Source organism: Hyphococcus luteus (genome assembly GCF_002943565.1).
Classification (GTDB): Bacteria; Pseudomonadota; Alphaproteobacteria; order Caulobacterales; family Parvularculaceae; genus Hyphococcus; species Hyphococcus luteus.
Genome location: NZ_PJCH01000001.1, coordinates 458,176 through 513,619 on the forward strand (window position 1 = coordinate 458,176; position 55,444 = coordinate 513,619).

Sequence of the window (55,444 nt, forward strand, 5' to 3'; positions counted from 1 at the left end):
AACGCGTCGCCGCGCTCGGGGCGTTTCCCCTGCCGGTTGAAATCTCGCCTTACAGCTGGGCGCTCACCGTCGCCGCCCTGCGCCGGACGCTCGCCGACAATGGCTTTGCGGAGGCGAACCTTGAGCTTCGCGCACGCGACGGCGAGGCCGTCAAAACCGACGGCGGCAACCTCATCATCGATTGCCGGCTGGGGCGCATCGAGAACCCGGCGGCGCTGGAAAAAGCCCTCGCCGCCATTCCCGGCGTCCTTGAGAGCGGGCTCTTTTGCGGCATGACCCGGATGGCGATTTTCGGCGGCGAAGACGGGATTACGATTAACGGCGCTTGACGCATTGTTTGAGTTCGCCCGGCGGCTTGGCCTCGCCCGCGCCCCCGCGTTACCGTCCGCCGTCAAGAACCGGAATTCCCATGTCCCAGTCCCGTTTTGAAAAACTCCAGGAAGCGATCAAGACTTATGGCGCAGCGGCGTTCGAAAACCTCCTGCGCTGCAAGGGGCTGGGCGAAGCGGTCGTCGCCGGTCTGCCGGATTATCTCGGCTGCAACGCCGAATGCGTCACCGCGGTGCCGCCGGAGGGGCCCTTCGATCCGCGCAAGGATTATGGCGAAGACGCGTTCAGCTATCGCCGCCGCCAGGTCATCGTGCTCGAACCCATCGTCTTCGGCGTCGCGCTGACCGTTCACAATCTGGAGGATTCCGGCGCCTTGTGGCTCAGGACGGCGCTTTCCATCGAGGTGACCGGCGACAGCTTCGACGTTTTCGTGGCGCAGCAGCCCCTGATCCGCATTCCCCTCGACTATGAGAACAAGCTCGAGCCTGTCTTCGAGGCGATCTATCGCGAATTTTTGAACACGTTTCAGCTCGAAGTGCTGGAATTCAATGATAAGCGTTTCGAAACGCGCATCGGTTTCGTTCCCGACCTTCCCGAGAAATAAGGTTCTCCCATGTCTCAATATGATTACGACCTCTTCACCATCGGCGCCGGCTCCGGCGGCGTGCGCGCTTCGCGCCTCGCCGCGAGTTACGGCGCGAAAGTCGGCGTCGCGGAGGAATACCGCGTCGGCGGCACCTGCGTCATCCGCGGCTGCGTGCCGAAAAAATATCTCGTCTATGCGAGCGAGTACGGCCACGATTTCGAAAACGCCAAGGGCTATGGCTGGTCCGCCGACAATGTCTCCTTCGACTGGCCGACCCTGATCGCCAACAAGGACAACGAGATCGACCGGTTGAACGGCATCTATATCCGCAATCTGAAAAACGCCGGCGCGGACATCTTTCAGTCCCGCGCGGTCCTGAAAGACGAACACACCATCCACCTTGAGGCCGAAGGCCGCGACGTCACCGCCGAGCGCATCCTGATCGCCGTCGGCGGCAGCCCTTACGTCGACGAAAACGTGCCGGGCCACGAACTCGGCATCACCTCGAACGAGGCGTTTCATCTCGAAGAGCTGCCGAAATCGGTCGTGGTCGCCGGCGGCGGCTATATCGCCATCGAATTCGCCTGCATCTTCAAAGGGCTCGGCGCGGATGTGACGCTTGTCTATCGCGGCGAAGACATTCTTCGTTACTTCGACGCCGATATCTCGACGCAGGTCCACAAGGAGATGCAGCGCCAGGGCATTCGCGTCATCACCCAGGCGCTGTTCGACAAGATCGAAAAGCGCGACGGCGACACCAAGCGCGTCCATCTGTCGACCGGCGTTCATATCGATGCGGACTGCGTCTTCTGGGCGGTGGGCCGGAAGCCGGTGACGGGCGGCCTCGGCCTTGAAAAGGCCGGCGTCGAAACCGACAAGAACGGCGCCATCAAGGTCAACGACCAGTCGCAATCCTCAACGCCGAACATCTTCGCCGTGGGCGACGTCACCGACCGGGTCAACCTGACGCCGGTGGCGATCCGCGAAGGCGCGGCCTTCGCCGAAACCTTCTACAACGACAATCCGACGAGCACGGATTACCGCTTCATCCCCAAAGCCGTGTTCTCGCAGCCGCCCGTGGGCTCCGTCGGCTACGCCGAACATGAAGCGCGCCACGAATTCAAGAATGTGGACATCTACAAGGCCGAGTTCCGGTCCATGAAACATATCCTCACGGAGTCCGGCGAGCGCGTGTTGATGAAGATCATTGTCGACGCCGACACAGACCGCGTTCTCGGCTGTCACATTGTCGGCGAGGAAGCCGCGGAAATGATCCAGTGCGTCGCCATCGCCGTGAAAGCGGGGCTTAAAAAGAAAGACTTCGACGACACGGTGGCGCTGCATCCGACCATCGCCGAGGAATTGGTCACCATGCGCACGAAATACGTGCCCACGACCACCGACGCGCCGTAAGAGGCGACGCCGGGCGGGCCGAAGGATAAGGCCAAATCCAGACCCGGGGATAAAATTTAATAAATAAAATTCTATCCCCGCCCTTTGGGGACGGCTTTATGATGCGCGCCTTGAGAGCCGGGCATTGCATTTCAAAAGAGGCGAACGCCCGTCAAAGGAAGGGACTTTTGCGCCCGCATCTCGCCCATCAGGAGAAAAAGCCCCGTGGAACAATTTACGCAACTGGCGCCAAATTCGCCTGAACGCCAGCAAAGACGCCAAAAAAAGAAAAAGCGGAATCGGGATTACGCAAAATGTTTCACGGCGCGCGGCGCGCGGCTACTCGCACTCCTCGGCGGCGCGGTCGAGCGCGGCGGAGACGCCGCGCAGCGAGATGACGTAACTCGTCGCCGTGCCGCGCTGGGAAACGGCGCTGATCCGCATGTCGGCGCCCTTGCGCATGGCGCGCACCAGCCGCTCTTCCTCAGACGCCGATTCGATGAAAGCCTCGTTTTCCGAGGTGTACATTTCCCACTTGTCGGAGCCGATCCGGAGCGTCGGCTCCGGCTTGGCGTTCAGCCCGTAGCCCGTCATCAGGCTCGGCTGCTCCTTCGCCGCCCCGGATTCCCAGGTGGCGATCAGGAAGAAAACATCCCCGTGATTGACCGATTTCGGCGATTTGTCCGTCGCCTCGGTCGCCGCGAAGCAGATTTTATCCCCATCCACTTCCCGCACGAACACCGACCAGTCCCGGAAGGTCGCCTTCGCCTCGGGCTGCTGCGCGGCGGCGGCGAGCGGAGCGAAAACGGCGGCGAGACCGGAAAATATGGCGAGAACAACGGCTAAGGACGGACGAGGCATGGATGCAAAGCTCCCTCAAAGGCGGACTGGAAAGGGCTCCATAACGGATTTTCACCGCAGATAACATAGTTCGAAATGTGTCGCGACCATGACGGCCCCTGAACCGCAAAGCCGCATTGCAAGCGCGAAGACGTTGCGCCATAACGGCGCGGAATTTCACGGCTTTTTTCCCAACCGGAGGAACGAGATGATACCCGGAAGCGATTCCTTGAAAACCAAGAAGACGCTGACCGCCGGCGGCGCGTCTTACGCCTATTACAGCCTCGACGAAGCCTCGAAGCAAATCGGCGACATTTCCCGCCTGCCCTTCTCCCTGAAAGTCCTTCTGGAGAACCTGTTGCGCTTCGAAGACGACCGGTCCGTTTCGGTCGACGATATCAAGGCTTTCGCGGACTGGGTGAAGAACGGCAAGACGAGCCGCGAAATCGCTTACCGCCCGGCGCGCGTCCTGATGCAGGATTTCACCGGCGTTCCCGCCGTCGTGGATCTGGCCGCCATGCGCGACGCCATGAAAAATCTCGGCGAAGACCCGGAGAAGATCAATCCGCTGGCGCCGGTGGATCTCGTCATCGACCACTCGGTGATGGTCGATTATTTCGGCCATGCGGATTCCTTCGAGAAAAACGTCGACCGCGAATATGAGCGCAATGGCGAACGCTACCAGTTCCTGAAATGGGGCCAGGGCGCCTTCGACAATTTCCGCGTCGTTCCGCCCGGCACCGGCATCTGTCACCAGGTGAACCTTGAATATCTCGCCCAGACCGTCTGGACCGCGGACTATAAAGGCGAAACCTACGCCTATCCCGACACGCTCGTCGGCACCGACAGCCACACCACCATGGTCAACGGCCTTTCGGTTCTCGGCTGGGGCGTCGGCGGCATCGAAGCCGAAGCGGCGATGCTCGGCCAGCCGATCTCGATGCTGATCCCGGAAGTGATCGGCTTTAAAATGACCGGCAGGCTGCCCGAAGGCGCGACGGCGACGGACCTCGTCCTCACCGTCACCGAAATGCTGCGCAAGAAAGGCGTCGTCGGCAAGTTCGTGGAATTCTACGGGCCGGGCCTCGATCACCTCGCCCTCGAAGACCAGGCGACCATCGCCAATATGGCGCCGGAATATGGCGCGACCTGCGGCTTCTTCCCCATCGACGAAGAAACCCTGCGCTATCTCAAAGCCACGGGCCGTTCCGAGAGCCGCGTCGCGCTCGTCGAAGCCTACGCCAAAGAACAAGGCATGTGGCGCACCAAGGACACGCCCGATCCGGTCTTCACGGATACGCTGGAGCTCGATCTTTCCGAAGTGACGTCGTCGCTCGCCGGGCCGAAACGCCCGCAGGACCGCGTCACGCTTTCCGACGCGCCGAAAAACTTCTCGACCGCCCTCGACAAGGAATATGGCAAGGGCGGCGAAGCCGGCAAACGCGTCGCCGTCGACGGCGAAGATTTCGACATCGGCCATGGCGACGTGACGATCGCGGCGATCACGTCCTGCACCAACACCTCGAACCCGTCGGTGCTTATTGCGGCGGGCCTTGTCGCCCGCAACGCCCATGAAAAAGGGCTGAAAGTGAAGCCCTGGGTGAAAACCTCGCTCGCCCCGGGCAGCCAGGTGGTGACCGATTATCTCGACGCCGCGGGCCTTACCGACGACCTTAACTCTCTCGGCTTCAACCTCGTCGGCTATGGCTGCACCACCTGCATCGGCAACTCCGGTCCGCTGCCGCCGGCGATTTCGAAAGCCGTCAATGAAAACGATCTCGCGGTCGCCTCGGTGTTGTCCGGCAACCGCAATTTCGAAGGCCGCGTGTCGCCCGACGTACGCGCCAACTATCTCGCCTCGCCGCCGCTCGTCGTCGCCTACGCCATCGCCGGGTCGATGAACATCAACCTGACGACCGACCCCATCGGCAAGGACAAGGACGGCAAAGACGTCTTCATGAAAGACATCTGGCCCTCCAACAAGGAAATCGCCGAAGTCGTGCGCGAACACGTCACCGCGAAAATGTTCGCGACGCGCTATGCCGACGTCTTCAAGGGCGACGAGAAATGGCAGGCGATCGACGCCGGCGACGGCCAGACCTATCGCTGGCCGAAATCGACCTATGTGGCGAACCCGCCCTATTTCGAAGGCATGACCAAGGAGCCGAAACCCATCGAGCCTATTTCGGGCGCGCGCGTGCTGGCGCTGTTCGGCGATTCCATCACCACCGACCACATCTCGCCGGCCGGCTCCATCAAGGAAGACAGCCCGGCCGGGGAATATCTGAAATCCCACCAGGTGCCGGTGTCGGAGTTCAACTCCTACGGTTCGCGCCGGGGCAATCATGAAGTGATGATGCGCGGCACCTTCGCCAATATCCGCATCAAGAACCGGATGGTTCCGGGCACGGAAGGCGGCGTCACGAAATACGTCCCGACCGGCGAGGAAATGCCGATCTATGACGCGGCGATGAAATACAAGGCCGACAACGTCCCGAGCGTCGTCTTCGCCGGCAAGGAATACGGCACCGGCTCGTCGCGCGACTGGGCGGCGAAAGGCACGATCCTGCTCGGCGTCAGAGCCGTAATCGCTGAAAGCTTCGAGCGCATCCACCGCTCGAACCTGATCGGCATGGGCGTGTTGCCGCTGCAGTTCAAAGACGGCGACAGCTGGGAAGCGCTCGGACTGACGGGCGACGAAGAGGTGACGATCGCCGGTGTCGACAAAATCACTCCGCGTACGGATGTTAAGGTGACGATCAAATTCGCCAATGGCGACACGAAAGAGATCGAAGCGCTCGTGCGCATCGATACGGCGGACGAGCTCGACTATTTCCGCAATGGCGGCATCCTCCATTACGTCATCCGCAAGCTCGCAGCCTAACAGAAACGGCGGCTCTTTGCGGCCGGCTTTGGCAAGACATGAAAAAAGCCCGCCTCGTTAAAGGCGGGCTTTTTTTTGCACGGCGCGGGCGCTTGCTTCACGCCGAGCCCTTCGGTGGAAAATAACGCCCCATAGATGACTGTCCTAATTCTCTGTCTTTATTGGCGGGAGACTAGCCACGCTCCATTTATTCTGGAATAGTTTCCTACAGAAGAGCCAGAAAGGCGGGGGATGGCGCTCGGGGCGGCTTCAAAAACTGCGCAGGCGAGCCTTGCGCTCATGCTGACGGCGTTTGGCGCAGCCTGCTCCGCGCATGCCTCGCCCTGGGCGCGCGCCGACGGCGAACTCCTGATCATTTCCCACGCCGAGTATTTCTATTCCGACCTCACCTCTCAGGATCCGCGCGGCGGCCGTTTCGAGAGCTTGGACACCGACACCTATATCGAGTTCGGCGTCACCGACGACGTCACCATCGGCGGCAAGGCGATCTACGGCACGTCCTGGCTGACCAACAGCGCGGGAACCTTTACCGACACCGGCTTTTCCGAAATCGAAGGCTATGCGCAATATCAATTCGCGCGCACCATCAAACACGCCGCCTCACTGCGCCTCTCCGCCGGCAAGCCCGCCGCCTTTCAGGCGAGCGCCCGGCAAGCCATCAATAACGGCGCCGATGTAGAGCTCGCCGCGCTTTACGGCCGCAACCTGACCTTCGCGCCGTTAAAAACCTTCACGGCTGTCGAAGTCGGCTACCGCAAGCGTTTCGGCGCTGGCGCCGACGTCATCCGCAGTCAGGTCACGCTCGGCGCCGAACCCAGCCAGCACTGGCTTTTGCTGCTGGAAGGCTTTTCGACGGTTTCCTTGCGCAATGAAAAACCGGGCGGGGCTGACTACGACATCGTCAAAATCCAGCCGTCTCTCGTCTATCGCATCAACCGCCGCTGGGCCGTGCAGGCGGGGATGAATGAAGAAGTCACCGGACGCAATCTCGCGCTCGGGCGAACTTTCTTTATCGGCCTATGGAGCGCATTTTGAGCGAAGCCCTGCGAAAGCCCCGGCACGCTTCATCTGAAGCAAAACGGCGACGTGAAGAACTGGATGCCGACCTCGAACCGAACGGGAATGTTTATTCCCTGCGCAACCGTCAAACCGACAAAACAACAACCGTTCAACAACGGCTTCTTGAGCGCTTCGACGGAGAAATTGCACGCGCGGCGATCGACGGGCTCGCCGCAACCCGGCCGCAGGAATCCGCCAAGCGCCTTCTCACCCCCCAACAGACTGCGCTCTTCGCCGGTCTCCTTCTGGGCTTCGCCGCCGTCCTCTGGCGTTGGCCGGTCGCATCATTTGTCGGCTTCAATGTCTTCGTCACGATCTATTTCATCAGCGCGATTTTCTTCCGCCTCTGGCTCTTATTGATCGGACGCAAGGAGCCGGCGGCTGGGGCGCCGCCGCGGCCCATGACGGACGCCCAATTGCCGGTCATCACCATCCTCCTCCCGCTCTATCGGGACGCGGCGGCCTTGCCCACGCTGGCGCGCGCCGTCGACCGGCTCGACTATCCCGCGCACAAAAAGGACGTGAAGCTCCTGCTTGAAGAGGACGATCCGGAAACCATTACAGAAGCGCGCAAGCTCGGTCTCGACAAGCGTTACGAGACCATCGTCATCCCGCCGCAGGAACCGCGCACCAAACCCAAGGCCTGCAATTACGGCCTTTATCTCGCCCGCGGCGAGCTTATCGTCATCTATGACGCGGAAGACCTGCCTGACACCGACCAACTCAAAAAAGCGGCGGCGCGTTTCGCCGAGGGCGACGCCAAGCTCGCCTGCGTTCAGGCGCGGCTCAATTATTACAACCGCGAGGATAACTGGCTGACGCGCGGTATTATGGCGCAAACGCCATTAGAAGTGAATCCTTGCACGCCCTAAATTATGGGGCATGCAGACAGACAGTGGAAACCGTTACGCCGTAAAGGCGCTGAAAGACAAACGGGCCGCGCTCGCTGGCGAGATTATCCAGCTCAAGAAAAAGCTGGACTGGGCCGAGAGTCAGTTACGCCACGTTGACGCAACATTATCGCTCTTCGACCCGAAGATTGACCCCGGGGCCATCCCCGCAGCGCGACCACAGAAGCACGTAAAGCTGTTCAAGCAGGGCGAGCTTAACCGGCTCATCTTTGACGCCCTCAGAGTCTCAGGCGAGCCCACGCGCACCTTTGACGTGATTACGTCCGTTATTCTGGCGCTGGGGCATGAAGAGTCGGCGCGGCCCGCGCTGGGGCCTCGCGTTCGTTCCAATCTGCAATATCTCATGCGGCGGGGCGAAGTCGCAAAGATTGGCGGCGGCAGGGATGCTAGGTGGACGTTGTTATGAGTCCTTAGAGGCTAAGCGCTCCACTTCGGCGTCATTGGCCGCAATAATTGCGTTATGAATGTATTTTTCGAGTGTGACCCCCAAGTGAATTTCAAAGCTATTGGCCGCCATCCCCTCCTTTTCCGCCCTAAGCTTGCAGCGTGTCGCGTACTCCCGCGCAAGCTGCATGTCGCCCTCAGGCGGGTAACCTTCCGCATTGACGTAATCTGCAATAAAGGCGTCCGCAAAGTCTTTGTATTTATTAGACATTTTTAGGCCTCCTTTATCGAGAAGTCTATCGAGCCAAGAAAAACAAACAGTTAATCTTTGTCTTCTTCTGTCTCATCGCTAGCAATCTGAAGGGTGCGCTCTTCGAAACGCGAAAGCTGCATTTCAACGACTCGCGCCATGAGAAGCTGGCGAGCGACCATATTTGCACTCCTGCCCCACCCATATTTATTCCCGATGACACGAAGGTAATTCGCAATTTCCGGCGGTACCTTGAAAGCTATTTCAATATCAGAGTCCGGGCTCTTTGGGCGCCCAACCGGATTCTTAGCCTTTGTTTTTCCTGCCAAAAATAATTTCCAGAATAAAAACCCCCTTTTTTATTCCATAAATTCGTTGCTAAGGGGAGTCGAATAAGCATATCTGGTGATGTAATGAAAAAGGGGGCGCCCTCCCAAAAGGACGCCCCCAACGAGACCGGGGCCGGAATCGAACCGGCGTACTCAGACTTAGCAGGCCTGCGCCTAACCATTCGAGCCACCCGGCCCTAACGCAACAAACGGCTGCTCAATTGAGCAGCCGTTTTTGTTGGTTGTGTTCGCCCCAAAAATCAACCTTATGCTGAACGCTGCCAGTAGCCGGTGAAGTCAACGCTCTGCTTCGCGGCAAGTGCATTCCCGGCCACCCGGTTCACCTGCCAGCCGTTTGACCGGCGGCGGTGATCTTCGCGCCAAGAGGCTTCCTGCGCATAGCGGAGAAGGTAGGGGCCGCTAATCCAGTGATGGTGGCCTTGCTCCGCGCGACGCAGGCGGGAGAAGAAGGACTCCGCTTGATTGGTGCAGGCGCCGTCAAGGCTGTAGGCGATCTCGTGGTTGATGCGCAGCACTTCAAACTTGCCATGAAGGCTGTTCCATGACGGCGCTTCGTCAGCGTGAATTACCGTAGCCGGATCAACGCGGCGCTTGATCCAGTGTGTTGCTTCCGCTTCCGTTTTGAACACTTGCGGCGTGGTTTTGCCCTCGCGCTCGCGGACAACGACAACGCAGCGGCGCTTGCCGGATTGATTGACTTTGAAGCGGCGATCCTTGCGGTTTTCGCGAAGGTTCGCAGGCTTCACATAACCGCCAAAGTAGGCGCCATCAATCTCAGCCTGTACGCCTTCGCCGCCCATCTCGCGGCCCTTGTGTTCCTGCGCCATGGCTTCGCGAAGCTTGTGGCAAAGGACGAAAGCGGTCTTGTAGGAAAGGCCAAGCTCGCGCGACATGGCCAGCATGCTCTTGCCCTTCACTTCGTTGCAGAACAGCAGGATCGCCAGCAGGTAGGTGCGCAGCGGCATTTTGTGCGAGGCGAACAGCGTTCCGCTCGTGATCGAAAAATCTTTCCCGCAGTCTTTGCAGCGGTAGCGCGGGGCGCCGGACGGGCGGCGGCAGTCATAAACCGTCAGGGAGCCGCAGTGAGCGCAAACGGCCTCGCCTTGTGTCTCGGGCCAGCGAAGCTGGGCGAACAGCGTCTCAACGTCCGCATCGGCCATTTTGACCACATCCAAGAGGCTCAGCGTTTTCGCCGCTTTCGAGAGAAGAAAATGCTGGGCCATGGTGAAAAATCCTCAAATATGATGCCTACGCATCACATTTAGGGGTTGATAATCACCATATCAAGGGTTATTTCCTCATTATCGCAAAAAAATCATCAAATATGAGGAAATTTCGTGTCAGATGACCTAGACAAGCAATACCAGGCGAAGGCCAAGGGGCTCCTGAAAGCAGAAATGGCGCGCCGCAACTTGAGTTATGAGGGCCTGTCAGAGAAGCTGAAAAGCATCGGGATAGAAGAGAGCCCCAAGAACCTTTCAAACAAGATCGGAAGGGGCTCCTTTACGGCGGGGTTCTTTCTCCAATGCTTAGAGGCCATTGGCTGTACGTCATTGCGGTTGGACTAGGCGCGCTTTGCCTTTCTCCGGCGAGCGCCGGGGAGCGCGTAACCTATAATGAGGCGGTTTTAGATTGCACGGCTGACGGGTGCTTTCTCATTAAGGCCGCCCCGCCCTCAGAAATAACGATCTATAATTATGTAGAGGGAGCCGAAGGTCATAATGGCCCCGACGCAAATCAGTCCGACAGCGGCATAGCGCAGCACACGCTTCCGGCTGTCCAAGAGGGAGCCACTTCCATAGGCTGCAATGATAAAGCCTGCAGCGTAAATGAAAAAAGGCCATGGTGGCGTGAGCCGCTCGCACTCTCTGCGGTCTTTAGCACCCTTTTCAGTTTCGTCCTGATGATCGCTACCGTTCGTTTGTATAGCGTTTCCGCTAGACAAGCGAGCGCCTCTGAAACCGCTACACTCATAACGAAACAAATGGCGCGGGCTGCGCTTGTTTTGTTGAAGGGTGAAATTTGTGTGCGACGCGCAAATGGGAGTTATTGGCCTGCCATTAAGCTTACGATCCGTAACGGGGGTGGCACTATGGCTAGAAAAATCCATACTAGTACATCCGTCGTCCTGTATGGCACCGTGGATGGCGTCATGCAGGAAGTCTGGCCTCACAGGGACGACCTTTTCCATGAAACGTATGTCAACGATCTTGCGGCAGGCAGTGAAGACGAATTTGAAATTCGCTTGAGCGGGCTCGCGTTTAGCCCTCAGGTTTACAATGAATGGGCGCAAGGAAAGTTTGTAATCACAGTCATGACTTTTGTTGCGTATGCTGACGCTTTCGGGGATCTTGCCGACCCCGCAGTAGGCTGTTTCAACAGATTCTCCTCCCCAACAGAACCTCTCGAAGAATACTTCGTCGGTGAGCCCGCCGCCCTCGATGATAAAGCCCAAGAGCACTTGGAAAAACTGCGCCGCCAAAATCGGTAAAATATTCACCTAACCGGCCTCCCGGCTAGATGTTTGTTTTCGCGGCTGTTTTTAAACCACGGGCGCCGCGAAAGCCCGTGGCGTTTGCACCATAATACCGCTGACGCGGCTTTTCACGCTCGAATATTCCCTCTGGTTCGACTGGCTTTTGCCCGCCCTGCAACGCATGGGTGCGCCGATCCCGCTTGGCGGCACATCGAATTTTTTCCGTGCGGGACTGCTCGCCGAGATCGGCGGCTGGGATCCTTACAACGTCACCGAAGACGCCGATCTCGGCCTCAGGCTCGCCCGGCTCGGCTACCGGGTGGAAGTGATGAATTCAACGACCTTCGAGGAGGCCAATTGCCGCCTCAGCAACTGGATGCGCCAGCGCTCGCGCTGGCTTAAGGGCTATCTGCAGACCTGGCTTGTTCACATGCGCCGGCCGCACCGCATCATCGCCACGACCGGCTGGCGCGGCTTTCTCGCGGTCCAGCTCTTCGTCGCCGGCAATGTGTTCAGCGCCATGATCAATCCCATTATGTGGACCGGCTTTGTCTTCTGGATCACCGTCAACCCGCCGATCCTCAATCAGCTGTTTCCGGCGCCGGTGCTTTATCTCAATTTGTTTGCACTGATTTTCGGCAACCTGGTTTTTGTCCTCCTGATGGTCATCGGTCCTTTGAAGCGGGGCTGGCGCAGCCTCGCCCCTTACGGCCTGACAGCCCCCGCCTACTGGTTGCTAAGCTCCGCCGCCGCCTATAAAGCTTTGTCGCAAGCGATCTTTCGCCCGCATTATTGGGAGAAGACCGATCATGTCATCAGCAAGGCCGCGCGCCAGAAACGCGAGGATGCGCTGAAGACGCATTTTTAATAGGACCGCGCTTAAGACAGGCTGTCATGACCACCGACGCACCCGCCAGAGCCCCCTCCATGCTCGCCGGCCGGCCTTATCTCAAGATGAACGGCCTCGGGAATGAATTCATCATTCTCGATCTGCGCGAGGAGCCGGCGAAGCTCGACGAAGAGGCGATCCGCAAGGCCGCGGATCCGAAGACCGGTCCGGGCTGCGACCAGTTCATCACCATCGAAAACCGAAAAGGCCATGACGGCGTCTTCATGGGCGTTTACAACGCCGACGGCTCGGAGGTCGGCGCCTGCGGCAACGCTGCGCGTTGCGTCGGCTGGCTCCTGATGGAGGAAAACGGCGAAACGAAAGTCGATTTCGAAACGCTGGGCGCGCCGCTCCACGCCATGCGCATCGGCGACAAAAGAATCGCCGTCGATATGGGCGAGCCGAAATTCGGCTGGCGGGAGATTCCCCTTGCCGAGCAGATGGACGACACCCGTTATGTGGACGTCAAGCTCGGGCCCATCGACAAGCCGGTCCTGTGGGGACCGGCGGCGGTCAATGTGGGCAATCCTCATTGCGTCTTCTTTGTCGAGGACGCCGAGGCCCAGGCGCTCGATCGCTTTGGCCCGATGATCGAACATCACCCGCTGTTTCCTGAACGGGTGAACGTTTCCGTCGCGCAGGTCCTGAGCAAGCACGCAATTCGTCTCAGAGTTTGGGAGCGCGGCGCGGGCATCACCAAGGCCTGCGGCACCGCGGCTTGCGCTGCATTGGTTTCCGCCCACCGCCGGCGCCTGACGGCGCGCAAGGCGACCGTGACGCTCGACGGCGGCGACCTCGCCATCGAATGGCGCGAAGACGACAACCACATCATCATGACCGGACCGGTGACGCTTGAGGGAGAGGGCCGTTTCAGCGACGATTTTTAGATGGCGAAACTCTATTTCAATTACGCGGCCATGAACGCCGGCAAGTCGACGACGCTATTGCAGGCGAGCTTTAACTATCGCGAACGCGGCATGGACACGATCGAGTTCACTGCAAAAATCGACGACCGCGTCGGGGGCGGCGTCATCGCTTCTCGCATCGGCCTGCGCAAAGACGCGCATGTGTTCGACGCCGGAACCGATCTTTACGAGATCGTCAAAGAGGAAAGCGCGGATATGAGTGCGGCCTGCGTCTTCCTAGATGAGGCGCAGTTCCTTTCAAACGCGCAGGTGATGCAGCTTGCGCGCATCGTCGACGAACTCGACATTCCCGTCCTCTGTTATGGCCTGCGAACGGATTTCATGGGCGACCTCTTCGAAGGCAGCGCGCGGCTCCTCGCTGTCTCCGATGAAATCCGCGAACTGAAAACCATCTGCAAATGCGGACGTAAGGCGACGATGAATTTGCGCATCGACGAAAACGGCAAGGCGGTCACTAGCGGCGAGACCATCGAGATCGGCGGCAATGATCGCTATGTCCCGCTCTGCCGAAAGCATTTCTACGAAGCCTTCAAAGATTAAACTTTTTTGTTTTGCGCGCATTTTTAACGGAAAACCGCATACACTTTTCCTAAATGCGCTAGCCGAACGCGCCGTAATGATTGGCGATCGCCTGCGACAGGGTGCGCGACGCCACAGCGATATCGCGCAACGGCGCGATGATGTCGGCGTGAATTTCCGGATAAGCGCCGCCTTCGAAGGCATGATCCTCGACCTGCTCTTTGAGGCTCTCAAAGGCGGCGTTGGCGGGCGCCCGGGCCGGAAAAATCTCGCCCAGGGTTTCAATCGTCTCCTCCAGCCGCCAATCGAGAACCATCTCGATCAGATCTTCATGGGCGATGTCGTGGCGCCGGGAAAAGGGCGGCGCGCCAGCGACGAGCGACACCGCCTTCGCCATCAACGCCTGACGGATGGCATGCAACGCTGAAAGGCGGTCCCGGTGAGCGCTTTCAACGCCGGCGCCTTCGACTTCGAGAATGGCGTCGAAACGGCGCAAATCCTGCGACAGAAAATCGGTCAGCCGGTGAAACGCATCGGACGTCTCGCCGGCGCCCAGCGCCTCCTGCGCGGCCTCATAGGCGTCAGCGCGCTTGCTTGTGCCGGCAGCGACGGCGAGCGACGACCAATAATGCGGCGCATAGAGCGTCGCATAAGCGCGCAGCACCGAAAGATCCGTCAAAGACCGCGCCCGCGCAGCGAGCGAGGTCAGCGCGCGCATGCGCCCCGAATTGTCGATATGCTCCACGAGCCGCTCCGGCTCGCGGCCCGCCGCCATGCCGAAGCCGCAGGCGACATTCGCCGGCGCCCCGAGCTGTTGCAGAATGGCGTTGTGGGGAATGGCGCGCAACGCGCTCAAATCGAAACCGCCGCCCTTGGCGCGTTTCGCCTTGCGCGAGCCGGTCTTAAACAAGAACCGCTGGGGAAACCCGGAAAGCGCGTGACGATAATCCGCCCGCTGGAACAATTGCTCCTGCCAGCTTTTCAGGCCCCGATAGAAGTCCCAGGAATAATTGATGTCCCTATAAAACCGGTCGCCCTCGTCGCCTTCGTCCTCGCAAATGATCCCGCTCCAGACGAGGTTCAGCGTCTGTTCGGAAAGTGCGGGCGACTGAAAATGCAGATAGCCCTCCCCGCCCTGAAAGCTGCACTCTTCCGCAAGCGGAATGCCCGCACGGGCGAAACGGCTTCGCACCCAAGGCGTCGAAAGGTGGTTAAGCCGGTCCTGGAACGAACCCGGATGGGCGCCGCGTCCCATGGACTCGCCATGGGTATTGAAGACGAGCGCTTCGATATCCGTCATCTCCGCTTCAGCGAGCGCGCGGGCGAACAGGACCTGCAAACGCTCCACCGCCAGCCCCGCCGCACACTGGCCCATGAAACGTCCGCTGTCGGAAAAGCCGAGCTGGATCGACATGCGCCCGCGGCCCGATATGTAATCGCGATATTCCGGCTCGCGCAAAAGCCGCTCGAGAAACCGCCCGCCGCTCTCCAGCGCCGGCGGCGTTTCGAAAAGCGGCGAGATATCGAGCTTCTTTTCAACGCCGTAAAGGCGCGCCAGATAAATCGCGCCCATGACCGTCGCCGGCGCTTCGCATTCGGCGATCAGGAATCGGATTGGCGTGTCCGCGTCGATATGTTTGAGGATTTCCGCGCACAGCATGAACTGGCGGCGCGCCGTCATTTTCTCAAGAAATACCGAGCCGAAATTCACCGCCCGTTCGCGCGCCGCAGTCGATTTTTTCGCCGCGATGTCAAGCGCCGAGCGGCCGAGAAAGCCGGTCTCCGGATCGAGCCCGAGATCGGCGCGCAAGGCGGAGCGCACCTGCGCGGCGTTAACGCGCAGATGGATGCGCGCAAGCCCGAGCCCGCAGGCCTCCATTTCCGCACGCAACAGGATGAGCGCGGTTTTTGCGTCTTCGTCCTCCACCGCCTCGATTTTCGCGCTGATCGTCTCGATCGCCGGGGCGAGGGAGATGAGCCGGCCTTCCTCTTCTCCGGTGAGAAGGTTCGCCGCCTTTACGACGACATCCGGATCGTAAAGATCGCCGGCGAAAGCCTCCGCCTGCTGTTCCGCCAGTGCTGCAGCCTTGCCGATTTCGCTGCGCAGCGTTTCGATATCGCCGTCTTTGACAAGTCCGGCGGCCTCGCCGAGGGCGGCCTCATAGCGGCGCAGCTGCGCGGCCTTTTCGGATATCCTGATGCGGATCGATTCGCCCCAGTGGATATCGCTGCGCCCGTCGAGGTCATAGCCGACCCAGCTTGCAATGCTCACCGGATTGGGACGCAGCCCCGCCCACCGGCGCGGGAAGGTCTTGCGGGCAGTCTCAATGATCGCCGCATTGAGCTTGCGCAGCGCAGCCTGCGCGTTCTCGATTGCCTTGCGCGCTTCGTCATGTTCATAGCGCAGGGTGATGTCGTCCTGTCCGTCGGCCGACAGCGCCGCCAGCTCTCCGCGCCAGGCTTTCAGCGCCGCGTCGTCCTCGCCGGGAAAACGTGCAATGAGATCGCGCTTCGCCGCGCCGAGCGCGAAAGTCGGATGCGCGGTGAAGACAATGCCGGCGCGGGCCCGCTCCACGGTGGCACGGAAAGCGTCGAAGCCTTTTTCGGCGAGATCCGTCAACGCTTCGCCAAGATCGTGTCCGCCCGCGCGGCGAGCGTGGAAGTCCCGGGCGCGGTCTTCGAACGCTTCGTCGCCGAGCGCCGCCGCCGTGACGGAAAGCGCCTCGATCGAGGCCTCGCCCTGCTCCAGCGCCAGAAACAGCTCCGAGGCGAGCCGGGCCACCGGATTGATATGCGGGTCCTCGACAGCGGCTTCTTTATGCCGTTCGAACTCAGCCAGCAGGGCGCGCGCATCCTGTGCGCTTTTTTGTATTTTGGTCATGGCCGTCTCTTTCCAATGGGACCGCTATCGCAATGCAGCATAGGCTTGTCCGCCGGGGGGTAAATAGGCGGCTTCGACTTCGCCGCTGCGCAGCCATTTTGGCCCTGTCCCGTGTTGCGCAAGCTTATTTGAGGCGCTAGACACCACGCTCCCCGAAAGGGAAGCTGTCCACGACCAGGACAGCGATGCGGAGAGGTGCCGGAGTGGTCGAACGGGGCGGTCTCGAAAACCGTTGAGCGCGCAAGCGTTCCGAGGGTTCGAATCCCTCTCTCTCCGCCAGCTTTTCTAATGCTATTTCCTCATAATATTCTGTATTCACTGATATATTTTCGATTTTGCAAAGTACGACGGAGCTAAGTGGCTTGATTTGCTACTCATTTTGCTACACAATTTGCTACACATTTCTCGGCAAAACGGTGGGGATTTTGGCGATGTCTGTCATCATGAGGGAGGGCACCTACTATCTGAAAAGGCGCGTGCCGCGTCGTTATGAGGGCGTGGAATCCAGAAACACAATCTGGATGAGCCTTCACACGGACTCAGAGAGCATCGCCCGCGGCAAAGCTGACCGAGCGTGGGCGCATCTTACAGAAGCCTGGGAGGCGCGGCTCGCGGGCGACTCAAGCGAAGCCCGGGAACGTTACAGCGCCGCACTGGAACTCGCCCGCCTGCGCGGCTTCCATTACCTCGACAGGAACGAGATCGCACTTCTTCCGATCGAACAACTGATGGAGCGGGTGGAAGCCATCCAAAACGATGGCGGCAACTCGGATTCGATTGAGGCTACTGCGTTACTTGGAGTCGCGGAGAAACCGAAAATCACGGTTGAAGGCGCCTTGGAAGATTATTGGACACTCGCGCGCGAGCGCACCCTGGGCAAGAGCGAAGACCAACTCCGGCGCTGGAAGAACCCGCGCATCAAGGCGGTCCGCAATTTCGTCGCCGTCTGCGGCGACAAACCGATTGACGAGGTCACCCGCGACGACATGCTGGATTTCCGTCAGCACTGGCTGGAGCGAATTGAAGCAAACGAAGTCACGGCCAACACGGCGAATAAGGATCTGACGCATCTCGGCGACATTCTGAAGACCGTCAACAATATGCGGCGGCTGGGAATAGATCTTCCGCTCGGAGAGTTGTCCTTCCGGCAGGGTGAGAAGCGCACCAGGCCGCCTTTCAGCACGGATTGGATTCGAACGCGCCTTCTGGCCCCTGCCGCGCTAGACGGAATGAATGATGAGGCGCGCGCGCTGTTCCTGGGAATGGTCAACACGGGATATCGCCCGTCCGAAGGCGCCGCGCTCACCGAAGCCACCATTCGTCTCGACCACAATGTGCCGCATATCGCTATCGAGCCGGATGGCCGCCAACTGAAGACGCAGTATTCCCGGCGGGTCATCCCGCTAACAGGCGTGTCTCTCGAAGCGTTCAGGGCGTTTCCGAAAGGCTTCCCGCGCTACCGGAATAGCTCGTCGCTTAGCGGCACCGTGAACAAATTTCTCAGGGAAAACGGTCTTCTCGAAACGCCGGAGCATTCCTTTTACTCGCTACGGCACGCGTTTGAAGACCGCATGATCGCTGAAGGGATCGACGACCGTGTCCGGCGCGACCTTTTCGGGCACCGGCTTGATCGCGAGCGTTACGGTAAAGGCGCGTCGCTTGAGCATCTTCAGAAGCTTGTTTCACGCCTCGCGTTTTAATAACGGCGTTTCTCGCCGAACAAGTGAAGAAAGAGAGCGGCCATTTCTACGCTTCTGCCTCCCCCGCGAGCCTGCACTTTGCGACAAGTATTTTGCTAACCGAACCTCTCGGGAGATCAACGCATCTCTCTCCGCCTCCAGCCGTTCAAGTATCGGCCAGAAATCCTCACCGGTCTGATCGATCAGAATCGCGACTTTCTCGATCGCTCTTTCCAGTCGAACAAGCTTGACCTGTTCCATCCCGATGGCGCCTCTTACCGCATGCGTCGCTAACTAACGTTTGGTTGATCAGCCTGCCTTCTGCCGGCTCCAAACCATGACGCCTGTCCCGTCCTTCTCGTTCTCGAAAAAGGCCGCACGCATGGGCTTGTCGAAACTCGGATCGTCGAGTTTGACCGCGAGGTAGGGCGTTTCGCCGTCTTTTGAGTCCTGACGCCAGGCCGCGCCGAGCTCCGCGCCGCCGGCATAGATCCGGAAATCAGGCGCGTCGTCATTGGCCTTGTCCTTGTTGGGCACGAGCTGGGCTTTGACGTTGATCGTCATCGTCCGGATCGTGCCGGTGTATTTGCCGTCTTTCAGCGTGAATGAGCCGATCTGCGCCATGGGTTACTCTCCTTTGCTGGCGTTGGTGTGAAGGGCCTTGCGGGCCCGCTTGAACCCGGCGTCGGCGCCGAGGAAGTTTTCGAGCATGGCGGGGATCAGCGTTTCGGGCTTTTCCTCCTCGCCATAGGTCTGCCGGTAGATCGCCGCATAATCGGCAAGCGCCGCGGCAAGATCGGGATCGACGCTGATCGTCAGCTTGACCGGCGTCCGGTCGGGCAGTTTGTCGATGCGCAAAGTCATGGACGGCTCCTCAATGCGGCCGGAGCACGAGATCGCGGGTGACGATGACGCGCACCGGCCAGCCGGGCCGCACGCGGATCGTCGGCTGAACGCCAAGATTGCGTTCGACCACGCGCTGTCCTGCCTGGTTCACCGTGTCGCTCGTGCCGCGTCGGATCGCGCGCTCGATGTCGCTGTCGTCTCCGGAGCCGAGTTCCGCGCCGATCCCGAGAATGGTGGCGAGCCCCGCCGCGGCGAAGGCCCTGCCCCAATGATGATCGGTGCGGTCGGCGACGCCGGCATAGCCTCTCGCGTCCGCGCCAGGCTCCGAAATCACCACAGACGTCCCGTCCGGGAATATCATCCGGTCCCAGACGATGAGCGCGCGGTCCTGGCCGAACGAGACTTCCGACTGATAGCGCCCGATGAGCCGCGTGCCTTGCGGGATCAGGAGATAGCCGCCCGTGACGGTGTCGTAGACCGGCTGCGACACCTGGGCGATGATGGTCCCCGGCAAGTCGCTGTTGATGGCTGTGATGAGAGATGCCGGGATGAGCGTGCCCGCCATGACCAGAAACGGCGATACGGGATCCTCGACACTGTGCGGATTGTAGATCGCCGCATCGGGGCGCTCGCCGGCGAAAGCCTGCTTGCGGTCCTGCAGGTTCGGATCCGCCGACGCGTTGCCGCCGGTCATTGCGCGCTGTTGAAGGCCCGCAAGCGCCGTCAGCTCCGCGCCGATTCCGTCGAGGGCCTCGCGTTCCGCAGACCGTCCGCCGCGTGGCTGGTCTGCGGTTTCCGATTGCAACCGGAAGAACACCGGCGCCCGCGCCGCTTCGTCTTCGAGCGCGGCAAGCCGCATGCGGCGCGCCCGCTCGGCCTCGTCTTCCGGATTGGGCCGGAAATCATCATCGAAGCGTTCGGCATATTCCGGTTCGACGCCAAGATCGCGCTCAGCCTGCAGGACGGTCGCGCCGAGATCGCCCGCGAGCGGCGGTCCGAGACGCGGAACGTCGCGCTTCATATCGCTATAGCTTGTCGGCAGCGATGAGAGCCCTTCGGGCTTGCGCGTGTTCGCAATGTTGTAGAGTTCCTGGCGGTCGCCGGGATCGACGGCCCGCGGCGGCTTGAGCGCGATGCTGGCGGCGGCGAACAGCAGCAGCGCGCCGGCGGCTGCGCCCGCCATCAGCAGTTTGCGATTGATCTTCGCGACCGGCCGGGGCGAGGACCGGATTTTGAGGCGCTCGGCATGTTCGTCGAAGGGAACCGGATCGGCCATCGCGCTCAACCCTTCGATCCGGTATCGGGCGATGCCGCGCGTTCGATCCGTATGATGCGCACGACCGTCTGGCGCTTCTCGCCGAGCCGCAGCTCCGCCGCGCGGAACAGCCGGTCGACGACATAGTAATTGCCGCGCACGCGGTAGTTCACGAGTTCCGCATCGTTCTTGTCGTTGAGCACGAATAGCGGCGGCATATCGGTGGTCGCGATAGACGCCGGCATCTGGATGAAGACCTGCCGCCCGTCATCGAACACGCGCACCGGCTTCCAGTCCGGATCGTCGCCCGTGAGCCGATACTCGAAATTAAGCCCGTCGATGGCGACGCCGCGTTCAACCGATCCCTCCTCACGGGCAAGTGCATCGCGATTGCGCGCGGCGAGCCGCGTTAGTTCATCGGCCGGATAGCGCCAGGAGAGGGCCGCCATGTAGCCGGTCTCGACGCTTTCGAGCTCCAGATGATAGGTCCGGCGGTCGGTCGCGATCATCAGATTGGTGCGGATGCCGGCATTGATCGGCTTCACGAGCACATGCGCGCGGGCTTCACCGCCCGAGCCGGAGACCGTGTCGCCCACCACCCAGCGCACCGTATCGCCCGCGGACACCGACACGAGGTCTTCGCCCGGCTGCAAGGCGATATCGCTCACCTGTCCGGGGCTCGAATAAAGCCGGTAGAGCGCGCCCTCCGCGTAAGGGTAGACTTGGATCGCATTTACATAGCCGTCCGGCGTCGGCTCGATCAGCGCATGCTCGCGGCCTTCCTCGATCGCCTGCTCCGGCGGGACCGGAGGCTTCGCCGGCGCCGTCTCGATTTTCTTCAACTGTCCCGGCAGCGGGAGGGGAACGGCGGTCTCGACGATTTCGACCGGATAGTCTTCCGTCTCTTCGAACGGGACGGCGCCGACAAAGCCGGCACGGTCGAACCCGTCACCGGCCGGCGCCGACGCGCAGGCAGCGGTCAGGACGAGCATGGATGAGGTCAGAAACAAGCGCATGGGTCAGTCTCCTGTGACAAGGTCCTGGCCCCAATGGAGCTCGTGGACATACAAACCGAGTGGATTGGCGCGCAGCGTCGCCGCATCGCGCGGCGGCTGAGTGACGATGGTGAAGAGCCCGGTGAAGCGGTCGGACTTCATCAGCGCGCCGTTCTCGAAACTCTTTTCGATCCAGCGCGCCTGGAAGCTGTCATCGGAGACGCGGACCACGCTTACAATTTCGACGGTCCGCGATTTGCGGCCGATATCCACGAAAGGATCGTTCGCTTGCGCATATTCGTTGAGCGCAATCGCTCCGCGGTCCGTCACGAAGTCGTAAGCCGAGAGCCAGTTTTGGCGCACCACCACCGGATCGACCGAAAGCCCGCGCACATGGCTGATGAAATTCGCCAGATGATGCGCGATCTGCGCATCGCTTGGATTGTAGCGCTCCATCGCCGGCGCGACGGCGCGCGCCGCGCCGGTCTCGTCAATCTCGACTACATAGGGCGTGACCGTCGATTGCAGGCTGCGCCAGACAAGGCCGCCGGAGGTCGAGAAGGAGAGCGCGAGACAGCCGAGCGCCATCAGCCGCCAGTTCTTCGCCTGCACGCGCGCCGAGCCGATCCGTTCGTCCCAGACCTGCCCCGCCTTCTGATAGGGCGTTTCCGGATAAGGGCTATGGCCGTAGCTGGTCGATGAGCGTTTGAAGAGCATGGGTCAGTCGTCCTTGTCTGTGAGGGTCGGCGCCGCGCCGGATGAGCCGTGATCGCCATCGCGCAATGTGTGGGCCGCCGCCTGGCTTGCGTGTGTCATGTGCTGGCGCGTCTGCATGCGCCGGGCCCAGGCGGGGCTCCCGGTCGATGCAGGCGGCGCGGAGGGCGTTGCGCCGGACGCGCCGCCAATGGGAGAGCCACCCGTCGCGTTCCATGCGCCGCGCGCGCCTTGTGTGTAGGCTTCGCGAATGCCGTCGCCGGGACGCGACAGGGTGCGGCGGACAACGTCGCCGCCGGCGCGGGCGACGCCCGCCAGACCCGCAGCGACTGCGCCGGCGCCGCTCGCGCCGGAAGCGACCGACCCCATCGCGTAAGACGTGCGCGCGCCGCCGGCCATGGACGCGCCCGCCTTGACCGCGCCGGAGACGCCCTTCGCGCCCGCGCCGATCAGCGCCTTGCCGCCAAGGCCGGCGGCATAGGCGCCTGCAAGCACGCCTGCCGTGGCGCCCGCGGCCGAACCGGCGCCAAGTTGCGGCGCGCCGGTGATGAGGCCCGACGCGATGCCCGGCGCAAAGATGCCCATCCAGAAGAAGACGAGCGCAGCAAGGACGCTGCCCATCACTTCGGCGAGCGTCAGGTCGTCGCCCGTGTTGAACGCGTCCGTTACGGCGGCGAATAACGTCGAGCCGATGCCGATGATGATGGCGATCACCATCAGCTTGACGCCCGAGGTGATGACATTGCCGAGCACGCGTTCGGCCAGGAACGAGGTCTTGTTCCAGAGCGCGAAGGGCACGAGCACGAAGCCCGCCAGCGTCGTCAGCTTGAATTCGAGAATGGTGATGAAGAGCTGCACCGCGAGGACGAAGAAGGCGATGATGATCACCGCCCAGGCGATGAACATCACCGCGATCATGACGAAATTGTTGAAGAAAGCGACCGGACCCGACATGCCGGCGATCTTTTCGAGCAGCGGTTTCGCCGCATCGAGACCGACGCCGGCGATGAACCCCGGACGCAAGAGATCCTCCGCCGTCATGGCGCCGCCCGTCGCGGTGAGCCCGAGCCTTGCGAAGCTGTCGAAAATCACGCCGGCGAGCAGCGAGAAATTGCCGATCACGAAAGCGAAAAAGCCGACATAGAGGATCTTCTTCAATAGCCCTGCAATGACGTCGGCGTTCTGCGACAGCGCCCAGAAGAGGCCGGCCAGCGTCACATCGATCACGATCAGCGTCGTCGACAGGTAAGCAACGTCGTCCGCGAGGAGGCCGAAGCCGGAGTCGATATAGCGAATAAAGGTCGCGAGAAATGTGTCGATCACGTCCATGGCCGATCAGTTCTCCATGAAGCGCTGGAAACGGGCGCGGGCGCGTTCTTCTTCCGCAAGCTCGCGCGCATGATCGAGGGCCTCGGCGCGGTACTGCGCCGCCATCATCGCCTCTATCTGCATGAGCTGTTCGGTCTGCATGGCTTCGATCTGATTGCCCGCCTGGGCCGCCTGCAGCGCGCCCGCCGCCGACTGACTGCGCTCGACGAGCCCGGCGATGGCGCCGGCGTCGGTTTCATTGTCCGCAAGCGCGGCAGAGATCGTGACGAGCGTGTCGCGATAGGCGAGCCGCGATTGCCGCCAGCGTTGCCGCGCGTCCTCCACAAGCGCCGCATCAGACGGCGGCGTCGCGCCATAGGTTTCCGGATAGGCCGCGTCATAGTCGCGTTCGACCGTCTCGACGCCGTAGCCGATGCCTTCCGCCTCGCGCATCAATTCGCTGATGTGGTTGATCCGGTCGAGAATGATCGCCTCTGCGACATTGACGGGCAGCGTTTCGAGGTTGCGCGACATGTTCTCCAGCATCTCGATTTCATGGGCGAGCTGCTCGATCTGGTTCTCGACCTCTTCGAGCGTGCGCACCGCCTGCAGGATGTTCTGGATGTGGTTGGCCGGGTCGTAGACCGTCCATTGCGCCCGCGCCGCCGGCGCTATCGCGAGGATGCCGGCGCACAATGCGCCCTTGATAAATCTGCGATAATTCATGGCGACATCTCCAGTTCGGCGGGATCGAAACAATCAGGTGCGTCCGCCAGCGGTTCGCGGACGTTGACCCCAGGCCAGCGGCCGAGCAGGTCCGCCGCCCAGTCGAGGCCCCTGGCGCGCAGGAAGGCGGCGGCGAAACCTTGCGGTCCCGCTTCGGCAAACGCCTTGTCGATGCGCTTCTGGTTCACCGGGTCGGCGGCGCCGCAAATGGCGCGCGCGATGGGGCCGAGTCCCAGATCGAACACGCGCGCGCCAAGCGGCGACTGGTAGTAATAACCTCGCTTCGGCGTCGCCCGGGCGATCAGCTCGATCTGGCGGTCATTGAGACCGAAGCGCCGATAGGCTTCCTGCGATTGAGGTTCTGCCGCGCGCTCATTCGGCAGGAAGATCCGCGTCGGACAGGATTCGATCAGCGCCGGCGCGATGCTCGAATTCGAAATGTCCGCCAGCGATTGCGTCGCGAACACGACGGCGACTTGTCTTTTGCGCAGCGTCTTCAGCCACTCGCGGATGCGCGCGGCGAAGGCCGGATTGTCGAGAAAGAGCCAGGCTTCATCGAGAACGAGCAGCGTCGGCCGTCCGTCAAAGCGCGCTTCGAGCCTGTGGAAAAGATAGGTCAGCACGGCAAGCGCCGCACCGCCCGCATGCATCAGCTCTTCCATCTCGAAACAGACCGTTTCGGCGAGGAGGAGACTGTCCGTATCCGCATCGATCAGGCCGCCATGCGGGCCTTCGAGCGTATAGGGCTGGAGCGCGGCCTTGAGTGTCTCCTCCTGCAGCATGAGCGAGAGTCCCGTCAGCGTGCGCTCCCCTGCCGGCGCGCTTGCGAGCGCACTGATCGCCTCCCACAGCCGGCCCTTGAGGTCCGGCGTCAAGACGACGCCTTCCCCGGCGCAGAGACCGACCAGCCAGTCCGCCGCGAAGCGCGCGCCCGGTTCCGTGTCTATGTCTCTGAGCGGCTGGAGGCGCGGTCGGTCGGCGCCGCCGAGATCGACATGCGCGCCGCCCATGGCGAGCGTCGCCGCGCGCGCCGAGCGGCCTTTGTCGAAGATGAAGATCTGCGCCTGCCGGTAGCGGCGCCATTGCAGCGCCAGCATGGAGAGCAGCACCGATTTGCCGGCGCCGGTCGGGCCGACCACGAGCGTGTGGCCGACATCGCCGACATGGAGGTTCAGGCGGAACGGCGTCGTCCCGTCGGTCTGCGCCTCGATCAGCGCCGGGCCGCCAAGATGCGGGTTCTCCGCTGAGCCGGCCCAGACTGCCGACACAGGCGCCATATGCGCAAGGTTCAGCGTGTGCAGGATCGGCTGGCGCACATTCGCGTAAACATGCCCCGGCAAGGAGCCGAGCCAGGCTTCGACCGCATTCAGCGTTTCGCGGATGGCCGTGAAGCCGCGTCCGTTGACGATGCGTTCGGCGATGCGGATATTTTCTTCGACGGCTTTCGCGTCCGCATCGGCGACGGTGATCGTCGTCGTGACATAGCCATAGGAGACGAGGTCGCTGCCGAGTTCCTGAAGCGCAGCATCCGCGTCGGCCGCCTTGTTGTCGGCGTCGCTGTCGAGGAGCGCCGCCTGTTCGTTGAACAGGGTCTCGCGCAGCACCGCGCCGATCGATTTGCGCTTCGCGAACCAGTGCCGACGCTTGCGGCTGAGGACCTTCTCGGCCTCCGCCTTGTCCATGGCGATGAACCGCGTCGCCCAGCGATAGGCAAAGCCCTGACGGTTCAATTCGTCGAGGATGCCGGGAAGCGTCGAGGCCGGGAAGCCGAGAATGGTCAGCGTGCGCAGATGCGCCTCGCCGATCATCGGTTCGAGCCCGCCTGCGAACGGCTCATCCGCGAGGATCGCATCGAGGAAGACCGGCAGCTCCGGCGCTGCAACAGCATGGCGCTTCGCCGAGATCGTCGAATGGAGATAGGTCAGGGTTTCGTCATCGCTGAGGCGCGCGATGTCGGCGAGACAGGTCGAGAGAAGATCGAACACCCGCAACGCCTGCTGTTCGAACGTCTCCAGCCTTTGCCGCCATGTCACGGAATCCCGATGCTGCGGGCGCTGGATCAGCGCGCGTTCCGCATTGCCGGCTGCATCCGCCGGCGGCAGCCAGAGCAGCGTCACGTAATAGCGGCTCTCGAACCGTGCACCGGCCTCATCCGCCTGCAGGGCGCGCTCCATATCGACAAGCCATGACGCAGCGTCCGGAAACGCGCCATGGGGATAGTCTCCCGCTTCTTCGCGCTGCGCCTCGAAGAAGAGCGCCCAGCCGGAGCCGAACCGGCGCAACACATTGTTGACGCGCGCCATGACCGCGACGAGTTCCGCCTCGGTCGAGCTTTCAAGATCGGGCCCCCGATAACGGAACGTCGCCTGGAACGAACCGTCCTTGTTGAGGACGACGCCCGGCGCCGGAAGACACGCCCAGGGCAGATAGTCGGCGAGGAGACGCGGCGTTTCGGAATATTCTTTGAGGTTCAGCATATGAGATGCTCCCGGTGACGGGTCGAGCGCGCCGCCACGGCCATGAAGTCAGGATCGCTCTTCGCGACGAAGACGGCCGCCGAATGACCGAGCGCCCAGAGCGCAAGGCCCGGGATCCAGAACCGGAGACCCAGCGCCAATGCTGCGGCGAGCGTCCCGATGGCGATGGCGGCGCCCCTCGGCGCGCCCGCCATCAGGATCGGCTCGGCGAGCGAGCGATGAAGCGGGATCTCGTAGCCTTCGGTCATCAGACGAGCGCGCCGCCGCCGAAGGAGAAGAAGGTCAGGAAGAAGCTCGTCGCCGCGAAGGCGATGGAGAGACCGAAGACGATCTGGATCAGCTTGCGGAAACCGCCGGAGGTTTCGCCGAAAGCGAGCGTCAGGCCGGTGAGGGTGATAATGATCACCGCAACGATCCGCGCGACCGGGCCTTCAATCGATTGCAGGATCTGATCGAGCGGGCCTTCCCAGGGCATGCCGGTGCCGGCCGCATGCGCGGGACCGGCGCTCGCCGCGACAATTGCGATCAGGGCGGCGGCCTGCACGGTCCGGTTCACGGCCTTCATTTGCGAATAGAGCGTCATGACGCATCTCCTTGGCTTACGACAGAAAGGGCGGGGGAATTGAGCGGCTCGGTCAGGTAGCCGTCCGCGCCGTAACCGGTGACGCGCAGCGCTTCCTCGACGCGGCGCTTGCCGCCAGACCGGTTCATGAAGACGACGACGTCGATCGCGTCCGCGATCAGCGCGACCGGCGCCTGGCGCGCGGCTTCGAGCGTCAATTGCTCAAGCCGGGCGAGCGCGCCGCGCGCGGAATTCGCATGCAAGGTCGTGACGCCGCCCGGATGTCCGGTGTTCCACGCCTTCAGGAGGTCGAGCGCACAAGCTGCTGCAGCGAGACATGCTCACGGTGCGTGCGCAGCTGCACGACATTGCGCGCGGTGCAGGTCAGCTCGCGCGTGTCTTCGAGGATCAGGATGCGGTCGTTTGCGAAAGCGGACTCTGCGAGCAGCGCGTTCGTGAAAGTGGTCTTGCCCGACGATGTGCCGCCGGCGATCAGGATGTTGCGCCGCTCATCAAGCGCTGCGCGCAGCGACGCGGCGAGGGCCGGCGTCAGGGCGCCCTGCCCCACATAATCGTCGAGACCGAACAGCGTCGCGGCCGGCTTGCGGATCGAAAAGCACGGCGCGGAAGAAATGGGCGGGAGAAGGCCTTCAAACCGCTCGCCGCCGCCGGGGAGTTCTGCGGAGACGATCGGGGATTTGCGGCAGAGGGCCTCTCCCGTCCCGGAGGCGACCAGGCGGATGACACGCTCCCGGTCGGAGGGGGCGAGACGATGATCGGAAGCGACGACGCCGCGCCCGGCCTTTTCAATCCAGACCGAGCCATCGGGATTGGCCATGATCTCGATCGTGTCGGGCTCTGTGAGCGCATCGCGGATGACGGAGCAAAACGCCGTGTGCAACATTGAAATGTGACGTTCGTCCGTTTCCCGTTTCTTTGCGTTCACTGGCATGCCGTCCGCTCCCTTTCATCGTCTCGGTGGAGATCATCGCGGGTTTGAGACGCATCAGGGAGTTGGAGCGCAGGCCAATTTCGGCAATGCCCAGCAACGCTCGGCAATACTCGGATAAGACGTTCCGGCGTGGCCGCGCTGTCAGCGAGCGGACGGAAGTACAATTTTCGAATAAGGAAGCGTTTTCCTCTACATGAGGTAGGAAACAAAGGCGACATATCGCCAGCAACCTGGCCCACGGCAACATCCAAGGTTGGAGCCAATTGAGGCCGCGATGAGGTTTCCTTGTCGACCGCCCTGCTCTCATACGGGCGGTGCGGCGCTGATTTTCCGACTTAAGCGTGCAGACTGCACGAAATAGTCGGACATCACTTTACGCATTGAAACGGCGCTGCAGGATCCGCGGGACTGACGCCTTCTCCCGCTCTCTGGCGAAAAGTCAGCGGCGGGGGACAATGCCCCCGAAGGGTCAAAACCCGCCGGGCGACGTTCACAAGCATGGCGTCGATACAGCGACGACACGTCTCATCGGTATTTTTCAAGCCGATCTTGCGATCCTGCAACTTTATTGTCACTCGCCCGCGAATAAACTCACAGGCGCTCACTCGAGAGCTGGCGTTGAATTATCGTTCGGTTTGCGTGTCTCCCACTCTGAATTCTAGCCCAAAGGCTCGCGAGGGTATTGACGCCCAACCTGGCAAGAGCTAAATGCAGTATTATATATACTGCTTTGTTTTTGAAGTTGCCGTAGAAAAAACCGCTTATGCCAGAGCGCATGCAGAAATTCGTGTCGATTGATCGCGGACTTGCGGCTAAGCGCGCCGCCAAGGAACGCGTGCAAGATCACCGTGAAATTTTGCCCGATTTTGCAGCAGAGCCCGCTGCGGCGCAGGCGTCACGGTGCGAACAGTGCGGGATCGCCTATTGCCATATCTACTGCCCACTGCACAACAACATACCAGACTGGTTGAAACTAACTGCTGAAGGGCGACTGGAAGAGGCCTATCACTTGGCGCAGGAGACAAACAATTTTCCTGAAATCTGTGGGCGCATCTGCCCTCAGGATCGCCTGTGTGAAGCGCAATGGGCCTGCACGCTGGAACAGAGCGGTCACGGCGCAGTGACCATCGGCGCGATCGAACGCCATATTGGCGAGACGGCGTGGAAAGAAGGATGGGTCAAGCCGCGACGCCCTGAGAAACGGACTGGTCAAAGCATAGGAATTGTCGGCGCGGGGCCTGCCGGGATGGCTGCGGCCGAAGAACTGCGCGCCTTTGGCCACGAAGTTCATCTTTATGATCGATACCAACGAATGGGCGGGCTAATGTCATACGGCATTCCCGAATTTAAAATGGAGCAATATGTCGTTGCTCGCCGGGCACGCCTGCTGACCGATGCAGGCATAACCTTTAATGGCGGCCAAATCCTTGGCGACAATCTCTCTTTCAATCAACTCCAAGAACGACACGATGCTATTATACTCGCCTATGGCGCCCACCGACCGCGACAGCTCGGGCTAAACGGGGAAAAGCTGGCAGGCGTAATTCCGGCGATGGACTACCTCGTCGCGTCAAGCCGCGCTCAAATCGGCGAAAGTGAAGCGCCCAAAATCAACGCCGCTGGTAAACGCGTTATCGTGATCGGCGGCGGCGACACTGCGATGGATTGCGTTCGGACGGCTGTGCGACAGGGCGCCGCCAGCGTCATCTGCCTCTATCGACGGAATCGAGCGAACATGCCCGGATCTGAACGCGAAGTCGCGCATGCTGAAGAAGAAGGAGCAATATTCGAATGGCAAAGCCAGCCGGAAGCATTGTCGGGGGTTCCCGTTGAAATAATTGCTTCCCAGCTTGAAAGCGTCCGGCGTAACGGCGCCATTCGCACAGTGCGCGCCCATCGAACGGACCTAGTTGCGGACGGCGATGGCGGCAGGCTGATCCCCCGAAAGAAGCCTTTCTCGGAATTCGAAATCGCCGCCGACATGGTCGTCAATGCACTCGGTTTTCTTGTTGATGATGCAGGGCCGCTGACTGGCGGTCGGGTAGGCATGTCGGAAAGGGGTCGAGTCGCCGCCGATCGCACGACGAGAATGACTGCCGCTGACGGAGTTTTTGTTGCGGGCGACGCGCGGCTCGGACCATCCCTTGCCGTCCACGCTATCCGGGAAGGCCGCGAAACAGCCGCAATGGCCTGCCGTTATCTCGAACAGGCGCGTGCCGTTGTTTCGGCTTGATCGCTATAAAACCGGCGCCAAATCGGAATGCTTCAAAATTTAAGCGGCCAATAACGCAAACGGACAGAAGGCGCGCTACCGCGCCCGCCGCCCTAGTTCAACAAGCATAGCAAATAGCACGTGCGCCCGAACTAATTTCGCAACGCCTGCAAACAAAGACGCGCGCCTGAAGCTATCTGACCGCCAGCAAACAAGACGGTTGGAGATTTTCCCAATTGCGACACCCCGCCAAGCGCCGCCCCGTTAATTTTGCGCTGCAGCCTGACGAACCGCCAGCCCACATGCATTACTCACCAGCTTGAATCCCCACTGTTTCACGTTCCGTGACTATAAAGTCCATCGGAATGTCGTGTGCTTGCGGGTAAATCGTAGGCAAACAGGCGGAGCTGTATCCTACGCCAAATACGCGTGGGCGTTTCGCTAAGGCCGCGAGTGTCCGGTCAAAGAATCCCCCGCCATATCCAAGTCTGTACATTTGCCGGTCAAACCCGACTACGGGCGCGGTTACGACGTCCGGGACGACTTCGGCGCCGTCCGCAGGAACTGGAATTTTCCACAATCCCTTTTCGAGTCGATCGCCTTTCTTCCACAGACGGAAAACAAGAGGGCGTCCCAACTCGATAGCAACCGGCAGCGCCGTTTGCACGCCTGCGGAGGCCAACGTCTCCATGAAGGGCCTGAGATCGGGCTCCCCGCGAATTGGCCAATAGGCGCTAACGACCAAGCCTTCCAGATCCCCGATTAAATCCTTAAGGTGGCCGGCTATTCTTTCGCCATAGGCACGCCGTTGTTCCGGTGTCAGCGCCAATCGAGATGCGATCTGACGCGCCCTTTCGGCTTTACGCCAACGATTGACGTCTTCCCGCCTCATAACAGACGCGCCCAGTCCGGAATATTCGGGGTCTACCTCATGCATTGAACATGGCGGCGATGCATATTCCTTAATTCCTTTTTCTTCATCGGCCAAGACGATTTCTCCTATTCCGCCGTCTTAGGCGTCGCTTTTCCGCGCACATATCGTTCCCCTTTACGCAACAAAACGCCTGAATTAGAGGCGATTCCCATTTCCAGACTTTCTGCTATGCGCCGGGCGCGTTCGATAAAATGTTCGGCGGCGGCAGGCGAGCATTCCTGTTTCGCGGTTTCTTCAAACAAAGCGAGCCATCGATCAAAATGGCGGGCGTCGACCGGAAGCGGTAAATGTTTCTCCATGGGACGGCCATGGTATCGGCCAGTCATTAATGCAACTGATGACCAGAACGCGCACATTTTTTCCAGATGGCTCGTCCAATCACTGATATGATGATCGAATATAGGCGCAAGAATATCATCTTCCCGGACACGGGCATAAAATTCGTGAACAAGTTTTCGAATTAACTCTTCGTCAATCCCCGTGTTCTCAACAATGTCTGCGGCGATACGGGTCCGCCGTTCAGTTTGGGACACGCCGCCCTCATCTTCGCTTTTGGCCATCTTACGCCTTCTCTCATCGCTGGAATGCGACGGGCGTCCTTTTTTCACGATCAGTTGCCTTCCACGTAAATATCGCGACGCTCCAGCAGCCAAATCCCGCCGCTTATTCGTAAAACCTTGAAGTGATCGTGCTATTTTATAACATATATTCGTAATATATCATTAAGTCTCAGACAGAACAATTCTAATTCGCCATAGCTTGTCCAACAATAAGGGCGCGTTCTTCATTCTTTGTCCATGGCGACGCCCGACAAATCTTCGCGCCGCGACATAACGCGCCCTTTTCATTTCCAACACCTCAAAGATATATGCATGATATATATTAATATCAGCGCATCCGGCCTATACACTCTTTCTTTGCGGGCAAGGTGTTGGCGCGCACGAAAAGAGAACGCCGGCATGATCTCAACTCTAACAGATACAGAACGTCAAATTGCACTTGTCATCTCGGGTCTTCTCTCCCTCGTCGGCCTCGTTCTTAGCGCCGCGGGACGCCATGACCCCCTCGGCGCGCAAGGTTTTATCATTCTGGCGTTCGGTCTGAGCGGCGTTTTTCTGGTAATTAGTGGTTTTCATCTACCAGAGCCGACGGAAAAGAGATTTTCCCACTATTATGACGAGCCGATCAAAGCTGGCATTATTATCGCCATGTTGTGGGCCATTGTCGCCATGTTCGTCGGCGACTGGGTGGCGTGGCTGCTCGCTTATCCGGAAATGACATTCGACGCGGCTTGGGCTTCATTCGGCCGATTGCGACCAATTCATACGACCGGCATAATTTTCGGATTTGGCGGCAATGCGCTGATTGCGACATCTTTCCATGTAATGCAGCGCACTTCCCGGACCCGTCTCGCTGATCAGTTAAGCCCGTGGTTTGTTCTGGGAGGGTACAACCTTTTTTGCATCCTGGCTGTCACTGGGTATCTCATGGGCGTTACCCAGTCGAAGGAATACGCCGAACCAGAATGGTATGCGGATATCTGGCTGACGATAGTATGGATAGCATATTTTGCGCTTTATCTGCGCACGCTTGCCCGTCGCAAAGAGCCTCACATCTACGTTTCAAACTGGTACTATCTGGCGTTCGTGCTCGTAGTGGCGATGCTCCATATCGTCAATAATCTGGCAATGCCGGTCTCGCTGGGAAGCTCGAAGAGTTACACTGTTTTCGCCGGCGTTCAGGACGCGATGGTGCAATGGTGGTACGGCCACAACGCTGTGGCGTTCTTTTTAACATCCGGCTTTCTCGGCATGCTTTACTATTATCTGCCGAAGCGTGCAGGCCGGCCCATATTTTCCTATCGAATGTCCATCATCGGCTTTTGGGGCATTACCTTTTTTTACGTGTGGGTCGGCTCTCATCACCTCCATTATACGGCTCTGCCGCAATGGGTGCAGACGCTCGGCATGACTTTTTCAGTGATGCTGCTGGTGCCGTCTTGGATCGCCGCCGCCAACGCGCTGCTAACGCTGAACGGCGCCTGGCACAAAGTGCGCGACGATGCAACGTTGCGTTTCATGATGGTTGCGGCATTGTTTTACGGCCTGGCGACTTTCGAAGGCTCCTTTTTGGCTATTCGGCCAGTAAATTCGCTATCGCATTACACAGACTGGACAGTCGCCCATGTTCATGCCGGCACGCTCGGCTGGAACTCAATGATTATCTTCGGAGCGTTTTACTATCTCGTTCCGCAATTATGGAAACGCGAGCGAATCTATTCTCCTGTGCTCGTGGAAGTCCATTTCTGGCTCGCAATCGCAGGCATCTTTATCTACGTCTTTGCAATGTGGAATTCAGGCGTCATTCAAGGCCTGATGTGGCGTACATACAATAACAGCGGCACGCTTGCCTACTCATTCATCGATTCCTTGAACGCTATGCATCCATATTACATAGCGCGCGCAACGGGAGGGCTGCTGTTTCTCATGGGCGCAGTCATCGGGTTTTATAATATCTGCATGACAATCCGCAGCTCCCCGGCCGCTGCGAAAACACGCAACGAGCAACCAGCGACAATCGGACAATCTCGTTTGCGCCCGGGAGAATAGGCAGACATGTTCCAGGCCCATTACAAACTTGAGCGATATTCAGTTGGCCTTGTGATCGCGATCATCATAGCCGCCAGCATCGGGGGCATTGTCGAGATCGCCCCTCTCTTCACGATCGACCAGACCGTAGAAGAGGCGCCGGGAATGCGCGTTTATACCCCGCTGGAACTCGCCGGCCGCAATATCTATGTCCGCGAAGGTTGCTATGCCTGCCATTCGCAGATGATTCGCACCTTGCGTGATGAGGTCGAACGCTACGGGCCTTACTCGCTGGCTGTAGAATCCCAATATGATCATCCAATGTTGTGGGGTTCAAAACGGACAGGCCCCGACCTTGCGCGCATCGGAGGTAAATATTCCGATCAATGGCATGTTGCACACCTAGAGAACCCTCGCGATGTCGTGCCGGCATCGATTATGCCTGCCTATTCCTTTCTTGCACGGACGCAATTGCGTACCGACGACCTTTCAATGCATCTAACTGCGCTCAAAAAGGTTGGCGTGCCTTATACAGACAGCATGATAGAAAAAGCAGTTGAGGATGCGTATGGACAGGCGGCGCCCTTCAGTGCCCTGGCTGATGGAGTCGTGACGCGCTACGGCGACGCCACTCATATTCGCGCCTTTGACGGCGATCCCGGCTCAGTGTCCGAGATGGACGCCCTCGTCGCGTATCTGCAGATAATCGGCCGATTGACCGACGCGGCACATGAACAGAAATCATCGGGAGATGCTGAATGAACGGACCGGAACACGACATTTTGGTTGCGTTCGCCAAGTCGTGGGGGCTTTTCTATCTGATAGGGCTCTCGATCGGCGTCCTAGTTTATACGTTCTGGCCGGGAAACCGGAAGAATTTTGACCGGGCGAAAAAAAGCATCATGGATGATGAGAGCGGGCCATGGGCGTGATTGAACGCGACCCTCACACCGGCCACGGGACGACCGGACATGAGTGGAACGGCATCAAGGAACTGAATACGGCTGTACCGTGGCCGATATGGGCCTTCCTCATTGCCACCGTGATATTTTCCGTAGTCTGGTGGATCCTGATGCCGGCATGGCCTTTGGGGGATACATATACGAAAGGCTTGCTCGGCGCCGATGTCCGTCAGAACGTCGCGACAGACCTTAAATCGGCTGAAGAAAAGCGCTCCATCTGGGCATCGCGCATCGAGAAAGAAGAGCTTTCCGCCATTATGTCTGATTCCGAATTAATGCAAGATATTCGCGAAACCGGCCACGCTCTGTTTGGTGACAATTGCGCCGCCTGCCACGGCGCCCGCGCCGAAGGCGGACCGGGCTACCCAAAACTTACCGATTCCGCGTGGTTGTGGGGACAAACGCCAGACGCAATTTTCGAAACTATTCGGGCCGGTGTTAACTCCGGCCATCCGGACAGTCGCTTTTCTCAAATGCCGGCATGGGGTCGCGATCAAATGCTTGATCGCAAAGCGATCATCGATGTAAGCGCGTTTGTAAAGTCGCTCTCGGATGCAAATAAGGGTGGCAATGGTTCGCCAGAGCAATTGGCGGCCGGCCAGAAGATCTTTGTTGATAATTGCGCATCGTGTCATGGCTCCGACGCACACGGCGCGCATCAGACCGGTGCGCCTGACTTGACGGACAACACGTGGCTTTATGGCGGCGATGCTGCATCAATATATGAGTCAATCTACAATGGGCGTCAGGGGCACATGCCTGCCTGGGAAAGCCGGTTATCCAATGCAGATCGGAAAATCCTAATGATCTACCTCCTTGACCTTGGCCAGAATTCGCCATGAAACCGATCGGAACACGGACAAAAGCCGGCCTTGCTTCAATTATATTAATCGTCGCCTTTGCCGCCGCCAACGCTCATCTAATACTGACATCGATGCGTTCGCAGCCGGATTGCGTGCCGCATCTGAAAGCACCAGAGCCTGAAGGCGGATTCCGCGCCGCTCAATCGTCCTGCTGAAACAAGAGAGGCCACTATGGTCAATTCGAAAACGACGGATACGCTTCCCCCTGTGCTTCCACCGCTCGCCGCCAGCAGGACGAACTGGCGTCGCGACCTCAAACCAACCGTTGCGCTTTTGTGGCTTTCCGCCGGATGGCGGGACTTTGTACGTCGCCCGGAACTTAGCATTGCTTACGGCGTTTTGCTTTTCCTGGTCTCGCTGCTGGTGCTGTTCAGCATTTTTCATCTTGAATACGATTACGTCCTTTTCCCCGCGTTATCAGGATTTCTCGTTGTGGCTCCTCTGGCTGCGACAGGTCTTTATGAGAAGAGTCGCCGTTTGGCGTCGGGAGAGCCCGTATCCTTCGTTAACATGGCCTTCGTCAGGATTCGCTCTGGAGGGCAGATTGTTTTTGTGGGGCTGCTTCTTTGCCTCCTCATGATGTTATGGAATCGCGCCGCTATCCTTCTATACGCCCTCTTTTTCGGCCTTCGCCCATTTCCAGGTCTGGATGAAATCCTCCCCGTCTTGCTCGGAACGCCTATGGGCTGGATGCTGCTTATCGTCGGAACTCTAACTGGCGGTTTATTCGCCGCTTTTTCCTTCTCAATCAGCGTGTTTGCAATTCCACGGCTTCTCGAAGAGCGCACTGATGCCTTTACCGCCATGGGGCAAAGCATGGCGCTTGTGTGGAACAACCTTCAAGTCATGCTCAGCTGGGCTTTTCTTGTCGTTGCTCTTTTCATATTTTGCGCTGCAACCGGTTTTGTCGCATTGATTGTTGTTTTCCCACTCCTCGGTCACGCCACCTGGCATGCATTTACCACTATGCGCGGGCCTGCCGCCGAACACTCTTACGGCAGGCGCGAATGAGAACGTTCCTTTATTGATCGCCGCATCCGGGTGCAGAATTCAAAAATCGGAGCTTATCCGGAACGCCATTTAAGGCCACCGCGTTCGGCATTGGCGATTTTCGCTGCGTGATATTCGGCCATTTTTCGGAATATTTTCGGTTTAACTGGATCCACTGCGGCTCGATCGCAGTGTGAATATCCGGGAAGATAGCTTCGGCTGGGCATTCAGGGACGCATGCTCCGCAATCGATGCATTCGTCAGGATGTATCGCCAACATGTTCTCGCCCTCATAGAAACAATCAACAGGGCAAACCGCGACACAGTCTGTATATTTGCACAAAATGCAGTTATCGGTGACGACGAATGTCATGGAGCTGAATTGCCTCCCTGCAATCAATATGGGGTCCCCATGTTGAACCATTAGCAACAGCTGCCATTGCCACGTTTCCGATATAACAAAAAAGTCAAATGCCAAGCGATTGCATATCGCCCTCAACAGGCCTTCAGGCTGGCGGCAAGATCGGTGAGCAGATCCTGTTCGTTTTCAAGGCCAACCGAAATGCGGATCAACCCGTCATTAATCCCCGCTATGCCCCGCGCCCTCTCACCCATATCCGCATGAGTCATGGTGGCGGGGTGGGCGACAAGGCTCTCGACGCCCCCAAGCGACTCGGCAAGCGTGAACACGCGGAGCGATTCCACGAAGATCCGCGCCGCGTCACTCCCGCCCGCTAGTTCGAAACTGAGCATCGCGCCGAATCCGGTTTGCTGCTTCGAAGCGAGCTTGTGGTCCGGATGCGACGCCAATCCAGGATAATGAACAATCTTCACAGCCGGATGATCCTGCAGCCATTCCGCCAGCAGGGCCGCCGTTTTCTGCTGGCGCTCCATCCGGGCGTAAAGCGTCCGCAGCCCTCTCATGGTCAGCCAGGCGTCGAAGGGCGAACCACAAGCGCCGACTGTAGTCGCCCAGTTGCGGAGCTCCCGGGCCTTTTCAATGTTCGCCGCCACGACGGCGCCCCCAATCACATCCGAGTGCCCATTCAAAAATTTTGTCGTAGAATGAAGAACGTAATCGGCGCCAAGTGCGATCGGCCGCTGGACCGCGGGCGACAGAAACGTGTTATCCACCGCGACACAAATGCCGGCCGCCTTCGCCATAAGCGCGATTTTTACAATGTCTACAACGCGCATCAGCGGATTGCTGGGCGTTTCAATGAAGATGAGAGAAGGCCCGCCGGCGAACGCCTCGCATAGGGCCATGTCGTCCGCCTGATCTATAAAGCTCACGGAAAATTGCCCTAACGCCGAACGCGCCTTCAGAAGCCGGTGCGTTCCGCCATAACAATCATGCGGAGCAATGACGGCGTCGTTGGGGCGCAACCGTCCCAGCAGCAGGTCAATGGCCGCCATCCCGCTTGACGTGATGACGGCGCCGGCGCCGCCCTCCAATTTCGAAAGCGCTTCTGCAAGCATCTCTCGCGTAGGATTGCCCGAACGGCCGTATTCGTAAGACCGAGGTTCGTTATATCCTTCGAAGGTATAGGTGCTCGACAGATATATTGGTGGCGACACCGCGCCGAACGCCCTGTCCGTCGCGACGCCGAAGGTTGCGGCGACGGTTTGCGGCCCGCACGATCGTCCGCCTTCATGATTCATTGAAAAGGCGTCCTTCGGTCACTTCCCGCACCATGCCTGCGCGAATGCAGAAATCGCCAAAGCGCTCGCCGTTCTCGCGCTCGTTGGCGTATTTCGTAAAAGCTTGATCCAGCGCGCCGAGTATCGCTTCCTCGCCGACATTTTCACATATCATGCGATTCAGCCGCTGGCCGTGAAAACCTCCGCCAAGATAAAGGTTGTATTTTCCCGGCGCGCGGCCGGTCAGTCCTATTTCAGCGATATAAGGCCTGGAACAACCATTTGGACAGCCGCTCATGCGGATGGTGATTGGTTCGTCCGCCAGACCTTTTTGGCCGAGCATTGCTTCGATTTTCGTGATCAGTCCGGGAAGATATCGCTCGCTTTCGGCCATGGCGAGACCGCAAGTCGGAAAAGCGACACAGGCAATCGAGTTTCGGCGAATGACCGATGCGGCTTGTTCAGTTAGGCGATATTCATCGAGCACCGCCTCGATTGCAGCCTTGTCTTCTTCTGCAACGCCGGCGATGATCAGATTCTGGTTCGGGGTGAGCCGAAAGGCGCCATGATGGATGCGGGCGATCGCACGCAAACCGTCCAGCAGCGGTCCCGACACCCGGCCATTCTCGATAAACAAAGTGAAGTGCCAGCGGCCATCTTCGGTCTTCACCCATCCGAATCGGTCGCCATTCGAATCAAAATGAAACGGCCGCGCTGTTTCAAATGGCGCGCTCATCCTGCGCTCGATTTCGCCCTTGATCCAATCAAGCCCTTTGTCGTCGATCGTGTATTTGAAACGGGCGCGCTGTCGGTCTTTCCTGTCGCCATAGTCCCGCTGCACGCCCATCACGGCTTCGGCGCAATCCAGTAATCGGTCCGCCGTCACGAAACCGATTACATCCGCCAATCGAGGATAAGTCTGTGGAGCCTTGTCTGTGCGCCCCATGCCGCCGCCGATCGCTACGTTGAAACCTCTAAGGCCGGTCTTGTCACCGATGGCGATAAAGCCAAGATCCTGCGCATAAACGTCAATGTCATTGGACGGTGGAAGTGCGAAGCCGATCTTGAATTTCCTCGGCATGTATGTGCGGCCGTAGAAAGGTTCTTCCTGTTCGGATGTCGCAACCCGCTCCTCGCCATACCAGATCTCATGATAGCCGCGCGTCCGCGGGATGACATGGTCGCTGACGCGTTTGGCGAGCGCGGCGACCTCGGCATGCATGGAGGAGCATGCTGGATCGACAGTGCACATGACGCCGCGGCTGTCATCCCCGCAGGCGGCGATCGTATCGAGCAGCGCTTCATGCAGACCTTGGATAAGCGGCCGCAGACGGTCTTTCAGCACCCAGTGGAACTGAAAAGTCTGCCTGGTCGTCAGCCTTAGAGTTTCCCCGCCATGGGCGCGGGCCAGCTCGTCGAGTTTCAGCCATTGCGCCGTCGAGCAAACGCCGCCGGGAAGCCTCACACGGATCATGAACTGGTAGGCCGGTTCCAGCTTCTGGCGGCGCCGTTCGTCTCGGAGGTCGCGATCGTCCTGTTGATAGATGCCGTGGAATTTCATCAACTTGACATCACTGGCGTCGGGCACGGCGCCGGTGATCTTGTCCCCCAGCCCGCTACCTATCGTTCCGCGCAGGAAGTCGCTTTCAGCCTTCATGCGTTCATCGGGATTAAGCCGATCGAGCGGCTGGGAAATATCGTGTTCGCGGGACTTCGCGTTCTCGTTCATGATGAGGCCTCAATAAACGTCGCGATGATAGCGGTGATCGGCATTTAGGCTACGGACATAGCCTTCCGCCGCCTCTCGGCTCGTCCGAGATTCCAATGCAACCAGATCGATCAAAGCTTCTTCTACGTCTGGGGCCAGATTGACTGCGTCGCCGCATACATAGATATGCGCGCCGCTTTCCAGCCAGTCGAAAACGTCCCTACTCTGTTCGCGCATTCGATGCTGGACGTAAATTTTCTCGGGCCCGTCCCGCGAGAAAGCGACGTCCATACGAGTGAGCGTTCCGTCCTTCAACCAACCCTGCCATTCCGCCTGATAAAGAAAATCTGTCCTGAAATTCCGCTCCCCGAAAAACAGCCAGCTTTGATTGTCCTTGCCCGCCGCCTCGAGCTCTTGAAGAAATGCTCGATAAGGGGCGACCCCTGTGCCCGCACCGATCATTATAATTGGCGCCTCGTCATCCGGCAGACGGAAATGGGTGTTGGTTTGAATATAGACCGGCAACACCGTTTCCGGCTCGCTCCGATCCGCGAGAAGCCCTGAGCAGACACCCGTCCGCGTTTCGTCGTGAAGGTCATAGCGAACGGGGGCGACAGTGAGGTGCGCTTCGTCGGGCGCCGCGGCGAGGCTTGAGGCGATCGAATAGAGGCGCGGTTGGAGTGGGCGAAGACTTGTCGCGAAATCTTCCGGCGTGACGCGGCAGGAAAAACGCCGCACAATGTCGATTATATGATGCCTGTGCAAATAAACGGCGCGGTCGGCCGACCGATCTTCCTGCAAGAGTGTCCGCAGTTCATCCGCCTTCGTTACACGCGCCCAATACTCAAGAAAGCGCGGCGTCGCGGTCGTTATTTCAAAGCGATGCGCAAATGCATCTTTGACTGTTGTCGTCTCACCCTTGAGTTCCAGTTGGTGTTCGGCGTTGAACTCCAGCGCCTCAAGAAGCGCGGTCACCACAGCTGAATCGTTGCACGTCAGAACTCCCAACGCATCGCCCGGTTCATAATTCAATCCGGATCCGTCCAGCGACACCTCAATATGACGCGTTTCTTTCGACGATCCGCGCCCGACAATCGGGAGATTGTCGATGACGGTCGCCATAAACGGGTTTCGTTTGTCGTGTTTAAGTGCGGACGCATTTAAGCCGCTGCCCGAAACGGGCGTTGTTGACACTGACGAGGATACGTTTTCGATGTGCAGAAGTCCGAGAACGGACTTGCGCCATTCTTCAAAAGGCTCCTCATAATCGATATCACAATCGATCCGGTCGGCAAGCCGGCTCGCGCCCAATTCCTCAAAACGCCGGTCGAGACGTTTGCCAGCTTCGCAGAAATATTCGTAACTGGAGTCGCCGAGGGCCAGAACGGCGAACCGCAACTGATCTAGTTTTGGGGCTTTGCGGCCCTCGACGAACTCGAAAAACCCAGCCGCCGGCTGTGGCGGATCGCCCTCGCCATGCGTGCTCACAACAATAAGTAGGTCCTGCTCGCCGGCAAGACTGCGGATTTTGTAATCCGCCATGTCAATAACCGTCGGCGCCAATCCAGCCTGGCCGGCCCGCTCGGCGAGCAACTTCGCGAGTTCGCCGGCATTGCCGGTTTCGGATCCGAACAGAATGGTCAATGTTCGCGCGGTTTGCGAATTCACCGATGTGGATTGAATAGACGCGGATTGCGCAGCGCCCACTCTTCCGACGCTCAAGCCTTCAAAATAGGCGCTAACCCAACGGGCTTGCCCGGCGTCCAACTGCGCCGCCAAAATGTCGACGAGCGCACGCTGCTCATTGGTTAGCGAAGAATTCGTATTATCAGCCAAAATTGAATCCTGCAGGGCCATTTATTCGAACGCCTGGCCGCACAAAAGCAGCAAGCGCGCCACGCGCGCCTGCTGCAGATCGCCCTTGGGGAGGAAGGCAACCAGAGTGACATGCACGTTGCCTTGCTGATTAAATAAACACAAACGAGTTTTAATGCATCATAATATAAAAAATCTTGTTGTTATGTTACGCGTCGGGCGAAATACACATGAACTGAGGACTGCGGCGACGAGATTCGCTCAAGCGGATATTGCCGCGGCTGAACGGAATCCGCTGCGGGTGCGGTCGATTACGCCCTGATCGGCTTTGGTCGAATGAACCAAATAAGCCGAATAGGAGAATTCAGGGCTATCGGGAATAAGCGCCAGCCTGCCTTCCTCCAGATAGGACCGGATGAAGCCCTGGCGAAAATAACCGGCGCCGCCGACCGCGAGGATATATTCAAGCGCGAGCGGCCCGTGGCCGATGTTGATCACTGGATTTGACTGTTCCGGGAACGCCGCCTGATAGCCTGCCAGGAACTCTTCGCCCCAATCGATCAGCACATAATCTTCTGGGTTTAGCGGCTGATCGGTCGGGGTCGTTCGAACCAGGACCAACTTTTCTTCGAACAACAGCTCCGTGATGACGCCAGGTCGACGCGGCGCCCCATAGAGAATGGCGACATCGAGCGAGCCCTCCTGCACGCGCTCCATTAGCTGATCGGAACCGCCGATCACCGTGCTGATCGCAATATCCGGGCATTCGCGTCGCATCCATAGCAGCCAATGACGAAGGAGCGGGCTCCATAGGCTCAATTCCGCCCCGACCATGGCGATCGTTTCACGACCCGGAGGCAACGCAACAGACTGCTTGGCCCGATCCCAAACCTGAACGAGGGTTGTGGCAAACCTGAAAAATCTTTCTCCTGCGGGCGTCAAGCGCGCTCCGGCTTTGTTACGGATGAATACCGGGCGCTCCAATTGATCTTCCAACGTGCGAATGCGCGCGCTGACCGCGGTCTGCGTGAGATTCAGGTTTGCTGCGGCGCTGACGAAGCTGCCAGTTTTTACGATCTCCAGAAAAGTCCGCGCCACATTGATATCCATGGATGCAACCTCTTTCACATTAAGGGAATACGGACTTGCCCCCTTTAACCCCGATTTCCTGAGGCCCATTATAAATGCAATTTTCTTGCATTTAAAAGCCAATAATATTCGTTTGCTTGATGTTTTTTCGCGGATCATGCTTGGCGAACATTCCAACGCAAAGGATATCAAGAATGACCCTACAGCTTGGCCAGTCCGCGCCCGATTTTGAGCAAGAAAGCACTCATGGTCCCATCCGGTTTCATGACTGGCTTGGCTCGTCATGGGGCGTCTTATTCAGCCATCCGAAAGATTTCACGCCGGTTTGCACGACGGAGCTGGGCGAAGTCGGCCGCCTCGGGCCAGAATGGAGGAAACGGAAAGTCAAAGTGATCGGCCTTTCTATCGATCCCGTGGATGCGCACCGCAAATGGGTCTCCGATATTCAGGAAACGCAGGGTCATGCAGTGGATTTTCCAATGCTCGCTGACTCCGACGGCAAGGTTGCTGAACTCTATGATATGATCCATCCTGAATGCGACCCGACGATCACGGTCCGAGCGGTATACGTCATCGATCCGTCCAAGAAAATTCGGCTCGCACTCACCTATCCGCCCAGCACCGGACGGGATTTTTCAGAAATCCTACGCAGCATCGACAGCCTTCAACTGACCGATGCACATAGCGTGGCGACGCCTGTTAATTGGAAGCCCGGAGAGGAAGTTGTTATTTCCCCGAAACTTTCTGAGGAAGAGGCGACCCGTATTTTCCCGCAGGGCTACCGCACGCTCAAGCCTTATCTTCGGATGGTCGAACTGAAGTGGTTCAACTCATAACAGAAACGCCAGAATGAGGAATCATCTGGTCTTCGGCTGCATAAATGTAAATTGAAAACAGGCTATGCATTGAAATAAGAGAGATGAACGTCATGGTTCAGTGTATCGACAATCAACTTGGAGCAAAAAGTTCAGACAACTCTGGATCCGGCGCAATCGATACACTCCTAACTGCATTTGACAACGCGGTAGTTAAATTTGGCCGGGACGACACAATGGCGGCTGCGATCGCAATCATCATGTCCCATGCTCTTCAGTGGCGTGCCGCAGACGCATATGGCAATATTCTCCACGCTAACGCCAACCTGTTGGAAAGACATTGCAGCGCCGCAAATCGTCTGTCCGCTCCTGGCGGCGTCGAGGCGCCGAATGATTACAACCAACCACATTACGCATCCTGCGCAGAGATATGATTAATTGGAACACTGAACAAAAGATATAATGACGAATTTGGGGCCAATTGCGCCACCCACCATCGACCCGAAGCATGACTTTAATATCGGCGACATAAATTGTGGTCGCGAAATGGTGTTATACGGCAGCTATACATCTGAGCCTTGCCGAAGACTGCGTGATATCATGCGCCGGATCACGCAGCGATCCTTTGGCCAAATTGCCTATGTTTATCGACAGTTCCCCGAAGCCAACAGCAATATTGCTGAGCTCGCCGCTCGCGCAGCTATTGCGGCCGGCCAACAAGACAAATTCTGGGAAATGCATGAAGCGCTTTTCCAACGCGGTCAAAGCCTTGAATTGAGTGACATTCAAAAACTAGCATCTACAATTGGCGTCGAGGACGTAAAATTCAACCAAGATTTGAACTCCGAAGCAACAAACGCGCATGTCGCAGCCGACCACCGCTCGGCAGAACTCGCTGGCATTACTCAAGTTCCGGCTCTTTTGATCGACGGCCATCACTATTTTGGATCCTGGGACGAGATGTCGATCCTTGAAACGATCGAAAAACCCTTTGGCTTTCGCATCGAGCGCGCAAGCGAACGTTTCTTTGGGTGGGCGGCGTCAGGGGGCCTAATTCTGGGGCTAGCCGTCATTGCCGCTTTGGTCTTTGTAAATATTGGATTTCATCCGCTTTATGACTCCATCAGACAAACATCCTTTGCACTGGCGCTTGGCGGATCTTCTTTCGCGTTGCCCGTGCAAACCTGGATTAATGACGGGTTGATGACGATTTTTTTTCTAATCGTCGGTATCGAAATCAAACGAGAGATACTTTGGGGCGAATTATCGACCGTTTCAACCGCGCTATTGCCGCTCGCCGGCGCGCTTGGCGGCATGCTCATGCCTGCCGCGATATATACAACCCTCAATTGGTCAGGCCCCGCCGCCCATGGCTGGGGCGTGCCTATGGCGACTGATATCGCTTTTACAATAGGGATTATGGCGCTGCTGGGACGGCGCGTGCCGAATTCACTCAGAATCTTCGTTTCCGCCCTCGCAATAGCGGATGATCTGGGCGCAATTGTCATAATTGCCGTGTTTTACGGATATGGATTGCATTTTTCAGCGTTGGCAGGCGCATTAGCGTGTTTGGTACTCATGGCGCTTTTAAACCGTGGAAGAGTCTATCAGCTGACGCCGTATCTGGCCTTAGGCGTCCTGCTTTGGATATTCATACATGCCTCCGGCTTGCACGCGACGCTTGCCGGCGTATTAACGGCGGCGATTATACCATCTCGCCGCACGGCAAATATCGCGGAAGTCGCAGCACAGGCGACAATAATCGCCGAAAAAGCGGATAACAATATTGCGCCATTCGCCCACAATACCGCCGCTGCAGCGATCGGAGTGTTGGAAAAGGCGATCGCCCGTTTGCGAGAGCCCGGACATCATCTTCAAAGGGCGTTGGAACACTGGACCACTTTCCTCATCCTGCCGTTATTCGCATTTTTCAACACGGGTATAATTATTGACGGCTCCAATTTTTCGCCATTTTCCGCGGAAAGCCTGGGCGTCATTCTCGGGCTGACAATCGGCAAGCCTTTAGGGATTATCGCAGCTTGTTATATTGCTGTTCATATGGGATGGGCTCGTTTTTCGTCCGAGATTACTTGGCTTCAATTATTAGGCGCAGGCTGCCTGGCCGGTGTGGGCTTCACCATGTCTATTTTCATCGCGACGGCCGCCTTTTCCGATCCACAGCTCGCATCCGTCAAGCTGGCGACGCTTCTGGCGTCCATCATTTCCGCTATTTTGGGCGGCGCAATCTTAAGTTGCGCAGGCGCGAACCTCGATCGTCACACTATTCATAATTAAAACCAAACGTCTGTCATCAACACATAGACATATGGAGCCGGCGAAATGGCAAAATTCGATATCGGAGATCGCGTAGAATGGAACTCCGAAGCGGGACGAGTGAGCGGCAAGATAATAAAAATACACACGAGTGATTTCCAGTATAAAGGCCATGGGAGACGCGCCTCAAAAAACGAGCCTCAATACGAAATTAAAAGCGACAAGACCGATCACGTCGCCGCCCATAAAGAAAATGCACTTACAAAGCTCGATTGACTCTGGCAGCGGCCGCCCGGAAGGCTCAAGCCTGCGCTGCGCAAAATGTTCACATGCGGCGCCCGGATCTCGAGATCAAGGAAATACAACATTTCCCAATAGCCCGGAAAGTCCGTCATACGCACTGCAAATTACGCCTTATAATTAAAGGCTCGAATGCTGTAACGGCCGGCACGGGGATTCATAAAGCATTCATGCTAGATGATTGACGCATTTGGTTCTTTTTCTCAAGTAATGATATTGTTCGCAGCGGCCTTTGGCGCCGGCGTGCTCAATACGATTGCCGGCGGCGGGACGTTTTTAACATTTCCGGCGTTAGTTTTGGCAGGCATAACGCCTGTTGCCGCCAATGCAACCAGCGCTGTTGCGGTTTTTCCCGGTTACCTCGGCGGAGCGTTCGGATTTCGTAAAGAACTGTTTTCCTTTGACAGGCGGTTTCTGCTTCGTCTTATCTGCATAACGACGGTTGGCGGCATCGTTGGATCAGGGATGTTGGTCGTTTCATCCGATCGAGTATTTTCGTTCGTGATTCCGTTTTTACTGCTTGTATCGACATTAATATTTCTGTTTGGCGAGCGACTGCGTATCCGGTCTGCATCGAGCATTCATCCGACAAATTGGAATGGCGTGGCGGGAATGTTCGCCGTCAGCGTCTATGGGGAATATTTCAATGGCGGGTTGGGCATCGTAATGCTTGCTCTGTTCGCACTATGGGGAATGTCCAACCTTCATAGGATGAATGCCCTCAAAAGCGGACTCAGCTTTGTTCTTTCAGCGCTCTCGGTTGGCGTATTCGCTATCGCCGGCCTGATCGCTTGGCCGCAAGCAGCAATCATGATGTTCGCATCAACCTTAGGCGGCTATGCAGGAGCGCCAATCGCCCGCGCCTTGCCAAGGACGGTTCTGCGCGCGCTTATTGCAGCGATTGGCTTTGGTACGAGCGCAATATTTTTTGCACGGCTAGGTCGCGTGTAAACTTAATCACCCATTGTGCTGTTCAGCACGCCACAGGCGCTTGTTATCGCTCAGTGTCCTCTGTACGAAAAGACGCCTTGTTTTTGATGCTTAATCGGACGTCTTTTCTTTATCCCGCGGATTGGCGTCTACACCCAACGTCCAACTCGGCGGATCGCTGGCCGGAAACGATGCATTGAGCGTATCGTCGATCCCCCCTTCCCATTTACTCGTATCCGCTTCATAGGCGGGAACGACCCGTGATTGGTTGGGGACACTTTGTTTATCGGCTGCACTCATGGCTCAAGACACTTTTTGTAGATCGTCAGGCGGCAGGTTCGCTCATGCATTTTCGGGAAACCCTTGGCATGACTGCCCGTACCGAAAGGAAAACGTTTGAACCATTAGTGATTCACCGGACCGGCCCGGGGAAGGCCGGCCCGGCGGTTAGGGACAGCTCAAGGGGAGAGAGGACCTGTCCAACCTTAATCGCGAGAGGTTGGCATGCAACGCCAACGGTCCATCAATTCTTGCGTTTAAAATCCGTTTCCGTAATCGCGCAGAAAACGCAACACTTTCGTATTCTGCGGGGATGTTGCTCATTAAATGTCGAGGATTATTCTGCTCAACAGCCTGGATTATCCAGGCTTCCCGTTTTCCATCGCGCCAACATGCGGATGCGGATGGCAAACAAGATTTGAGGATCTGCAGCAGAGCCGACAATGACTTGTCTTCCGCAATCATGCAAATGCCGCTGTCAGTTCCCGCCACAAGAACACATTCCGAATCGCTTTCCACAATCGCGTACCAGATCGCCGCGCCAACGCCGCCAGAGCGCCAAGCAGCAGGCGTCATGCCCAGATTGAACTTGGCTTTTTCGTATGCCCGGGAAACGGCGCCAAACCCTGCCTGATAGATCGCATCAGAAACAGAATACCCGAGCGTTAACAATGTGCTCAGACGTTTCCATCGCAATTCTTCCGCGTATTCGCCTGGCGTTACGCCAAGTGTTTTCTTGAACGTTCGGTGTAGATGAAACCGGCTAACGCCGACTTTCGTCGCCAACTCATTCAGCACAGGTGCATGCTTGCCCTGATGGAGCGCGGCGCATGCCCGGATCACAGCCTCTGTTTGCGGCGTCAGCGCTGACTGCAAATCTGGGCGACAGCGTTTGCATGGCGCAAACCCGGCCGCATTTGCAGCAGCCCAATTCGGGAAGAATCGGACATTGCGACGCAATGGAGTTGACGTCGTACAACTCGGGCGACAATAGACCCCCGTAGTGACCACCGCATAGACGAAATCCGCGTCCCATGTCCGGTCGCGGGAAACCAACGCTTTCCAACGCTGCTCTTCGGCCGCGGCCGCCATGTCATCACTCCTTCTTATCCAACACACTTCATATTGGTTTAGCGCGGCCCATTTTCTATCCGTTTGTTGCTATTTTGCTCTCAGTTCGAGCCTCGAGATCGAGACTTTCTCTTGAGCAAAAGCCCCCCAATCCGGCAAAATCCGTTACGATTAACTCATTTTCGAATGACCATAGCGCTCTTTCAGCCCTGCGCGCCGGGCAAGTTCAGTACTTGATTTTTTGAACTGCACGCACAATCTCGCAGATGACATGAGCATGATCTTTATATTCCAATGCTGCGTTCATCACGCGGGCCAAACTGTCGCAGGCCATTAGCCCCGCGCTCTTACTGCCGTTTAGTTAAGAGCGCGGGGGATACCCAAAAAACTATACCGCCACAATTAGGAAGGGGCTGCCACCGCTTCTTGCAGATGAACTTCATTTTCCATTCCGATTCCGGCCGCCCGGAGGAGGGGCGAGGCCCCATAGGTCACCTTGTGAATGAACCCAGGAGAAATCAAAAATGCCCAACGAAGCGACCGAGATTTTCAAGAAGCCGGCAATATATATCACTGAGGCTGATTACGATGCGCTTTCGCCGCTTATCAGTGCGGCAAATGGCGACGACACCGCAGATTTCCTGGCTGATGAAATCGAACGGGCCATCCGAGTTACCTCGGATGTGGGCGGGTCGTTCGTCAAGCTCGGCTCTTGTGTCGTGTTCAAAGACCTTGCGACCGGGGTTCTCAGAGAAGTTCAGCTAACCATGCCGAAAGACGCGGACATCAGCGCATCGCGAGTATCGGTCTTGGCGCCGGTCGGCGCCTCCTTGATTGGTCTTACCGAAAAAAGCAGATTTCAGTGGATCGGCGCCGACGGGAAAATTCGGGAACTTGAGGTTGTGAGCATACAAGATCCTAAACTGGCGGCATGATATGGGTGGTGTGAACGATACAAGCTGCGCTCTTGCAGCGCATGCTTTGATAAGAGCCCGATGGGAGGCTCGCGACATCCTCGCGCGCCGGCCAAGAGAAGAAGCAATCGACCAGCTAAACGCTCATGCGTCAGAATGTGAATTGTCGATAAGCGCCTATGATCAGCTGTTGAGCGTAGCCCTGAACCAGGCTTCGCAAGAAATTCAGAATGAAAAGGCTGTTCTGCAGACTCCGCCGCCGCTTTTCGTCGCCTTTGACGACAAGCATGATTCTCAACGTCGAGCGGTTCGTCGAGCGGTTTTTGGACGGGCCGAGAATCACTGGCAAAGCGCATTTGAGAACGCCATTTCATTCGCTGGCTCCCTCGGAAATGCGAAACCTGATCACTACTCCAAACTCGAAGCAAGGCACATGCTGTCGGCAGGCCTCATCGAAATGCAAAGATGGCTTTGGGATCATCCCCACATTCCGGCAAACTTGGATGTGCGCTTAGCCATGTTTTTGAGCCTTCCCGGCTTGGAAATGCGGCGCAATGAAGTTGTCGTTACCCCTAATGAGTTTCCTCTCGCGAACAGGCGCCCCTCAATCCGCGGTGTTACACAATGGATCAAACGTCAGTTCTCCAACCAACTTCACAGAGGAACAAAATATCCGTTATGAAGTGCCACATTACGAAAGGTTCCGGAAATAGCGCGGTCGCAGTACACGATCGCAAATAGGATGTTAGCGCATTGCCGTAGGCTGCGAACGCTAGCTCAGTCAGCCAGCCTTCCCACTGCGATCATCCGTCAAAAACCTCGGATGCCAGGCGGCGCTGGACGCCAGGCCATCTCGCATTGGTTTATTCAATTCGAACCATGGAAGCCGCCGAAAACTGAGCCACTGATGGGCTGGACCAGCATTGAAGCTGCTTTCGCTTCCATTTGACTCGAATTTTCCGATTTAAAAAGCGCGGCAGCGTTCGCCAAATCACGCGGGTGATCCAACAAAATTGAATATCGCGCAATATTGCCGCAAAACCATAACTATCAGGACGAGCTGTCTCGACGCCTGCTGCGCAACGCCAGCGACCACCGCCGTGCTCAAATGCCAAAAGAGTATATGCGCCGCCAGCCTTAGAATAAACAGCATTTTCGGCCGCATTAACTTTTGACGCCCAGAAAGACATTGTTTCTCTATTTTGAGCGGACATCAAATGAGCACTGGCGCATCTACCCCTATGGCCGCACTCTCTAAATCCAATGCGCTTTCCCCATTAACTCGCATGCCTCACTCAATTTTCTCATTGTGGTTGGGGAGGCTGGATATCTAAATCCGCCACGCATCGAATTGCTCAAGTGCTTCAGCCCCATTATTTTAGTCGAATGAATTCAAAATCCACTGGCGGACGAAATGCAGACCAATCCGCACCCCCTTTGAAGAATACCTGATCTGGGCGTGTAACGATCCCATAGTTCTGATTTGATCAAATATATAGATATCTCCCGCCAAACCCGACCGCGGCCCTCATGTAAAAAACGACCTCGGCGTCGCAGCTCGTCACGACGGTAATATATAGAGATGCATTACCTCACAAGAACTCCGTAAAGCACAGCCTACACCAAAGCACCAATCATCGCGCAATTGGCGTTTGTTGATGCGGCGTGTGAAATTTTCACGATTACGGCCGACAGACTAGCCTCCCATGCATGCAGTACACATTAAAGTTCCAAAATTGAATTACTCGCCACCGTGCGCTACCTTCCGGCCTCGTCCATTACAGGCAGGAAGAGCCACGAAGTCGCGCCCAATTCCGATTGCGTTATTCTGTCTCATTTTTGCAGTATTTACAATACTGCTTTTAGCACCCATATTCCTCTTTAGATGTATTTTTGTTATATCTTTTGGAGGCTTCACCGTGACCGTAGAAGCAGTTCAATATGAGGGCGCGCCTGGCGCGCTAATCAACGAAGAAATGGTGAAATGCGTAGTACACAAATTCTACGCACGAGCCCTGCAAAACGCGGTTTTAGGGCCAATATTGCGCAACGCCGTTGGACTAAATTGGACTGAATACATTTCCCTGATGACTGACTACTGGACAAGCGTCTTGCTAGACACGGAACGTTATCACGGCAACCCTATTCTGGCGCATCTGCAGCACTCCGAAATCAAGCGCGAGCATTTCGATTTATGGCTTGGGCTCTGGCGCGAAACCGCTGAAGAATTCTGCGCGCCGCCAGCGGCGGCGGAGTTCGTCCGCAAAGCCGAAGATATTGGTAACAGCCTGAAACTGAACTTATACGAAAAGCCTAATTTCCGCCAATCTGAGTATGACCCATATTTGTCATCTCGGTTATTCACGACACAGCCGGACGACCAGCCCGGCGTTGCAAAACCTGACATAAACCCTGCTCCCGCATCGGAGATACATCCCCGCATCTATTCATATGTATTCGGCGCTTATGCCTGGATGCTCTTTTCCTTGTGGATGGCGCTGCGCTCTGACGGCGGTGCGGTATTTATGATCGCTATCTCATCCTTTTTTCTGGCTATGTATGCCGGCGTTCCCTATCTATTGTCTGCGCTAGGACGCCGATATAGCGGCGCCAACGCTCCGAAACGAAATGACTTTGGAACATTCCTTGACAAAGATATTTCTACTTTTACCGGAACAATAACTGGCCGGGAGGCCCTTATCCAAATCACCATAATACCAATTCTGCTTGCGCTTGGGATGTCCGCTATTGCGCTTATTATCTCGCATGCGCGAGCTTGATGGGCCTTGTTCATCGAAGCGTAGCCAAATGCACAACAGACGATTGATAGTAGGTATTGGCGCTATCACGATTCCCGCAGTCTGGCTCGGGATGTTAATTGGCGTTTCGTTTGTCGCAACGCCCGTAAAATTTGAAGCTCATTCTCTCGACTTGCTGACCGCGCTCGAAATCGGTCAGGTCACGTTTTCTCTATTCAATAAGATTGAATGGGGCGCCTGCTCATTGCTTATTGCGTTTATTTGGATGAGCCGCTGGCCTCTCATCCGAACGATGTTGGCGGCTTGGGTATTGTTTCTCATCACTGTTCAATCCGCGTGGTTGCTGCCGGTCCTGAACGCTTACATCGAGAGCATTCCTCATGGAGCGCAAAAACCTCCGTCACTGGAGCACTCCGTATACAGCGCTATGGAGACAATCAAATTAGTCAGCTTGGCCGCAATTGCCGCAATGGCGATATCGGGTAATATTCGTACGAGCGCGCCCCTACGCTAAAGGAAAAGAATTTATCGAATCGGGCGGAGCCCTGATTGATCTTTTTCAGGTGACTGGGCAGAGACAAACCATTAAACGTAAAACAAATGTGAAATGCGAGTAGGATCTGACGATGAGACTTACAGTTTATAGCGACTATGCGTTGCGCCTTCTCATGTACGTGGCGATCAATTCCGAGCGGCTCTGTACGATTCAGGAAATTGCAGATCATTACAATATTTCGAAAAACCACTTGATGAAAGTGACCTACGAGTTGGGGCTGGCCGGATACATAGAAACGGTTCGAGGGCGCAGCGGCGGCATCCGACTTGCGCGTGCATCCAGGGATATCGGCATCGGAGATGTTATTCGCTCGACCGAAGAAGATTTCAAGCTTGTCGAGTGTTTCGACCGCAGCACAAACCAATGTATGATTAGCGGCAGATGCAAGCTTGCCCGAATACTCGACGAAGCGCTCGGCGCTTATATGCAAACGTTGGACAAATATACGTTAGCGGACTTGGCGTCAGAACGCGGCCTGAAGAAGCTATTGGCTGTGAGTTAATTAACGCAACCTATCCCCCTCCAACGGCAACAAATTCTACTGTTGGCCGGATTCAAAACGTGGAAACAACACGTTATTCTCCAAATGTATGTGCTCCATCAAATCTTCGACAAGTTTCTCAACACCTGAATAGAGCGCCGCCCATGTTCGACATGCTCCTTCCGGCAAAGAAAAGTGATCCGTCAACTCTTCAATCTGACGCAGATGGGCGCCATGATCGTTATGGTCGTGGCGCATTTGTATTATCGGCGCGTCGAACTTTTCACCATCGTGCGCTCTCATGGATGGAAAGAGGATCAACTCCTCTTTTTTCATGTGAACTTCCAGCTCTCCAATCATCAGATTTAGAATCTCTGAAAGGCCCCGCGGCGCGTTGGGATGATTTACATGAACTTCCTCCACCCGGCGCGCAAGCCTGACAAGCTCCGGAAGTTCCCTGCGATGTGTTTCATGATATCGTTTCAGAATGTGGTCGATTAGAGCGGCCGTCTCAGCCGGCGCAGCGTCGCGTTTGCTGGCCGAGCTTAAGGCTTTCAGATCATTTTCGAGCCGCTCGAGAACAACGCCGCGCCTATGTGCAGCATCCTTTAGCGCTTGCTCGCCACCGCAACAAAAATCAATACCATGCTTACGAAACACGCTGGTCGCTCCCGGAAATGTAGCGGCGATATCGCCGACCAATCGTGATGACAGCGGAATCCGCGTTTCGTCGGATTTCATCCTTGATCTCCTAAATTAAACTGCGGGGCTCCGAGTTCCACCGCGATTTCGCATTCGCGCATAAGCGCTCGCCCTCGCGTCCGTCCAAACCTGAAAAAAATTACCGAGAACAGGACTGTGACGAATGCGCCGCCAATTTTTAACATGTATATGCTATATATGTTATGTCACCCCATACTCATTTAAAATGCGACAAATTGCGCGCAGCTGACTGGGCCGCCATCGAGCTTTTATATTCGGTGTACTTGGTTTGGCGGATCACTATCTATAGATCCATATTTTCAATCATGGCGGCATGATGGTGTGGCGCGCATTCGCGCTCATACAGATTGTCAATATTCTTAGAGCGGCCAACCTATTGCGGCCCCCTTAGCGATGCATTATAAGATATATTTACAGTATTTGTTATTGCTTGGGCTGTAGCTCTGACCAGAGCGTGAATTCCTCGCTGCGCGTAAGAGGAGGCTTATCCGCATAACGAAAATACTCACAAATCAGACGATTGCTCCCTTTGTATCAAACTATGCGCGGTCTCGGAACCGTATCACTATGAACCCGAAACAGACCTGGCAAAGATCTCGCGTCGCAAACAGAAGGAAATTATTCAGTGGAGCCGCCCTGCACAAAATCTGGTGAGATCGTAGACTTGGCGCTTGCAGGCTGTGATATCGTTGATGCGCAAGCCAGTGCGATCATAAGAACAGACTATTTTGAAACCGTGCGCCTGCCCTTGCCGGCTGGGCTGAAGTTATCCGAACACGGGGTCGGCGGCGACATCAGCTTGCACTGCCTTGATGGTCGTGTGGAATTAGTCGTTGATAGCTCTTCGGTCGAACTCAGGCCGAACCAATTGGTGTATTTGCTGGATGGCGCAGCGCATTCAGTGACCGCAATCGAAGATTCATTGCTATTGATGACCGTGTTCTTTCATCAATTCAACGCCAAACCTCAATGGGCGTTAACGAAATGAGAAACTGCCATGCGGACGTCAAAGTTGAGGAATCCTAGCGCCATCGATCACGAATTCCATCCTGATCCTTGTCGCATATTCGAAGTCAGTCGTCAGATGATTTATGCGGATTGCGACATTTTCGGTATTGACTGTTGGGAAAATGAAGGCGGCCTCATAGTGGACGCTAGTGAACCTTATCGTCATCGTGACGATGATTGAAAGACAGATCATGCTTATCTACTCTTCGAACCAGCCACCTCAGCAGACTTACCTAAAAAGATTCCCTGTTCCCAGAAACTTCAAAATGGATCAGCACTCCCGAATCGGACACGGCCGAATATGGCCCGCGCCTCGTCCGGCGGAGAAAATCAAGAAACTT

61 protein-coding genes and 2 tRNA genes (2 of these 63 running past the window's edge) are annotated in these 55,444 nt (G+C 57.6%); 32 read left to right on the forward strand and 31 right to left on the reverse strand.

Annotated features, from left to right (window positions below; translation table 11 throughout):
* The 3 genes from rpiA to gor form a co-directional block, all read left to right on the forward strand.
* Positions 1–329: the final stretch of a ribose-5-phosphate isomerase RpiA gene (gene rpiA / locus CW354_RS01955; RefSeq protein WP_104828353.1), read on the forward strand. 367 nt of this gene lie to the left of the window's left edge; the window shows 329 of its 696 coding nt (coding positions 368–696); the start codon falls outside the window, past its left edge; the stop codon is at positions 327–329.
* An 80-nt stretch (positions 330–409) separates the two neighbouring features.
* Positions 410–934, forward strand: coding sequence for a hypothetical protein (locus CW354_RS01960; RefSeq protein ID WP_104828354.1), 525 nt, complete (start codon positions 410–412; stop codon positions 932–934).
* Between the two features lie 9 nt (positions 935–943).
* Entirely contained in the window at positions 944–2,329 is a 1,386-nt protein-coding gene (gor, locus tag CW354_RS01965) for a glutathione-disulfide reductase (RefSeq protein WP_104828355.1), read from the forward strand.
* 318 nt (positions 2,330–2,647) lie between these two features.
* Here gor and CW354_RS01970 read toward each other — a convergent pair whose 3' ends face one another.
* Positions 2,648–3,169 (reverse strand): invasion associated locus B family protein, encoded by a 522-nt coding sequence (locus CW354_RS01970; protein ID WP_108723944.1) that lies wholly within the window; start codon positions 3,167–3,169, stop codon positions 2,648–2,650.
* Positions 3,170–3,356: 187 nt separating this feature from the next.
* Between CW354_RS01970 and acnA the strand changes: the two genes are divergently transcribed.
* The 4 genes from acnA (at position 3,357) to CW354_RS01990 (ending at position 8,408) form a co-directional block, all read left to right on the forward strand.
* On the forward strand, positions 3,357–6,032 hold the full coding sequence (gene acnA / locus CW354_RS01975; RefSeq protein ID WP_104828486.1) for an aconitate hydratase AcnA: 2,676 nt from the start codon (positions 3,357–3,359) through the stop codon (positions 6,030–6,032).
* A gap of 231 nt (positions 6,033–6,263) precedes the next feature.
* Positions 6,264–7,067, forward strand: a complete 804-nt coding sequence (locus CW354_RS01980) for a hypothetical protein (protein WP_104828356.1) — start codon at positions 6,264–6,266, stop codon at positions 7,065–7,067.
* Positions 7,064–7,963, forward strand: a complete 900-nt coding sequence (locus tag CW354_RS01985) for a glycosyltransferase (protein ID WP_165793482.1) — start codon at positions 7,064–7,066, stop codon at positions 7,961–7,963. Before CW354_RS01980 ends, CW354_RS01985 begins: the two co-directional genes overlap by 4 nt.
* Before the next feature lie 10 nt (positions 7,964–7,973).
* The gene (locus tag CW354_RS01990; protein WP_104828358.1) at positions 7,974–8,408 is read left to right on the forward strand and encodes a hypothetical protein; all 435 of its coding nucleotides are present in this window, start codon (positions 7,974–7,976) and stop codon (positions 8,406–8,408) included.
* Here CW354_RS01990 and CW354_RS01995 read toward each other — a convergent pair.
* The 4 genes from CW354_RS01995 to CW354_RS02005 form a co-directional block, all read right to left on the reverse strand.
* The gene (locus CW354_RS01995; RefSeq protein WP_104828359.1) at positions 8,403–8,657 is read right to left on the reverse strand and encodes a hypothetical protein; all 255 of its coding nucleotides are present in this window, start codon (positions 8,655–8,657) and stop codon (positions 8,403–8,405) included. The genes CW354_RS01990 and CW354_RS01995 overlap by 6 nt on opposite strands.
* 50 nt (positions 8,658–8,707) lie before the next feature.
* Complete coding sequence (locus tag CW354_RS22865) at positions 8,708–8,965, reverse strand: hypothetical protein (RefSeq protein WP_133162127.1); 258 nt, start codon at positions 8,963–8,965, stop codon at positions 8,708–8,710.
* 124 nt (positions 8,966–9,089) lie between these two features.
* A tRNA-Ser gene (locus CW354_RS02000) sits at positions 9,090–9,162 on the reverse strand.
* A gap of 69 nt (positions 9,163–9,231) precedes the next feature.
* Positions 9,232–10,209, reverse strand: coding sequence for an IS1595 family transposase (locus CW354_RS02005; protein ID WP_104828360.1), 978 nt, complete (start codon positions 10,207–10,209; stop codon positions 9,232–9,234).
* 114 nt (positions 10,210–10,323) lie between these two features.
* Between CW354_RS02005 and CW354_RS24000 the strand changes: the two genes are divergently transcribed.
* A complete protein-coding gene (locus tag CW354_RS24000) occupies positions 10,324–10,554 on the forward strand; it encodes a DUF6471 domain-containing protein (RefSeq protein ID WP_104828361.1) in 231 nt (76 codons plus the stop codon).
* A 107-nt stretch (positions 10,555–10,661) separates the two neighbouring features.
* Here CW354_RS24000 and CW354_RS02015 read toward each other — a convergent pair whose 3' ends face one another.
* Positions 10,662–11,486 (reverse strand): hypothetical protein, encoded by an 825-nt coding sequence (locus CW354_RS02015; RefSeq protein ID WP_104828362.1) that lies wholly within the window; start codon positions 11,484–11,486, stop codon positions 10,662–10,664.
* A 139-nt stretch (positions 11,487–11,625) separates the two neighbouring features.
* On the opposite strand from CW354_RS02015, the gene CW354_RS02020 reads away from it, so the two are divergent.
* Genes CW354_RS02020 through CW354_RS02030 form a run of 3 tightly spaced genes read left to right on the forward strand, consistent with a single transcriptional unit; the run spans position 11,626 to position 13,817 of the window.
* Positions 11,626–12,330: a glycosyltransferase family 2 protein gene (locus CW354_RS02020; protein WP_243396247.1), complete on the forward strand. Its 705-nt coding sequence runs from the start codon at positions 11,626–11,628 to the stop codon at positions 12,328–12,330.
* Between the two features lie 26 nt (positions 12,331–12,356).
* Positions 12,357–13,238, forward strand: coding sequence for a diaminopimelate epimerase (dapF, locus tag CW354_RS02025; RefSeq protein WP_243396249.1), 882 nt, complete (start codon positions 12,357–12,359; stop codon positions 13,236–13,238).
* Positions 13,239–13,817: a thymidine kinase gene (locus tag CW354_RS02030; protein WP_104828365.1), complete on the forward strand. Its 579-nt coding sequence runs from the start codon at positions 13,239–13,241 to the stop codon at positions 13,815–13,817.
* A 58-nt stretch (positions 13,818–13,875) separates the two neighbouring features.
* Here CW354_RS02030 and CW354_RS02035 read toward each other — a convergent pair whose 3' ends face one another.
* The gene (locus CW354_RS02035; RefSeq protein WP_104828366.1) at positions 13,876–16,677 is read right to left on the reverse strand and encodes a phosphoenolpyruvate carboxylase; all 2,802 of its coding nucleotides are present in this window, start codon (positions 16,675–16,677) and stop codon (positions 13,876–13,878) included.
* A gap of 189 nt (positions 16,678–16,866) precedes the next feature.
* Here CW354_RS02035 and CW354_RS02040 point away from each other — a divergent pair.
* Positions 16,867–16,956, forward strand: a tRNA-Ser gene (locus CW354_RS02040).
* A gap of 152 nt (positions 16,957–17,108) precedes the next feature.
* The gene (locus tag CW354_RS02045) at positions 17,109–18,377 is read left to right on the forward strand and encodes a DUF6538 domain-containing protein (RefSeq protein WP_104828367.1); all 1,269 of its coding nucleotides are present in this window, start codon (positions 17,109–17,111) and stop codon (positions 18,375–18,377) included.
* On the opposite strand, the gene CW354_RS22870 is transcribed toward CW354_RS02045, so the two are convergent.
* The 13 genes from CW354_RS22870 to CW354_RS02100 are packed head-to-tail and all read right to left on the reverse strand — an operon-like array spanning position 18,360 to position 28,191.
* Positions 18,360–18,617, reverse strand: a complete 258-nt coding sequence (locus CW354_RS22870) for a hypothetical protein (protein ID WP_133162128.1) — start codon at positions 18,615–18,617, stop codon at positions 18,360–18,362. The two genes, CW354_RS02045 and CW354_RS22870, sit on opposite strands and share 18 nt — an antisense overlap.
* A 48-nt stretch (positions 18,618–18,665) precedes the next feature.
* Positions 18,666–18,980 carry a DUF736 domain-containing protein gene (locus tag CW354_RS02050; protein ID WP_104828368.1) on the reverse strand — a complete coding sequence of 105 codons (315 nt, stop codon included), beginning with the start codon at positions 18,978–18,980 and terminating at the stop codon, positions 18,666–18,668.
* A 3-nt stretch (positions 18,981–18,983) separates the two neighbouring features.
* Positions 18,984–19,220, reverse strand: a complete 237-nt coding sequence (locus CW354_RS02055) for a DUF2274 domain-containing protein (RefSeq protein WP_104828369.1) — start codon at positions 19,218–19,220, stop codon at positions 18,984–18,986.
* A gap of 10 nt (positions 19,221–19,230) precedes the next feature.
* The gene (locus tag CW354_RS02060; protein WP_104828370.1) at positions 19,231–20,478 is read right to left on the reverse strand and encodes a TraB/TrbI/VirB10 family type IV secretion system protein; all 1,248 of its coding nucleotides are present in this window, start codon (positions 20,476–20,478) and stop codon (positions 19,231–19,233) included.
* Positions 20,479–20,483: 5 nt separating this feature from the next.
* On the reverse strand, positions 20,484–21,473 hold the full coding sequence (gene trbG / locus CW354_RS02065) for a P-type conjugative transfer protein TrbG (RefSeq protein WP_104828371.1): 990 nt from the start codon (positions 21,471–21,473) through the stop codon (positions 20,484–20,486).
* A gap of 3 nt (positions 21,474–21,476) precedes the next feature.
* Positions 21,477–22,169, reverse strand: a complete 693-nt coding sequence (gene trbF, locus CW354_RS02070) for a conjugal transfer protein TrbF (protein WP_104828372.1) — start codon at positions 22,167–22,169, stop codon at positions 21,477–21,479.
* A gap of 3 nt (positions 22,170–22,172) precedes the next feature.
* Entirely contained in the window at positions 22,173–23,495 is a 1,323-nt protein-coding gene (gene trbL / locus CW354_RS02075; RefSeq protein WP_104828373.1) for a P-type conjugative transfer protein TrbL, read from the reverse strand.
* 6 nt (positions 23,496–23,501) lie between these two features.
* Entirely contained in the window at positions 23,502–24,200 is a 699-nt protein-coding gene (gene trbJ / locus CW354_RS02080; protein WP_104828374.1) for a P-type conjugative transfer protein TrbJ, read from the reverse strand.
* A complete protein-coding gene (trbE, locus tag CW354_RS02085) occupies positions 24,197–26,677 on the reverse strand; it encodes a conjugal transfer protein TrbE (protein ID WP_104828375.1) in 2,481 nt (826 codons plus the stop codon). Before trbE ends, trbJ begins: the two co-directional genes overlap by 4 nt.
* A complete protein-coding gene (locus CW354_RS02090; protein ID WP_104828376.1) occupies positions 26,671–26,925 on the reverse strand; it encodes a VirB3 family type IV secretion system protein in 255 nt (84 codons plus the stop codon). Before CW354_RS02090 ends, trbE begins: the two co-directional genes overlap by 7 nt.
* Positions 26,925–27,242: a TrbC/VirB2 family type IV secretion system protein gene (locus tag CW354_RS02095; protein WP_104828487.1), complete on the reverse strand. Its 318-nt coding sequence runs from the start codon at positions 27,240–27,242 to the stop codon at positions 26,925–26,927. Before CW354_RS02095 ends, CW354_RS02090 begins: the two co-directional genes overlap by 1 nt.
* A gap of 14 nt (positions 27,243–27,256) precedes the next feature.
* A complete protein-coding gene (locus CW354_RS24185) occupies positions 27,257–27,502 on the reverse strand; it encodes a hypothetical protein (protein ID WP_491059808.1) in 246 nt (81 codons plus the stop codon).
* A gap of 38 nt (positions 27,503–27,540) precedes the next feature.
* Entirely contained in the window at positions 27,541–28,191 is a 651-nt protein-coding gene (locus CW354_RS02100; RefSeq protein ID WP_491059809.1) for an ATPase, T2SS/T4P/T4SS family, read from the reverse strand.
* A 775-nt stretch (positions 28,192–28,966) separates the two neighbouring features.
* Here CW354_RS02100 and CW354_RS02105 point away from each other — a divergent pair.
* Complete coding sequence (locus CW354_RS02105) at positions 28,967–30,424, forward strand: glutamate synthase subunit beta (RefSeq protein ID WP_207764618.1); 1,458 nt, start codon at positions 28,967–28,969, stop codon at positions 30,422–30,424.
* 286 nt (positions 30,425–30,710) lie between these two features.
* Here the strand turns inward: CW354_RS02105 and CW354_RS02110 are convergent, their stop codons facing one another.
* Together CW354_RS02110 and CW354_RS02115 are read right to left on the reverse strand one after the other, a co-directional pair.
* On the reverse strand, positions 30,711–31,391 hold the full coding sequence (locus CW354_RS02110; RefSeq protein ID WP_207764619.1) for a 5-formyltetrahydrofolate cyclo-ligase: 681 nt from the start codon (positions 31,389–31,391) through the stop codon (positions 30,711–30,713).
* 11 nt (positions 31,392–31,402) lie between these two features.
* The gene (locus CW354_RS02115) at positions 31,403–31,897 is read right to left on the reverse strand and encodes a group III truncated hemoglobin (RefSeq protein ID WP_104828379.1); all 495 of its coding nucleotides are present in this window, start codon (positions 31,895–31,897) and stop codon (positions 31,403–31,405) included.
* A gap of 399 nt (positions 31,898–32,296) precedes the next feature.
* Here CW354_RS02115 and ccoN point away from each other — a divergent pair, with 399 nt between their 5' ends.
* Genes ccoN through CW354_RS02145 form a run of 6 tightly spaced genes read left to right on the forward strand, consistent with a single transcriptional unit; the run spans position 32,297 to position 36,761 of the window.
* Positions 32,297–33,946, forward strand: coding sequence for a cytochrome-c oxidase, cbb3-type subunit I (gene ccoN, locus CW354_RS02120; RefSeq protein ID WP_104828380.1), 1,650 nt, complete (start codon positions 32,297–32,299; stop codon positions 33,944–33,946).
* Between the two features lie 6 nt (positions 33,947–33,952).
* The gene (gene ccoO, locus CW354_RS02125; RefSeq protein WP_104828381.1) at positions 33,953–34,687 is read left to right on the forward strand and encodes a cytochrome-c oxidase, cbb3-type subunit II; all 735 of its coding nucleotides are present in this window, start codon (positions 33,953–33,955) and stop codon (positions 34,685–34,687) included.
* Positions 34,684–34,857 carry a cbb3-type cytochrome c oxidase subunit 3 gene (locus tag CW354_RS02130; RefSeq protein ID WP_104828382.1) on the forward strand — a complete coding sequence of 58 codons (174 nt, stop codon included), beginning with the start codon at positions 34,684–34,686 and terminating at the stop codon, positions 34,855–34,857. Before ccoO ends, CW354_RS02130 begins: the two co-directional genes overlap by 4 nt.
* Entirely contained in the window at positions 34,848–35,729 is an 882-nt protein-coding gene (gene ccoP, locus CW354_RS02135; protein WP_104828383.1) for a cytochrome-c oxidase, cbb3-type subunit III, read from the forward strand. Before CW354_RS02130 ends, ccoP begins: the two co-directional genes overlap by 10 nt.
* Positions 35,726–35,905, forward strand: a complete 180-nt coding sequence (locus tag CW354_RS02140; RefSeq protein ID WP_104828384.1) for a hypothetical protein — start codon at positions 35,726–35,728, stop codon at positions 35,903–35,905. Before ccoP ends, CW354_RS02140 begins: the two co-directional genes overlap by 4 nt.
* A 16-nt stretch (positions 35,906–35,921) precedes the next feature.
* Positions 35,922–36,761, forward strand: a complete 840-nt coding sequence (locus CW354_RS02145) for a DUF2189 domain-containing protein (RefSeq protein WP_104828385.1) — start codon at positions 35,922–35,924, stop codon at positions 36,759–36,761.
* A 10-nt stretch (positions 36,762–36,771) separates the two neighbouring features.
* Here the strand turns inward: CW354_RS02145 and fdxA are convergent, their stop codons facing one another.
* The 5 genes from fdxA to CW354_RS02170 all read right to left on the reverse strand — a co-directional run bounded on the left by fdxA (position 36,772) and on the right by CW354_RS02170 (position 43,014).
* Positions 36,772–37,113 carry a ferredoxin FdxA gene (fdxA, locus tag CW354_RS02150; protein WP_104828488.1) on the reverse strand — a complete coding sequence of 114 codons (342 nt, stop codon included), beginning with the start codon at positions 37,111–37,113 and terminating at the stop codon, positions 36,772–36,774.
* A gap of 122 nt (positions 37,114–37,235) precedes the next feature.
* Positions 37,236–38,402 (reverse strand): cystathionine gamma-synthase, encoded by a 1,167-nt coding sequence (metB, locus tag CW354_RS02155; protein ID WP_104828386.1) that lies wholly within the window; start codon positions 38,400–38,402, stop codon positions 37,236–37,238.
* Positions 38,392–40,110 (reverse strand): assimilatory sulfite reductase (NADPH) hemoprotein subunit, encoded by a 1,719-nt coding sequence (gene cysI, locus CW354_RS02160; RefSeq protein WP_104828387.1) that lies wholly within the window; start codon positions 40,108–40,110, stop codon positions 38,392–38,394. The genes metB and cysI overlap by 11 nt, the downstream gene beginning before the upstream one ends.
* Before the next feature lie 9 nt (positions 40,111–40,119).
* The gene (locus tag CW354_RS02165; RefSeq protein ID WP_104828388.1) at positions 40,120–41,946 is read right to left on the reverse strand and encodes an assimilatory sulfite reductase (NADPH) flavoprotein subunit; all 1,827 of its coding nucleotides are present in this window, start codon (positions 41,944–41,946) and stop codon (positions 40,120–40,122) included.
* Positions 41,947–42,165: 219 nt separating this feature from the next.
* Complete coding sequence (locus CW354_RS02170; RefSeq protein WP_104828389.1) at positions 42,166–43,014, reverse strand: LysR family transcriptional regulator; 849 nt, start codon at positions 43,012–43,014, stop codon at positions 42,166–42,168.
* Positions 43,015–43,187: 173 nt separating this feature from the next.
* Between CW354_RS02170 and CW354_RS02175 the strand changes: the two genes are divergently transcribed.
* From CW354_RS02175 to CW354_RS02195, 5 genes are all read left to right on the forward strand, one after another.
* Positions 43,188–43,829 (forward strand): peroxiredoxin, encoded by a 642-nt coding sequence (locus CW354_RS02175; protein ID WP_104828390.1) that lies wholly within the window; start codon positions 43,188–43,190, stop codon positions 43,827–43,829.
* An 83-nt stretch (positions 43,830–43,912) separates the two neighbouring features.
* The gene (locus CW354_RS02180) at positions 43,913–44,242 is read left to right on the forward strand and encodes a hypothetical protein (RefSeq protein WP_104828391.1); all 330 of its coding nucleotides are present in this window, start codon (positions 43,913–43,915) and stop codon (positions 44,240–44,242) included.
* Between the two features lie 28 nt (positions 44,243–44,270).
* On the forward strand, positions 44,271–46,103 hold the full coding sequence (gene nhaA / locus CW354_RS02185; protein WP_104828392.1) for a Na+/H+ antiporter NhaA: 1,833 nt from the start codon (positions 44,271–44,273) through the stop codon (positions 46,101–46,103).
* A 45-nt stretch (positions 46,104–46,148) separates the two neighbouring features.
* Positions 46,149–46,358: a hypervirulence associated TUDOR domain-containing protein gene (locus CW354_RS02190; protein WP_104828393.1), complete on the forward strand. Its 210-nt coding sequence runs from the start codon at positions 46,149–46,151 to the stop codon at positions 46,356–46,358.
* Positions 46,359–46,559: 201 nt separating this feature from the next.
* Complete coding sequence (locus CW354_RS02195; RefSeq protein WP_207764621.1) at positions 46,560–47,333, forward strand: sulfite exporter TauE/SafE family protein; 774 nt, start codon at positions 46,560–46,562, stop codon at positions 47,331–47,333.
* 90 nt (positions 47,334–47,423) lie between these two features.
* On the opposite strand, the gene CW354_RS22875 is transcribed toward CW354_RS02195, so the two are convergent.
* Positions 47,424–47,612, reverse strand: a complete 189-nt coding sequence (locus tag CW354_RS22875) for a hypothetical protein (RefSeq protein ID WP_133162129.1) — start codon at positions 47,610–47,612, stop codon at positions 47,424–47,426.
* 147 nt (positions 47,613–47,759) lie between these two features.
* Positions 47,760–48,683 carry a bifunctional transcriptional activator/DNA repair enzyme AdaA gene (locus CW354_RS02200; protein ID WP_104828394.1) on the reverse strand — a complete coding sequence of 308 codons (924 nt, stop codon included), beginning with the start codon at positions 48,681–48,683 and terminating at the stop codon, positions 47,760–47,762.
* A gap of 503 nt (positions 48,684–49,186) precedes the next feature.
* On the opposite strand from CW354_RS02200, the gene CW354_RS02205 reads away from it, so the two are divergent.
* Positions 49,187–49,597 carry a GreA/GreB family elongation factor gene (locus tag CW354_RS02205; protein WP_104828395.1) on the forward strand — a complete coding sequence of 137 codons (411 nt, stop codon included), beginning with the start codon at positions 49,187–49,189 and terminating at the stop codon, positions 49,595–49,597.
* A 1-nt stretch (position 49,598) separates the two neighbouring features.
* Complete coding sequence (locus CW354_RS22880; RefSeq protein WP_133162130.1) at positions 49,599–50,258, forward strand: hypothetical protein; 660 nt, start codon at positions 49,599–49,601, stop codon at positions 50,256–50,258.
* Between the two features lie 181 nt (positions 50,259–50,439).
* Here CW354_RS22880 and CW354_RS22885 read toward each other — a convergent pair whose 3' ends face one another.
* A complete protein-coding gene (locus CW354_RS22885) occupies positions 50,440–50,766 on the reverse strand; it encodes a hypothetical protein (RefSeq protein ID WP_133162131.1) in 327 nt (108 codons plus the stop codon).
* A gap of 729 nt (positions 50,767–51,495) precedes the next feature.
* On the opposite strand from CW354_RS22885, the gene CW354_RS02215 reads away from it, so the two are divergent.
* The 3 genes from CW354_RS02215 to CW354_RS02225 all read left to right on the forward strand — a co-directional run bounded on the left by CW354_RS02215 (position 51,496) and on the right by CW354_RS02225 (position 53,393).
* On the forward strand, positions 51,496–52,356 hold the full coding sequence (locus tag CW354_RS02215) for a group III truncated hemoglobin (protein ID WP_133162132.1): 861 nt from the start codon (positions 51,496–51,498) through the stop codon (positions 52,354–52,356).
* A gap of 28 nt (positions 52,357–52,384) precedes the next feature.
* On the forward strand, positions 52,385–52,849 hold the full coding sequence (locus CW354_RS02220; RefSeq protein WP_104828398.1) for a hypothetical protein: 465 nt from the start codon (positions 52,385–52,387) through the stop codon (positions 52,847–52,849).
* Between the two features lie 112 nt (positions 52,850–52,961).
* On the forward strand, positions 52,962–53,393 hold the full coding sequence (locus CW354_RS02225; protein WP_104828399.1) for an RrF2 family transcriptional regulator: 432 nt from the start codon (positions 52,962–52,964) through the stop codon (positions 53,391–53,393).
* Positions 53,394–53,429: 36 nt separating this feature from the next.
* Here the strand turns inward: CW354_RS02225 and ytfE are convergent, their stop codons facing one another.
* The gene (gene ytfE / locus CW354_RS02230; RefSeq protein WP_104828400.1) at positions 53,430–54,113 is read right to left on the reverse strand and encodes an iron-sulfur cluster repair protein YtfE; all 684 of its coding nucleotides are present in this window, start codon (positions 54,111–54,113) and stop codon (positions 53,430–53,432) included.
* Between the two features lie 607 nt (positions 54,114–54,720).
* Between ytfE and CW354_RS02235 the strand changes: the two genes are divergently transcribed.
* Complete coding sequence (locus CW354_RS02235; RefSeq protein WP_104828401.1) at positions 54,721–55,083, forward strand: cupin domain-containing protein; 363 nt, start codon at positions 54,721–54,723, stop codon at positions 55,081–55,083.
* Positions 55,084–55,369: 286 nt separating this feature from the next.
* A protein-coding gene (locus CW354_RS02240) for a succinate dehydrogenase iron-sulfur subunit (RefSeq protein WP_207764633.1) crosses the window boundary here: on the forward strand, positions 55,370–55,444 show its beginning. Its footprint extends 690 nt past the window's final position; the window shows 75 of its 765 coding nt (coding positions 1–75); the start codon lies at positions 55,370–55,372; its stop codon lies beyond the right edge, outside the window.

Coding starts and splice junctions, on each gene's coding strand:
- CW354_RS02060 (WP_104828370.1), bottom strand. CDS start 20,478: ATGGCCGATCCGGTTCCCTTCGACGAACATGCCGAGCGCCTCAAAATC.
- trbF (WP_104828372.1), bottom strand. CDS start 22,169: ATGCTCTTCAAACGCTCATCGACCAGCTACGGCCATAGCCCTTATCCG.
- CW354_RS02090 (WP_104828376.1), bottom strand. CDS start 26,925: ATGACCGAAGGCTACGAGATCCCGCTTCATCGCTCGCTCGCCGAGCCG.
- CW354_RS02225 (WP_104828399.1), top strand. CDS start 52,962: ATGAGACTTACAGTTTATAGCGACTATGCGTTGCGCCTTCTCATGTAC.
- CW354_RS02180 (WP_104828391.1), top strand. CDS start 43,913: ATGAACGTCATGGTTCAGTGTATCGACAATCAACTTGGAGCAAAAAGT.
- gor (WP_104828355.1), top strand. CDS start 944: ATGTCTCAATATGATTACGACCTCTTCACCATCGGCGCCGGCTCCGGC.
- ccoN (WP_104828380.1), top strand. CDS start 32,297: ATGATCTCAACTCTAACAGATACAGAACGTCAAATTGCACTTGTCATC.
- CW354_RS02035 (WP_104828366.1), bottom strand. CDS start 16,677: ATGACCAAAATACAAAAAAGCGCACAGGATGCGCGCGCCCTGCTGGCT.
- ytfE (WP_104828400.1), bottom strand. CDS start 54,113: ATGAAATCCGACGAAACGCGGATTCCGCTGTCATCACGATTGGTCGGC.
- CW354_RS02205 (WP_104828395.1), top strand. CDS start 49,187: ATGCCCAACGAAGCGACCGAGATTTTCAAGAAGCCGGCAATATATATC.
- CW354_RS02140 (WP_104828384.1), top strand. CDS start 35,726: ATGAAACCGATCGGAACACGGACAAAAGCCGGCCTTGCTTCAATTATA.
- CW354_RS02100 (WP_491059809.1), bottom strand. CDS start 28,191: ATGCCAGTGAACGCAAAGAAACGGGAAACGGACGAACGTCACATTTCA.
- CW354_RS02195 (WP_207764621.1), top strand. CDS start 46,560: ATGATTGACGCATTTGGTTCTTTTTCTCAAGTAATGATATTGTTCGCA.
- trbE (WP_104828375.1), bottom strand. CDS start 26,677: ATGCTGAACCTCAAAGAATATTCCGAAACGCCGCGTCTCCTCGCCGAC.
- acnA (WP_104828486.1), top strand. CDS start 3,357: ATGATACCCGGAAGCGATTCCTTGAAAACCAAGAAGACGCTGACCGCC.
- CW354_RS02130 (WP_104828382.1), top strand. CDS start 34,684: ATGAACGGACCGGAACACGACATTTTGGTTGCGTTCGCCAAGTCGTGG.
- metB (WP_104828386.1), bottom strand. CDS start 38,402: ATGAATCATGAAGGCGGACGATCGTGCGGGCCGCAAACCGTCGCCGCA.
- CW354_RS22875 (WP_133162129.1), bottom strand. CDS start 47,612: ATGAGTGCAGCCGATAAACAAAGTGTCCCCAACCAATCACGGGTCGTT.
- cysI (WP_104828387.1), bottom strand. CDS start 40,110: ATGAACGAGAACGCGAAGTCCCGCGAACACGATATTTCCCAGCCGCTC.
- CW354_RS02105 (WP_207764618.1), top strand. CDS start 28,967: ATGCAGAAATTCGTGTCGATTGATCGCGGACTTGCGGCTAAGCGCGCC.
- CW354_RS02145 (WP_104828385.1), top strand. CDS start 35,922: ATGGTCAATTCGAAAACGACGGATACGCTTCCCCCTGTGCTTCCACCG.
- CW354_RS02220 (WP_104828398.1), top strand. CDS start 52,385: ATGCACAACAGACGATTGATAGTAGGTATTGGCGCTATCACGATTCCC.
- CW354_RS01960 (WP_104828354.1), top strand. CDS start 410: ATGTCCCAGTCCCGTTTTGAAAAACTCCAGGAAGCGATCAAGACTTAT.
- CW354_RS01970 (WP_108723944.1), bottom strand. CDS start 3,169: ATGCCTCGTCCGTCCTTAGCCGTTGTTCTCGCCATATTTTCCGGTCTC.
- dapF (WP_243396249.1), top strand. CDS start 12,357: ATGACCACCGACGCACCCGCCAGAGCCCCCTCCATGCTCGCCGGCCGG.
- CW354_RS02045 (WP_104828367.1), top strand. CDS start 17,109: ATGTCTGTCATCATGAGGGAGGGCACCTACTATCTGAAAAGGCGCGTG.
- fdxA (WP_104828488.1), bottom strand. CDS start 37,113: ATGACATTCGTCGTCACCGATAACTGCATTTTGTGCAAATATACAGAC.
- CW354_RS02165 (WP_104828388.1), bottom strand. CDS start 41,946: ATGGCCCTGCAGGATTCAATTTTGGCTGATAATACGAATTCTTCGCTA.
- CW354_RS02175 (WP_104828390.1), top strand. CDS start 43,188: ATGACCCTACAGCTTGGCCAGTCCGCGCCCGATTTTGAGCAAGAAAGC.
- trbL (WP_104828373.1), bottom strand. CDS start 23,495: ATGGACGTGATCGACACATTTCTCGCGACCTTTATTCGCTATATCGAC.
- CW354_RS01980 (WP_104828356.1), top strand. CDS start 6,264: ATGGCGCTCGGGGCGGCTTCAAAAACTGCGCAGGCGAGCCTTGCGCTC.
- CW354_RS22870 (WP_133162128.1), bottom strand. CDS start 18,617: ATGGAACAGGTCAAGCTTGTTCGACTGGAAAGAGCGATCGAGAAAGTC.
- CW354_RS22880 (WP_133162130.1), top strand. CDS start 49,599: ATGGGTGGTGTGAACGATACAAGCTGCGCTCTTGCAGCGCATGCTTTG.
- ccoP (WP_104828383.1), top strand. CDS start 34,848: ATGGGCGTGATTGAACGCGACCCTCACACCGGCCACGGGACGACCGGA.
- CW354_RS02005 (WP_104828360.1), bottom strand. CDS start 10,209: ATGGCCCAGCATTTTCTTCTCTCGAAAGCGGCGAAAACGCTGAGCCTC.
- trbJ (WP_104828374.1), bottom strand. CDS start 24,200: ATGAATTATCGCAGATTTATCAAGGGCGCATTGTGCGCCGGCATCCTC.
- CW354_RS02190 (WP_104828393.1), top strand. CDS start 46,149: ATGGCAAAATTCGATATCGGAGATCGCGTAGAATGGAACTCCGAAGCG.
- ccoO (WP_104828381.1), top strand. CDS start 33,953: ATGTTCCAGGCCCATTACAAACTTGAGCGATATTCAGTTGGCCTTGTG.
- nhaA (WP_104828392.1), top strand. CDS start 44,271: ATGACGAATTTGGGGCCAATTGCGCCACCCACCATCGACCCGAAGCAT.
- CW354_RS02030 (WP_104828365.1), top strand. CDS start 13,239: ATGGCGAAACTCTATTTCAATTACGCGGCCATGAACGCCGGCAAGTCG.
- CW354_RS02200 (WP_104828394.1), bottom strand. CDS start 48,683: ATGGCGGCCGCGGCCGAAGAGCAGCGTTGGAAAGCGTTGGTTTCCCGC.
- CW354_RS02055 (WP_104828369.1), bottom strand. CDS start 19,220: ATGACTTTGCGCATCGACAAACTGCCCGACCGGACGCCGGTCAAGCTG.
- CW354_RS01995 (WP_104828359.1), bottom strand. CDS start 8,657: ATGTCTAATAAATACAAAGACTTTGCGGACGCCTTTATTGCAGATTAC.
- trbG (WP_104828371.1), bottom strand. CDS start 21,473: ATGCGCTTGTTTCTGACCTCATCCATGCTCGTCCTGACCGCTGCCTGC.
- CW354_RS22885 (WP_133162131.1), bottom strand. CDS start 50,766: ATGTCTTTCTGGGCGTCAAAAGTTAATGCGGCCGAAAATGCTGTTTAT.
- CW354_RS02115 (WP_104828379.1), bottom strand. CDS start 31,897: ATGGCCAAAAGCGAAGATGAGGGCGGCGTGTCCCAAACTGAACGGCGG.
- CW354_RS02095 (WP_104828487.1), bottom strand. CDS start 27,242: ATGAAGGCCGTGAACCGGACCGTGCAGGCCGCCGCCCTGATCGCAATT.
- CW354_RS02050 (WP_104828368.1), bottom strand. CDS start 18,980: ATGGCGCAGATCGGCTCATTCACGCTGAAAGACGGCAAATACACCGGC.
- CW354_RS02170 (WP_104828389.1), bottom strand. CDS start 43,014: ATGGATATCAATGTGGCGCGGACTTTTCTGGAGATCGTAAAAACTGGC.
- CW354_RS01990 (WP_104828358.1), top strand. CDS start 7,974: ATGCAGACAGACAGTGGAAACCGTTACGCCGTAAAGGCGCTGAAAGAC.